Origin of the sequence: Alteromonas sp. LOR (assembly GCF_000753865.1) — a bacterium.
GTDB lineage: Bacteria > Pseudomonadota > Gammaproteobacteria > Enterobacterales > Alteromonadaceae > Alteromonas.
The window spans coordinates 404,328-461,998 of sequence record NZ_JQFW01000057.1; the positions used below are offsets into that span (position 1 = coordinate 404,328).

Consider the following 57,671-nt stretch of genomic DNA (forward strand, 5'->3'; position numbering starts at 1 on the left):
GTCAATGTAATCAGGAAGGCGGCCGGTGGTTAGGGCTGCCTTCTGTGAATCGCAGCAATCAGCTAACGCTATAATTTGGCAAAGCCTTTCTTAAGTAAAGCTTTGCCTTAACGGTATTGTGGCGCAAGTAGCGATTACAACGAAAATCGCTCTCTTAAAAATCGTGCAACACCATCTTCGTGATGATGGCCTATGATTGATGACGCAGCCTCTTTAATGGGTGCTTTGGCATTACTTGGCGCGTAGGCCTCATCCGCTATGGAAAACATACTCATATCATTATCGCTGTCTCCAAAGCAGATTACATTTGTCGCCCCTAATTGCTGCTTTAATATTTCAACGGCGCTACCCTTGCTGGCGAGTTTGTGATGCACATCCATCCATCGATATTCATCGCCTTCAATTGCAGGGCCTGAATAGGCAATTAGGCCGTCGTTGGCATTAAGCTCGTTCCACATTCCCCGAATAACATCCCCATCACCGATCATACTGATATTGGTAATATGTGCTTGAGCCGGCATATGGTCAACCGGTAGTAGGGCTGCTTTTGTTTTTGAAAAATATTTATTGATGAGGTTTTTCTCAATCTCATGCTGCGGTGCGTGATGAAATATGATGTGGTCGTGATGTTGCGTGTTTACATCCACCGTATTGATAAAAGGCGTAATTCCATTACGAGTAGCACATTCAATAATCGTGGCGGCTTCGTTGTCGTTAAGGAGGTTTTCTAGCGTAAGGGCATTGCCAGTAGGGTCCCAGATGGCGACGCCATTGTTGTATATATGGGGTAGTACAAATGGTTGTTGCCCAATCACATGCTGTGCAGAGTGCATTGTCCTCCCAGTTGCCACGGTGTATGCAATATCGCGTTCACTGAGAAGTGCTAGTGTCTCTCTGGTGTAATCCGATATTTCGGACGACTTGTTCAGTAACGTTCCGTCTAAATCAAAAAAAATTAAATCCATAGATACTGTCCGGTCAATGTTGGTGAGGGCGATATGATAAAGATCCCATAATACGAGATCTATACTCAATAGTTTAATAGAACGGAAGGTCTATGTAATTTATTTAATCGATTGCACCACATTGTTGCTTTGTTGCTGTAGCAAACCTGAAATCGTCTTTGCGGATTGTGATTTACGTAGATTAATAATTAATGCCGACTTGCCGTTACGAGCGGCATCACTCACATTTAAAACAATTTCGTTGCGATCTGGTCGCAGTGCAATTAAGCCCGCCACAAACATACCGATAAATGTACCAGGGCTTATCAGGGCAATGTATGTAAACAAAGGATTTTGTTGCGTAAGCGCTGGTCCGTACTGCGTTAGTAGAAACGCAGCAATCATTCCTATGACAAATCCTATCCCAGAAAGCGCAAGATGCGACGTCCAAAGGGTGTTTGCTATAGATGACGATTTTTGTTCTAACTTTTCGCTCAGTTTTGGGTCGGAAGGCTCTATCAGCTCGCTTTGGTGCGAGGCAACGCTTGTTTCTTCTTCAACGCGTCTCAATGCAATTCTTGCCTCGTCAGTAGTATCAAATATGGCAGCAACCTGGAGCTTGTCACTTGAGACAATCGCTGCTCGTATATTGTCGTTGCTACTCTCTCGTGACGTTGTTGTATTCTGGCTTTCGCTTTTCATTGGAACTCCCATATTTAAAGATTTATAGCTGCATTCACGCAAACCCAAGTATTGTTTGATAAAAATTTAACATCCTATTTTTGTCTTTAATTGTTAACGATGTTGGTCAAACAATTATCAATTAAATAGTGTGTCGGGTATGAACGCTGTGCAGTTGAAGTGCAAAATCGATTCATTTATACAAATTAACTTATGAGTAAACGTATACAAGATGTGTTCCGTTCATAAATTTTTTCGCATCAACGTAATGGTGAGTTGCTTACATTCAGCCTTAACTTTAAAAGATATACAGATGTAGCGCTGTATCCCATTGAATTTAAGACACTAAATGTAGGAGTTAAATTATGTTCATATTAAAGAGATTAGTACTCAGAGCTAACAGAGGCTTCATATTCAATTTAATTTAAGGCTCAACATAAAAATGAAGGTGTGTCGGTTTTTCACAGCATTTGCAAAAATCACACGGTAAATTGGCCATTAGATGATTAGCTCAACATGCCTTGGTATTTTTACTTCACTCGAAGGTAAAAAAACGTAATCAATAAGAATGAGTTCTATTTTTCAATAAAATATCGGCGATTCACCAGTTGTCATAAAACTTCTTTAGGATGATCCAAAAAGCCAAGGGATAGCTTCTTTAGAATGTTATTTGTTCAGGGAAGGTGGTTTGTTTCATTTAAGACGCAAATGTTTTGTAATCTATGTAACTGGTTAAATTTTGTTTAAGATTATAGCTGATAATATTGTTTCATAGTAAATAAGTGCTTTTTAAATATCTGAAAGTTAACAATAAAATATAATTTTTGAATCATTCTTGTTCGTGAAACACGTTAAACGTAAAACACCGTGCTACTAGTGCTGATTGCAAGTTGAGCATAATTTGCGCTTGAAATATTCTCAAAAATCTATATATTGTTTGAACTCTAATGATTATTGCTCGATGTAAATAGTACTTTGCAGACAAAATACGTATGCGGCACGAGCTACAACATAATGATTAGACTCCCGAAGCTGAAGAGGACTTTGTTTACTATATGACATCTGAAAGTTACCTATCGCTGGCAGCGTTTTCGACAACATTGCTAGGTAAAGGCGTGTTTGCACATCGCCCGATTAAAAGTAACGTAGCTAATGCTTCAGTAAACGGACAGCTTACAAGCGGAGCAGGTAAATCTCCTCTGCCACATTTTTTGCCTTCAAGCAATTCAACATGCACGGCTTGCTCACCAACAACACTTTCACGAATTGAACATTCGCGAATGGCAGCAGGCTTATTGTCGATGCTTAAAAACATTGCGCTAAGGGGAGTAACTTCGTCTCTTAAGCTGCGCAAGGTTTTCTCAAAGACCAGTACCTTATTTCTATCAATATCGTCAGAATCGCTTCGTTCACTGGAACTGCGTGGCTGAAAGTGATTTAAAAAAAATGGTCTAAAATTAATAAAATTAAGTTAAAAATTACTGTGGAGCATGCAATTTGCAGTTGCTCCAAGGCTGGCCAACGCCAATCGCGTTTTAATACCAGATAATTAGTATTTAAGAGCATTGTAATTAACTGCACTGCTTAAGAATTATCGATAGATAGAGCGCCGGCCAAGAATTTGCGAATCAACAATCTAAAGGTTAGATATTTATTATGAGTCATCCAAATTGGAATCGCGTAGTTATTAAAGTGGGAAGCGCACTAATTGCACCTAATCAACAGGGGTGTAGTAGCCATTACTTACTTAGCATTGCGCAATTCATTGTGCGCTGTAGAGCCAACGGAACCCAGGTCGTTTTAGTGTCCTCGGGGTCAGTGGCTGCAGGTTCACACATGTTTGCAGATCAGGAAAAATCTAACATAGCGGTCAAAAAAGCCATGGCTGCTGCAGGGCAAACAGAAATGATTGCAACCTGGGATAGATTGTTTGATTTTCCGTCTGCTCAAATGCTGCTAACACATGCCGATCTGCGAGATAGAGAGCGTTATGTCAGTATCAGGGAAACTATTTTCAGCCTTCTTGATAACAACATTCTACCAATCGTAAACGAAAACGATACGGTTACGACTGACAAGCTGAAAGTTGGTGATAACGACAACCTTTCAGCAATGGTTGCAGCAGCAGCGGATGCTGACGCATTAATTATATGCTCTGACATTGATGGGTTGTACAATAAAAACCCACACGAACATGATGATGCAAAAATGCTTAAATCGGTGGATACCATTGATGAAAGTATTTACGCCATGGCCGGCGGCGCAGTGAAAGGTGGTGTTGGTACCGGTGGTATGCGCACAAAAATTGAAGCTGCAGAAAAAGCAGTGTCACATGGTATAGACACCTACATTATCAATGGTTTTACAGAATTGTCGTTTAATATGCTATTGGCTGGTGAAAACCCTGGTACGCACTTTAGACCGTTCAAAAAACCAATGAAAGAAAATGAACATTGGATGCGTCACACATCAAACGCCCAAGGTGAAGTTATTATTGAAGGTAACTTTGACGGCACGTTGATAACGGACAGCGACCAACTTACAAGCAGCGAAATTATCGGTGTAAAAGGCGAGTTTTCAGTGGGCGATACCATATTGGTTCGCAAAGAAGATGGAACGAAACTTGTTAAAGCCAAATCGAATTATAGTAGCTGTTTATTGAATTTTATTGCTAATCAGGAAAGCGATGAATTTGCCCATGAATTCGAAGAGAAGACAGGGCCAATTATTTCTGATCAGCACGTAGCAAACCTGGAGAAAGAATGAGTATTATTACTGAGTTAGCACAACAAGCAAAACAAGCTGCACGTACACTGGCAATTTTAGATGAGAGCCAGAAAAACGCGGTGTTAACTGACATGGCTGCAGCGATCCGAGCAAATAAAGACAAAATTATTGCTGTGAATGAGAAAGAAGTTGCACGAGCTAGAGAGAACAATTTAGATGCTGCAATGATTGACCGCTTGATCCTCGACGACGAGCGCATTGAATCAATGGCTGAAGGTATCGAAGTTATTGTTGAACTTGACGATCCAGTGGGCAAAGAACGTGTGTTCGGCACGCGCCCAAATGGCATTGAAATTAAGAAAATGCGTATACCTCTTGGTGTAGTGTGCATGATTTATGAAGCACGCCCAAATGTAACGGCAGATGCTGGTGCTCTATGCTTTAAATCGGGTAATGCGGTAATACTGCGTGGTGGTAAAGAAGCGCTAGATACCAGCCTTGCGATAGCAGAGCTAATGCAAGAGACTCTAGAAAAGCACAACTTGCCAAAAGCGCTTGTAACCGTGGTGCCAAATCCTGACCGCGCGTTGATGCAAGAGCTTATGGAACAGAGAGACTACATTGATGTGATAATCCCTCGCGGTGGTGAAGGACTTATTAATTATGTAACCGAGAACTCAAAAGTGCCAGTTATCCAGCACTTTAAAGGTGTATGCCATCTTTACGTAGACAGTGATGCCGACTTAGACAATGCGCTAGAAATTTTACTTAACGGTAAAACGCAGCGTACGGGAGTATGTAACGCACTAGAAGGTTTAGTTGTTCACCAAGCAATTGCCGGCGACTTTTTGCCTCGCGTCGCTCAAGCATTTAAAGAGCACAACGTAAAAGTTCACGTAGACAGTAAAGGCGCTTCTTACTTTGAAGGCGCAGATGTTATCGACGAAAGTGGTTACGGTGAAGAGTATCTTGGCCTTGAAATTGCCATTCGCGTGGTTGATGATTTTGACGGTGCAATCGACCATATTGCACAATTCGGTAGTAATCATACTGAAGTTATCTGCACGAAAGACAAAGCAAAAGCGAAGCTGTTCCAACGCGCCGTTGATGCCAGTGTGGTAATGGTAAATGCATCATCGCGTTTCTCAGATGGTAGTCAGCTAGGTCTAGGTGCCGAAATTGGTATTGCAACAACCAAGCTGCATGCTTATGGACCGATGGGTCTTGAATCGCTAACGTCAGAAAAATATTTGGTTAACGGCGAAGGTCAAATTCGCGCGTAAATCTCACGCCCATAAGATATTCATAAGGTGTTTTTATGACATTCTTTTGATATTCCTATGGTAATCGGACTGGTCGGCATTGTGCCGGCTAGTTGCGTGCTTCATAATGCAAAGCGCTGACATTCGTCAGCGCTTTTTTTTTACTAAATTTTCAAATTACGTCTCGGAGTACATGCGTGCAGATAATGATAGAGCCAGAACAGCTATGGCAGCAGCTAATTGCTTATGCGAACGAATACAAACTAGTGGCCTCTATTTTATTGCTCGTAATGCTTCACTATGTAAAAAAAGGGCTACTGCGCCTAATTAAACATAGAAGTACTCGCCACGGCGAGGACCGACGAAATCAAATCAACATTCTTGAGCAGCTTGGCAATGCATTAATCATAATCCTGCTGATGGTAGTGTGGTCATCAGAAATACAAACCTTGGCCATATCCATAGCGGCATTCATGGTGGCCATAGTACTGGCTACGAGAGAGTTTATTCAGTGCTTCATGGGATTTATCTACTACCTTGGCGCCAGACCTTTTCGTGTGGGTGACTGGATCCAAATGAATAACGTGATTGGTGAAGTTGTCGAAATGGACTGGGCGAAAACAGCATTGCTAGAAGTTGATCCTGAAACCTTCAACTTTACCGGCAAGCATGTTTATGTGCCTAATAGCCAGCTAGTGACACAGACCGTGCGCAACCTTAACTTTATGCGCCGCTACAGACTACACTCTTTTGAAATTGTAAACGAACCCACCGTTAACGCCTACAGCCTATTGCCTGCATTTCATGCAAGAGCACAAGCTCACTGCGAATACTTTCGAGATGTGGCAGAGAGGTATAAAGGATTAATTGAGCGTCACCTAGAACAAGAATTTATTCGTATTGACCCTGAAGTTGAAATTAAGACCAACGAATTAGCAAAAGTCGTTGTTAAAGTGAGTTTGTTTTGTCCCACCGCTGAAGCCCATGAATTAGAACACAAGATGTGTTCAGATTGGCTTAGCTTGTGGTTTAGAGCGATGAAAGAGGACAATCTACTGGGCAATACACCAGAGCAAACTGCTATTGCGGTGCCGCAACACCTTGGTGCTGCAACACAGTCATCAGCTGGCGGTGGTTTCTAAATAACCTAAATCCTGTTAAGTAAAAAATGCCAGCACCATTTTTTAAACATGGCTCAGGTTAACTGCATGTCCACTGGCGATATCGGGTGAAATGATTTTGTAAAAAGGCCATCTGATCCGCGAGAATTTTTCTGTTCATCAAGTAAAAACGCTCGTATACGTTTGGTCTGAAAGGAACGGCGAGTAGCGGCATGCTAGCTTCTTCAGGTGTTTTTGCGCCCTTGGCGTGGTTGCATCGCTGACAGGCGGAGGCAACGTTGGTCCAGTTGTCTTTTCCGCCCCGAGAGCGGGGTACGATATGATCGCGAGTAAGCTGTTTTGGCGCAAACTGCGCACCGCAATAAAGGCACATGTAATTATCGCGGCGAAAAAGGTACTTATTAGTTAACGCAATTTTTCCGCTCATATCAGTGACCTTGCCATCGCAAGCGATGATACTCGATAACGACAGCTCACTTTGAATGCCAGCGTGATTCCAACCTCCTTTAAGCGTGATGGCGTCTGTACCAAGTTCAAACAACACCTTGTCTTGGCAATATAGTTTGGCGGCGTGTTCTATATCTATCCACTCTTGTGGCATACCAGCCTTATTCAGTCTTAGCACAAGCATAAATTCCCCTTAACGCACATTTGTTTTATACAGTTATTTTGTGAGGTTGTTATTTTTGACCGTTGCTCAAACATCAGCATACTCGATTTTATGGCATCAGTTTATTGCATTGTGATGAAAATATAGCCATGTCATCACATTTAATATAGTCATAAAGCTGCGGTGGGGAATAGGGGAGATAAATACATAATAATTTCAATGTTAGTCCGTATTTGACGATGGCAAAATTCTGCGTTCATAGCTATACTAAGCGCCGCAATTGAAAGCGATAAATAAAGATTGAAATTAAAGGACAAATAGTGACTCCTATTACTAAATCATTTCAGTATGGTCAGCATACTGTAACTCTAGAAACGGGCGTAATCGCTCGTCAGGCAACAGCAGCGGTTCTAGCGAGTATGGACGATACGTCTGTATTGGTATCGGTAGTTGGCAAGAAAGAAGCAAATGCGAATCAAGACTTCTTTCCTCTAACAGTTAATTACCAAGAAAAAGCGTATGCTGCGGGTAAAATTCCTGGTGGATTCTTCAAACGTGAAGGCCGTCCATCTGAAGGTGAAACGTTAATTGCACGTCTTATTGACCGTCCAATTCGTCCACTTTTCCCTGAAGGCTTCAAAAACGAAGTTCAAATCATCATTACGGTAATGTCTGCTAACCCAGATATTCCAACTGATATCATCTCTCTTATTGGTACATCAGCAGCATTAGCGATTTCTGGTATGCCTTTCAACGGTCCAATTGGTGCCGCACGAGTGGGTTTCAGTAACGGTGAGTACATTCTTAACACCCGCGCAGAAGAGCAAGAATCAAGTGAGCTTGATTTAGTTGTTGCTGGTACTGAAGCGGCAGTATTAATGGTTGAATCTGAAGCCGCTGTGCTTTCAGAAGACACTATGCTTGGCGCCGTTATGTACGGTCACGAGCAAATGCAAGCAGTCGTTACTGCGGTTAACGAATTCGCTGCAGAAGTCGGCACTGAAAAGTGGGACTGGAAGCCGGAAGAAGAAAATACGTCGCTTAAAGATAAAGTGAAAGCACTTGCTGAAGCAGAAATGACGGCGGCTTACCAAATTTCTGACAAGCTAGAGCGTAAAAACGCTGTAGTTGCTGCAACAGACAAAGCGCTAGCGGCGATTGTTGCTGAAGATGAAGAACAAGATCAAAAAGAAGTGCTTGAGCTTCTTCACGACCTTGAATCTGACGTAGTGCGCTCTCGCATTCTTTCAGGTGCACCTCGTATTGACGGCCGTGATCCAAAGATGATCCGTGCTATCGACGTAGCAACTGGTATTCTTCCACGTACTCACGGTTCTTCGTTGTTTACACGTGGTGAGACGCAGGCAATCGTAGCTGCAACACTAGGTACAGAACGTGACGCACAGATGATTGACGAGCTTCAAGGCAAGCGCGACAGTCGTTTCATGCTTCACTACAACTTCCCTCCATACTGTGTAGGCGAGACTGGTTTTGTTGGGTCTCCTAAGCGTCGTGAAATTGGCCACGGCCGTCTAGCGAAACGTGGTATCCAAGCGGTTATGCCAAGTGAAGAAGAATTCCCGTACGTAGTACGTGTTGTATCTGAAATCACTGAGTCTAACGGTTCATCATCTATGGCATCAGTGTGCGGTACGTCACTTGCGCTTATGGATGCTGGTGTTCCTATTAAGGCATCAGTTGCAGGTATTGCTATGGGTCTAGTGAAGAGCGACGAAAACTTTGTTGTACTTTCAGACATCCTTGGCGACGAAGATCACCTTGGCGACATGGACTTTAAAGTTGCGGGTACTACCGACGGTATTACTGCACTTCAAATGGACATAAAGATTGAAGGTATCACTAAAGAAATCATGCAGATTGCGCTTAAGCAAGCTAAAGAAGCCCGTTTGCATATTCTTAAAGTGATGGACGAAGCGATTGGCGGTCACCGTGAAGAGCTAAGTGAATTTGCACCGCGCATTTACACTATGAAAGTTGACCAAGACAAGATTCGTGACGTAATTGGTAAAGGCGGAGCAATGATTCGTCAAATTACTGAAGAATCTGATACCAACATCGAAATTGAAGATGACGGCACTATCAAAATCTTTGCAACAGAACGTGCGAAAGCAGAAATCGCTATTGCTAAGATTGAGCAAGTGACTGCTGAAATTGAAGTGGGTAAAACCTATAACGGTAAAATTACCCGCATCGTTGACTTCGGTGCTTTCGTAGAAGTACTTCCAGGTAAAGAAGGCCTTGTTCACATTTCACAAATCGCTCATGAGCGAGTGAACAAAGTAACTGATTACCTTAAAGAAGGTGAAATGGTTGACGTTAAGGTTATGGAAATTGATCGCCAAAACCGTGTACGTTTAAGCATTAAAGAACTTCTAGAAAGACCTGCTCCAAAGTCTGACGACGCAGAGTAAGTATGTTTAAATGCGGTAAATATCGCAGTTAAACAACGACGTTGAAAAAAACGTTATAAAAAGGGAGCTTGGCTCCCTTTTTTGTTTTTTGAAATGCGTTTTACACAACAAGCTAAGGATTAAAAATGGATAAACAAACGCAAACCGAAGTAGAAGCTGCAGTTTTTCGTCGCTTAGTAGAGCACCTTGATGCCAACAAAGATGTGCAAAATATCGATCTAATGATTCTGGCTGACTTCTGCCGTAATTGTTTAGCAAAGTGGTACTCAGCTGCTGCAAACGATAAGGGCGTTGAAATAGATTATGACGCGGCACGTGAAGTGGTTTACAAGATGCCTTATTCTCAGTGGAAGGAAAATCACCAGCTGCCGGCTTCTGATGAACAATTAGAAAAGTTAGCGGCAAGACAAAACAAGTAAGGGGGTCCTTTCCCTCAATCACCTTTATACCGTTGAGGCAGCAGTACAAAAAGTCTGTTGCTTCATAAACTAAACTTAAACCCTTAGATTACGTAACTCTTGTATAACTAAAACAACTGTACAGATTTTTTATTGTTGATATAGGGACGATGCTTCTATTAGCTTAAAAATCGTATGTCACTGCGCCTACTCGACATAGCTGGAGAAGCTTAATGCAAGAAGCCGTAAAAAAATCTGAACCATCGTTGACGGAAGGCTCTATATTCTCTCACATGGTGCGCTTGGCGATCCCTGCCTCAACGGGCATGATTTTCAACACCCTCTATAACCTCACGGATACCTGGTTTGCCGGCTATTTGTCAGATAATGCGCTCGCAGGCTTATCTATCGCATCAAGTGTTTTCTTTTTACTTTTATCAATCGGTATTGGTATTCAAACCGGTGCGTCTGCAATGATTGCGCCAGGGGCTGGAAGAGGAGAGACTCACGAAGTTAAAGGGTGGCTAGACAATGTAAGCGGCATTGCCATCGCCTTCAGTGCACTTTCATGTATTTTAGGTTACTTTGCGGCGCGACCCTTGGTGGTGTTACTTGGTGCTGAGCCTCATATTGAGCCACTGGCGATGGAGTATCTATGGGTAACGCTAGCAGGCACTGTAGGCTTCACTTTATCGTTCGGTGCTGCTGGAGCGTTAATGGCACTGGGAGATACGAAATCTAATCGCAACGCCCTGATGATTGGCTTTTTTGCGAATTTTGGCCTTAATCCACTCTTTACCTTCGGACTCGATTTAGGGGTAAGCGGCATAGCACTGGCTACCGTAGTGATAAAATTTGCTACTGCCTTTTACCTGCTTCGTGTACTGATGAAGCGCTTAAATATATCGGTAATGCCCACCTTTGATAAAAAACGTTGGCTCGATCTTCTCAAACAAATTTTACCTGCCAGCTTTAACATGCTGACTATTATTTTAGGTGGGTTTATTACCGTCGCGCTTATTGGTCAATTCGGCAGCGAACACGTGGCAGGGTACACTGTTGGACTTCGCCTCGAGCAGGTACTTTTATTGCCAGCACTTGGTTTAAACAGCGCAGTAATGGCCATTGCGGGACAGAACATGGGCGTGGGTTATTACGACCGAGTTGACCAGACTTACCGAAAAGGATTGTTAATCGGTTTCATAATGGCTGTTGTGTCTATTCCGGTGATGTATTTTCTATCGCCAATGGCAATGGGTCTTTTCAGTGACGACAGTGCCATTAAAAATACGGGCGTCACTTACCTTCGAATTGATACGTTAGCGTTTTATGCGTACGTTGTTTTGTTTCAGAGTGTGGCTATTTTGCAGGCAATGCAAAAGCCAATGTTTCCGATGTATCTCGGGATTGCCAGACAGCTTGTTGTTCCTGCTTCGATAAATTATGTGCTCATTGTGATGTGGGACTATCCCATGGTATCCATGTTCTACACCATAGTAACTGTGGTTATCTTAAGCGCCATTATTGCTTTCTTCTATACCACTAGAGAGATTAATCGAGTTAAGGGCCCAAGCTCTTAAAAAAGACGTCTGAAAAGAGCTCCTACAGCAAAGAAAATCACGCCTCAAACCTACTAAGTTGAGAATATAGAGGGAAGGGGTGTACCACTTTGTCTCGAGCCACACAAGCGGCTACTCCTTGACGTTGCATCGTGCTTTAACGTTTTGTAACGATTATTCTTTATTAGTCCTTTGCGTTACCGCTGTTGAAAGGCTACCTTAATTTAGATGGTGGGCATTATCTGTATTTTTGCCGCCCCAAGAAAGGTTTAACACCTCGAAGTCATAACTAGCATTTACGACAAAAACTCACGCCAGAAACAGGCGTCAGGGAATGGTGTGTTGACCTACAAACTAACCTACGAATAAATTACGAATAAAGTCATAAACGTTTTGCAAACATAAAAATAAGGATAATATTTTATGAGTGTGTTCAAACATATTACCAGGCAGTTTTCTAAAAAGTGCCTGAGTATCGTCGCTATTACCTTGGTAGGGATATCCCCCGTGGTAGCTAACGACGATATTGATATAAGCTATGAAAAGTTCACGATTGATAACGGTCTTACCGTTATTGTTCACGAAGATCGCAAAGCCCCCGTAGTCGCAGTGGCGGTTTGGTATAAAGTGGGATCGAAGGACGAGCCCGAGGGTAAATCTGGTTTTGCTCACCTTTTCGAACACCTTATGTTCAACGGTACTGAAAACTACGATGACGAGTGGTTTGGACCTCTTCAAGAAGCTGGCGCTACTGGTCTAAATGGTACAACAAATTTCGACCGCACCAATTATTTTCAAACCGTTCCAACTCCAGCGTTAGACCGTATTTTATGGATGGAATCGGATCGCATGGGGCATCTTTTAGGCGCAGTTACTCAAGAGAAGCTTGATGAACAACGCGGAGTGGTGCAAAACGAAAAACGTCAAAGAGAAGACCAGCCATACGGAGCGTTTTTAGGTCATGCTGTTAAAGCATTGTTCCCCAATGAACACCCTTACTCTCATAATGTTATTGGCTCCATGGATGATTTGAATTCAGCATCGTTAGATGATGTGAAATCTTGGTTTAATAAATATTATGGTCCGAACAACGCTATCTTGGTGCTAAGCGGTGATATTAATGCCGAAGAGGCTAAACCGATGGTAAATAAATACTTCGGTGATATTGAGCCCGGTCCATCACTTGCCAAGTGGCAATCTTGGATCCCAAGTCGTTCAGCGAATACACGGGAAATTATTCAGGATAAGGTACCGCAAACTCGTATTTCTCGCTTGTGGGTGTCTCCTGAAAACAAAAGTGCAAAAGCCACAGATTTGTTAATTGCGGCAAGTGTGTTGGGCGATGGTAAAAACTCTCGCATGTACAAAGAGTTGGTTTATGATCAACAGATTGCTACCAATGCATCAGTATTTAACTACGAACTGCAAATTGCATCCATCTTTGGGCTGAGTGTTGATGTGGCTGCAGGTGAAGATGTAGAAAAAGTAGAGCGCGAAATGGATAAAATTATCCAGGAATTCTTGCGCAAAGGACCAACGAAAGATGAGGTGAAGCTGGTATCTACAAAATATCGCGCCTCAATTATTCGTGGACTTGAAGAAGTTGGCGGATTTGGTGGTAAAGCGGATAGGTTGGCAACGGGCGAATTCATTGCAGGCGACCCTACTTATTTCAAAACAGAGCTAAAAGAGCTGGCTAATGCAACGCCTAAGAAGGTAAAAGCGGCAGCTAAAGAATGGTTAGGTGATGGCTGGCACCAGATTACTTTTGTGCCATTTGAAGAGCATGCTGCTAGTGGCGATGGCGTTGACCGCAGTTCAGGGCTTCCTGATATTGCTGCTGAAACACAGCTTACCTTTCCAGAAGTAACCAAGACCACACTATCAAATGGCATAAATGTGGTATTCGCAAAGCGTTCTACCGTACCGCTTATTAATGTTGCTGTTCAGTTTGACGCAGGCTATGCCGCTGATGCGGGCGGCAAACTGGGTTTAGCAAGCTTTGCAACAGGGATGCTCGATGAAGGCGCAGGTCGCTACGACGCCCTTGAATTAGCTGCTGAGCTTGAGCAACTAGGCACAAGCCTTAATAGCGGCTCAAATTTAGATACGACAACAGTGCGTATGTCTATGCTTAAAGAGAATATGGAAGAGTCGCTTGCTTTGTTTGGCGATATTCTCAAAGATCCAACGTTTGATAAAGAAGAAATTGAGCGTCAACGCACATTGATATTAAGCAATATTGCACAGCAGATGACACGCCCGATAAGCATCGCGCTTACGCTGTTGCCACCACTGATTTACGGTGATGATCATGCCTATGGCATACCTTTCACAGGTTTAGGTACGGCGCCTGATGTGACTTCAATTACGCGCAGCGATTTAATCGACTTCAAAAACACTTGGTTACGCCCAGACAACGCGACCATTTTTGTTGTTGGCGATACAACCCTTGACGATATCAAACCCACGTTAGAAAAAGAGTTTGGTAAATGGAAAGTATCTGGTGAAAAAGGGACTAAGCAGATTGCTGAAGCACAGCTGCCTGAAAAAGGTCGAGCCATTATTATTGATCGCCCTGGGTCACAGCAGTCACTCATTCTTGCCGCTCACCTTGCACCGCCAACGGGTGTTGAAAATAACATCGCGATTAACGCGATGAACGAAACGCTCGGCGGCGCATTCACTGCGCGGGTAAACATGAACCTTCGCGAAGATAAAGGGTGGGCATACGGTGCTTACACATTCTTGCAGGAAGCTCGAGGACAACGGCCTTACATGGTTTATGCACCAGTGCAAACCGATAAGACTGGCGCGTCGCTAGAAGAGCTAAAGAAAGAGCTTAACGGCTATCTTGGCGACAACCCGCCGACTGAAATGGAATTGAACAGAGCCCGACTCGATCAGGTACGTTCGTTACCCGGACAGTATGAGACAGCAGGTGCTGTACTAGGTAGCTTATTGTCAAGCAGTCGGTTTAACCGCGAATTTAACTATCCAGAAAGCTTGGTAGAAAAATACAATGGCTTAACACTTGATGACTTAAATAGCGCAGCTAAACAAGTTGTACAACCAAGTAAGCTTACGTGGTTAATTATTGGTGATGCTGAGAAAATTAAGGCGGAAGTAGAGGCCGCTGATATTGGACCTGTAACAGTTCAGGATATGAGCAGTCTTTAAACAAGCTCTCATAATAGAAGCCGAAGCAACTATTGCTTCGGCTTTTTTATTTGCAGCTTTATTACATTGACACCTTTTTTGAAATGAGGAAATGCTAAATGAAGACAATTGAGGTGCATTTGGTCAATGCGTTTACCGCTTTTGAAAAGGGCGGAAACCCTGCGGGAGTGGTGCTTAATGCAGATAGCTTGTCTGTTGAAGAAAAACTTAAGGTTGCTCAGGCTGTGGGCTATTCTGAAACTGCCTTTGTATCTAAAGACGAACACGCCGATGTAGCGCTGTCATTTTTCACCGTCACTGGCGAAGTTGATTTTTGCGGCCATGCCACTCTCGCTGCATTTTCACTGATGTTTAAAAAAGGAATATTACAAGCAGGGGACTATACACAACGCACAAAGGCGGGAATGCTGGGGGTGAGCATCACGGACGAAGGTAATGTGGTTATGGGGCAGAAGTCGCCAGAGTTTATTCAACGCCTTACCTATGAAGGGATATCTGAACTCATTGGAATTGCACCTGATATTTTGGCATCTACTCATCTTCCCATTGAAGTTGTATCTACTGGGCTGCCGGATATTATTGTGGCGGTGCCACCAGGGTATTTAAGTAAAATTGATTTAAACGTAGATAAAACCACCGAGTTTTGTCAACAGCATAATGCAGTAGGTATTCACGCCTTCGAGCTTTGTGAACCCTCGTCTAACCTCACCGCGAGTTGTCGAAACTTCGCCCCTTTGCTAGGGATAACAGAAGAGTCGGCTACCGGAAGTGCCAGTGGTGCCTTGGCCTGCTATTTGGCTAAGCATGGTATTGATGGGATTAGTTCTGACGAGCCTAGTTTTGAAAAGAGTAGTATTAAAAAGACTAGTATTGAAGAGAGTTACATCCAAGGTAGCAGTAAAGAGGATAGGTGCTTAGCAGGCGCCAGTTTGGAACATAGCCTTGTGAAACATAGCCTTGTGAAAGATAGCAGTGTGAAAGATAGCCATGTAGAAGAAAGCCAGTTGGTAGATAGGCGCACAGAAGGTCAGCCGCACAACATATCAAATTTAGTTTTAAACTACGCTTTTGAACAGGGGCGGGCAATGATGTGCTGTTCACATATTTTTGCAAAAGTTGTTAACAATGAAAGCAAAGATGAAGAGAGAGAAAGAACCAAGTGGGAAGTGTCAGTGGCAGGCACCGCAAGCCCAATGGGTAACAAAGCTGTCGTCCTCTGACATAATGTGTCTCTAGGGACTTCATGCAGTTAGCAAAAATAGCGGTTTGAAGCACTTTTATACCGGGAAGGTAATGTTAAAAAAGGCCATAGCGCTAAGTATATAAGCCGTTTTATGAGGCTCTACATTCCATGTTTTGTGTAGCGCTGTTGCCTAGTTTTGTACTAATCTTGGGCTCGTTTTACCCGAATTTTATTGTTTGCCACCGTAGTGTGGTGAAGACTTTTAAGAGCACTGTTAGCTTCACTAGCATCAGCCATCTCAACAAAAGCAAAGCCTTTAGATTGGCCTGTCTCGCTATCGAGTACAAGACTGCATTCGTTCACTGTACCGTGTGCTGAAAAAAGGGTAACAATTTCTTGTTCTGTCGTCGTTCTCGCAAGATTGCGAACCAAAAGTTTCATAAGATTATCGCTTTTAAAAATGAGTGTGTATTGTCTCAGGTCTATACAAGCAAACCAAGAAAAGAATTTTTTATTCGATTAGCGCTAGCCCTGATTCTGCTAAAGCCTGATTCTGCTATAGCCTGATCCTGGTAAAGCCCTGATCCTGGTAAAGTTAATCCCGCGGTGTTAGCGTTTAAACACTATATAAATGATGCAATATTCGACTTAAGCCACAAGCCAGTTGCTCGTAAAAGGAAAATAATAATGATCTCGCACAAACGGTACTTTCCGTTAGTTTTGATTACACTGATGGGGGGAGGGCTCTGTGAAACTGCTTATAGTCAGTCTAACGGGTACAAAAAGTCATCCTCAGAAGAGTCCTATGCAATACAGCCCAATGCCGTGAATGCCATACCTTCTTCTGAGGAGGTTGAGGGATATATCGAGTACTTCAGCTCACCATCTCCTTGGCCTGAAATACGAAAAAAGCGCATTAGCACACTATTACCTGATGCAATGGCTGCAGCCAATTTGAACCACTGGTTAATTGTATGCCGCGAGAATAACAATGATCCCCTGGCCAATCATGTAGGTTGTGAAAATGCGGGCGGCACGGCGGTGGTACTCTTTAGTAAAGATAGTGAATCCGACGAAGTGACTTCACGGATATTTTCACCATTGAGTGAGTCAACGGCGCTAAAAGAATTAGGTACGTTTGACTTTGTAATCGACGTAGAAAAATCACAAAGCGCGTTAGAGGCGGCATCATCGTATCTCACTCAGCAGAATACGAAAGGCCAAATTGGGATCAATAGTTTTACCGTTAACCCACTTGCTGATGGACTAAGCCATTCACAATATATCGCTCTTAACGACGCCTTTACAGGCACTGATGTTTCACTTATAAGCGCTGAAAACACTATCTATTATTGGCTTGCGAGAAAGTTACCGGAAGAAGTAGAGATAATGGCGAAGGCCGCGGCTATCACCTCAAGGTGGGAATATGAAGCTTATCAATCTGTAATACCCGGAAAGACAACTGACCTAGACATTGCTCAATTCTTAAAGCGTAAAATGTCGGACGCGGGAGTAGGCGATGGTTGGGCTCCTAGTCAAAACCCAGCGGTCAATTCTGGTTCTGACCGTGGACATTCACACCCTACTAATCGGGTTATTCAGCGAGGGGATGTGATTCAAATAGATTTCGGTATACGAGTTTTCAAACAGTGGGTCACTGACATTCAACGTTTTGCCTATGTGTTGCAAGAGGGTGAAGCACAACCACCGGAGCAACTTCAGCATGCTTGGGCAAGTGCAATCCATGGCCGCAATGCAGCATTTAACGCCATGATCCCTGGCGCTACGGGCAATGCCGTTCACAAAGCGCAGCAACACGTTATGCAGCAATCAGGCTCTCTACCAGTTATGTGGAGCACAGGTCACCCCGCAGGTTACGTGGCGCACGATGTTGGGCCTAATTTAGGAGTGAGGCCGGCCTCAGATAAATTGTTAGATACGCAAATGACCTTCGCCTTTGACGGTTTTTTCAGCTGGCATTATTTGGCGCCTAGTAAAAACCACACAGCAGTACTAAAGGAAGAAAAAGGCAATAACACTAAAACGATTTCAGTAGAGGACATGGTAGTCATTCAGGAGGGTGGTGCTAGATTTCTAACACCACCGCAAACTTCTCTTATTCTAATAAATTAGGTGTATCTAGAGCGCGTGTTATCCATCAGGTAGCACGCTATTACTCTGGCTGCTTAGATATTGTTCACAGGTAGGTATCGGGATGAATCTTATTAATCTTCCAGTCACCGTCTTCTTTTATAAGGTCTAAGCTGCGTAATTTCTCGATTTTATCATCGCCATACATACCGCTTAAAAAGACGGTAATGGTAGATTTCTCCGCAAACTCGGTTCTGCCTAAGCTGCCAGATGTTTGAGGTGTTACGATTACTGTGTCGTATTTTAAATTGAGAAGATGTCGCTGAACGTTTCTATTGGTGTGGTAACGTTTAAGTATGCGAGTCATCTTTTCACTAGATAATGAAATGGCTTTATCTAGATTGTCATCTTCATATACGCTATTTAAAAAGGCAACGGCAGTGTATTCAGGTGTACTTTCATCCAGCATGCCATAGCGCCCAATTCCCTTTTCTTTCTCACCACATGCACTAAGCACTAGCAAAGCGGTTAGCCAGAACACGATATACAACTTATGAGCGTTCATTCTTTCATACTCCTGAGCGTTTTTCTTAACGGGCAGAGCGCGCTATTTTGCGCGTGTTTTAATCTTCCCACTATCTTTGTCTGCAAGAATACCAAAAATGTTGCTGCTAAACGAAATGCAAAGACAAAAAAAGCGAGAAACTGGAATAAGTTTCTCGCTCTTGTTTTCAATGATAGAGACTGCTCTATCTTTCTTCATGCCGCATGTTTTTTATACTCAAACATGTTAATCGCTAAAATCCGTTGGCCTTAGCGACACTCTGCGTTGTTAAGTAGCAGAAGCTTTGTCTATTATTGCACTTCTTCTTGATCGTCGAAGGCTCCGGCAAACATTGGGCTACTTAAGTAACGCTCAGTTGCGCTGGCTAAAAGCACGACAACAATCTTGTCTTTATTTTCTGGACGTTCAGCAAAACGCTTTGCTGCAACAACCGCCGCACCAGAAGAAATACCCGCTAATATGCCTTCGTCGGTCATTAGCTTGCGCGCCATATCCATACAATCTTCGTTTGAGACTTGCTCTACTTCGTCGATAAGATCTAGGTCAAGGTTGCCTGGGATGAATCCTGCACCAATACCCTGAATTTTATGTGGGCCTGGCGTTAACTCTTCACCCGCAAGTGCTTGGGTGATAACAGGAGAGTCAGTTGGCTCAACCGCAACAGAGGTAATGGCTTTACCTTTGGTTTTTTTAAGGTAACGACTTACACCGGTAATGGTACCGCCTGTACCTACGCCAGCGACGAAAGCATCAACTTTACCATCGGTGTCTTCCCAAATTTCAGGCCCCGTGGTTTTTTCATGGATAGCTGGGTTTGCCGGGTTGTCGAACTGCTGCAATAACACGTACTTGTCAGGATCTGAGTTAACAATTTCTTGTGCAGCGGCAACAGCCCCTTTCATGCCTTTTGGCGCTTCGGTAAGCACTAGGTTTGCGCCTAATGCTTTAAGCAACTTGCGACGCTCTAAACTCATGCTGCTTGGCATGGTTAGCGTTATCTTATAGCCTCGTGAAGCCGCAACAAACGCTAGGGCAATACCTGTATTACCACTTGTAGGCTCTACAATCTCTTTGCCTTTGGTCAGTACACCGCGTTCTTCCGCATCCCATACCATGTTTGCACCAATACGGCACTTAACGCTGAAGCTTGGGTTACGAGATTCTATTTTTGCGTATACGTTACCAGAGGTAACGCGATTTAATTTCACTAATGGCGTACGGCCAATCGCAAGAGAATTGTCGTCAAATACGTTCATTTCTAATCCTTAACTCGTTCTTGATTCGCAAGCAAATCCCAACAGTCGTGATCTGTACGACCTTTTTAATAGTTAATAATTCATAGCCTGAATTTGGGGATTTCTTTATACCCCTATATCATTGGCCCCAAACGTAAAAATGCAAAGTGTTTTTTAGCTATATGTTATTGTTAAATTACATGAAGACGAAGAATTAAACGGAGTATAAGAAGAATGGCTTTTAGTGGCACGTCTAATTACATCGCAACCAAAGACTTACAGCTTGCGGTAAACGCAGCGATTACTCTAGAGCGCCCCTTATTAATCAAGGGCGAGCCAGGTACCGGTAAAACAATGCTTGCTGAAGAGCTCGCTGAAAGTTTAGGCACTGAGCTTATCCAATGGCATATCAAATCGACGACTAAAGCTCAGCAAGGACTGTACGAATACGATGCGGTTTCCCGTCTTCGTGATTCACAGCTTGGCGACGATCGTGTTCACGATATTAAAAACTATATTGTTAAAGGAAAGCTTTGGGAAGCGTTTACCGCTGAAAAACGCCCAGTACTGCTCATTGATGAGATAGACAAAGCCGATATCGAGTTTCCAAACGACTTATTGCTCGAACTCGATAAAATGGAATTCTATGTGTACGAGACTCAAGAGCGCGTTGTCGCCGCTCAGCGTCCCATCGTTATTATCACGTCCAATAATGAGAAAGAATTGCCCGACGCTTTCTTGCGTCGCTGCTTCTTCCACTATATTCAATTTCCAACACCTGAAGATATGGAAGAGATTGTTAATGTTCACTTCCCTGATCTTAAAAAGAACTTGCTGAGCGAGGCATTAGGTGCATTTTTCAATTTACGCGATGTGCCAGGGCTTAAGAAAAAGCCATCGACCTCTGAGTTAATTGACTGGCTTAAGTTGCTGGTCGCTGAGGATATTCCACCAGAGGCCCTGCACAATAAAGATGGGAAAGCATCTATCCCACCACTTTATGGTGCACTGCTGAAGAATGAGCAAGATATCCACCTGTTTGAAAAACTGGCCTTTATGGCGAGACGCTAATGCTTATTCAGTTTTTTTTCACGCTACGAAAATATCAGGTTAAAACAACCCTTCGCGAGTTGCTTGATTTACTCAGAGCAATGGAAAAGCACGTGGTGTATGCCGATATTGAAGCGTTCTACAGTTTGTCGCGCACCATCATGGTAAAAGATGAAACTCAGTACGATAAGTTCGACCGAGCTTTTGCTAATTATTTTGAAGGTGTCGAGTCAATTGACTTATTCGGTAAAGAGATCCCTGAGGAATGGTTACGCAAAGAGCTTGAAAAGAACCTAAGTGCTGAAGAGCGCGAGGCCCTCAGGCAAGCTGGTGGTCTTGATGAGCTCATGGAAACCCTTAAAAAACGTTTAGAAGAGCAAGAGAAGCGTCACCAAGGTGGCAACAAATGGGTAGGCACGGGCGGTACCTCACCCTTTGGCGCTTATGGCGATAACCCTGAGGGCGTTCGCATTGGTCAAAAGGGCAATCGCAAGTTCTCTGCAGCTAAGGTATGGGACAAACGGGAATTCAAAAATCTGTCGTCCGATGTAGAGCTCGGCACGCGAAACATTAAGGTTGCCCTTCGAAAGCTGCGCAAATTTGCCCGCACGGGTGCGAGTGAAGAACTTGATGTAAGAACGACCATTGGTGAAACCGCGAGAAAGGGTGGCATGCTGGATATTCATATGGCACCTGAGAGACACAATGCAGTTAAAGTGTTGATGTTTTTCGATGTGGGAGGCTCTATGGACCCTCATGTGAAAACCACTCAAGAGCTGTTTTCAGCGGTGCAGTCTGAATTTAAGTACTTAGAATACTTTTATTTTCATAACTGCGTGTATGAAGAAGTGTGGAAGGATAATTTGCGCCGTAATAAAGAACGGATCTCAATATGGGATATTATTCATCGATACGGCAAAGATTATAAAGTGATTTTTGTAGGGGATGCCACTATGGGGCCATATGAAATCACCTATCCTGGCGGCAGTGTAGAGCACTGGAATGAAGAGCCAGGCAGTGCATGGATGCAAAGGCTGTTAAATCACTTCAGTAACGCGGTGTGGCTCAATCCTCAGGCTGAAAATTATTGGCCTTATTACTCGTCTATCAAAATTATGCGTGAAATTATGGAAGACAAAATGTATGGGTTGACGCTAGAAGGGCTTACCGAGGCCATCAAAGGACTGAGTCGCACTCGCTAATACGCCAGCGGTTAATACGGCTATTAGCTCGTACGGCTTATGCTTATACGGTCATTAACTAATAGCACCAGTGGCTAATAGCAGTAGGTCCGTCTAAAGAGCGCTGTAAACCCGAGAAGCCAGGCCCTTTTTAATGCTTTGAAAAAAAAGGGCCCGGTGGCAAAGCCTTTACGCAGGTTGTTCGATAAGCACATTGGTGGAACGCTGAATATAAAGCAGCCTAGCTCCCAGTAATACTGCGGCGGCACTTAAACCAACGATAAACCCAATCCAAAAACCAGCTGCAGCCATTGGCTCGTTAGTCAGCCATGAGGTTCTTCCCAAAATAATGCCGGTGGGAAGCCCGATAAGCCAATATGACACAAAGGTGATGATAAACATTGCCGTGGTGTCTTTATATCCTCGCAGCGCATTGGCCGATATTACCTGTACAGCGTCTGAGAGCTGGAAAAGCGCCGCATAGATAAGTAGAGCGTTGGCAATGGCGTAAACCTCGCCGTCGCTTGTGTATAAGCTGATAATGAAACCTTTAGCCACGAGGGTGAAAGTGGCGGTACATGCAGAAGTAACAAATCCAATCAAAATGGCACTTCGCGCTGCTATTTTTGCTTGTCGAGGGTTCTTTTGCCCAATACGGTAGCCAATGCGAATGGCCACGGCCATACCTATACTCATCGGAAACATAAACATCAGTGCTGAAAAGTTGAGGGCGACTTGGTGTGCAGCGACGACTGTTGCACCAAACGGCGCAAGAAGTAGGGCAACGGCAGAAAACAGCGTTACTTCAAACAGGATTGTCATTGCAATAGGAAGGCCCAAAGCGAAGGTTCGACCAATGGTTTTTAAGTTTGGACGATACCATTGATTGAACAGGTCGTATTTTCGCAGAGCAGGTGCAAATCGAACGTAGATAAAGGTGGCAATTAGCATGGTGTAAATAACCAGCGCAGTAGCAACCCCGCAGCCAGCACCACCCATGGCAGGTAATGGGCCAACGCCATAAATGAATAAATAATTGCCTACAATGTTTGCCATCAAGCCAATGACGGTAATGATCATGGTGGGCTTTGTTTTACCTAGTCCTTCACAATAATTCCTCAACCATTGATAGATGGCAAAGCCAGGCATGGCAAGAAATACATAGATAACGTAGTCCACGGTTATGCTGTGAAGCTCTGGTGCCATTGGAAATAACGATACGATGCTTTCAGTAAAGGGAATAAACGCGGCGATGACTAAGCCTACAAACAACACTAAGTAACCAGCCTGCTGACTGGCATCAGCAATACCAGCAATATTCTTGTTGCCGTGTAGTCTTGATATGATAGGCGGTAAGGCAAGGGCAATACCCTGAATGAAGCAAAGAAGGGGTATGGTAATACTAAAACCTAACGCCACTGCAGCCATGTCAGTCGCGCTGTAGCGTCCTGCCATAATGGTGTCACTCACACCCATGAGCATTTGCGTAATTTGGGCAATCAGCAACGGCCAGGCTAACTTTAATACGTCTCTAGCTTCAATAATAAAGCGTTTTCTATTCACAGATGTTTATTCTCACGGTAAAAAATTCAGACTAAAATGTTTTTTAAAAGATCATGTCTAAACAGGATTGTCTTAAAAGTAAAAAGCAAAAGGCATAGCTCAATAGGCAAGGCTCAACATGCGAGGCTCAACAGGCAAGGCTTTAGCGCATTAGGTAAATGGCATCACCGGCACCGTATCGCCAATAGCTAACGTGCTTATATCTTCATGGATGATCATAAAGCAATTGGCGGATGTGATCGATGTCATCACGCCTGAGCTTTGTGTTTTAAATGGCGTGACCACTAAGTTGCCATTGTCGTCGTAACTCATCGTGGCTCGCTGGTAATCTCGACGCCCAGCACGACGCTTAATGTCTTTTGTCAGCGTGGCCGTTACCGTGAGCGCAGTGTGACCATCTTGTCGTCCCTGCATTTTACTGATGATGGGAAGTACAAGGAGCTTAGCGGTCACAAACGAGGAAACAGGGTTACCTGGAAGCCCACAAAATACGGTATTGTTAAGTCTACCGAGTGCAAAAGGTTTTCCAGGCTTAACGGCAATTTTCCAAAACTCGATGTGGCCCATGGCCTCTATAACATCTTTAACATAATCAGCATCGCCAACGGATACACCGCCGCTGCTCACCATGATATCGACGTTGTTGTCTGCGCTAGTTTTTGTGTTAGTTCCTGCAGTATTCGATGCCGCTTGATTAAACAACCTAGTCAGGGATGCTTTATCATCTTCAACTATGCCGAAATCGACAACCTCCACATTTTCGTCACTTAGAATAGCGCTTATGCCAACACGGTTCGACTCGTAAATTTGCGTGTCGCTACGCGACTCTCCAGGGGCCGCTAGTTCGTTGCCAGTGGCAACGATACCAACTCGTAATTTTCGATAAACCACCACCTCGTCGAGGCCTTGTGAGGAGAGCAGCATGAGGTGCTCTGCTCGTAGCTGAGTGCCCTTTTTTATCAGTACTTGCCCTTGAGCAATATCATTCGCTTTAGCGCGTATATTTTGTCCTTGTGTGGGCGTGTCGTTAATGATCACGTTTCCATTATTATCACTGTCACAGTTTTCAATCATTACCACGGCGTTAGCGCCGTCCGGAATAGGCGCGCCAGTCATAATTTTGTAAGCATGACCAGCGGATAGGGGAGTAGAAGCCTTTTCTCCAGCCGGAATGATACCTTGAACGGTAAGCGCTTGGCCTTGAGTGTATGATTTTGCATTAATCGCAAACCCGTCCATCGCAGAGTTATCCCAGGGCGGCACATCTAGCAAAGCGACAATGTCTTGTGCCACTACACGACGATGTGCACTAAATAAGCTTATTGTTTCAATGTCAGAAACCACATGTGTCGCTGCCAACGCCTTTGAGAGCGCCTCTTCCAGTGAAAGCCAGCTAGATGACATTTTGATAACTCCCTGCGTGTTTTAACCGTGGCATGAGGTTGTTAACTCTTGGCCAAATAGAGACGAGGACAAAATTAACAACGAGAAAAATAGACGGGGAATACTACAGAAAAAGCACGCTATTCACCAAAGGTAAATGCGATAGTGTTTAACCTTTATTGAGAGTCTTAACTAAAATTGAGGGTGAAGAGTGACTAGTTGGAAGCACTGTTTAGACTAAGTGCTCTATTGGACGCCATTTGTATAGGTTTGAAGCTATAGGGCTGATGGTGTAAGGGAGTAGTGCTAAGGAGTAATTGAAGCGATACGACTAAAATCATCGAATACCCAATCAGGGTTGTGTGCACCAATATCTTCGCCGTAGTTATACCCATAGGTAAGTCCAACACTTCGCATGCTTGCAGCATTTGCCGCTAAAATATCGTTTTTCGAATCGCCTACCATAACGCATTCATTCGCTTTGACGTTCAGGGTTTTACAAACATGATTCAAAGGCAAGGGGGAAGGTTTTTTTTCCTTTAAAGAATCACCACCAATAAAGAGAGAGAAAAAAGATTCAACCTTGAACGCTTCTACAATGGGGGCGATAAACTTTTTGGGCTTATTAGTGACTAGTGCCAGCGTATAGCCTTTACGTGAAAGGGCACTGAGTGTGTCATAAACATGAGGGTAGAGAGTAGAAGCGCGACACACGTTTAAATCGTAATGATATAAAAAACGCTGAAAGGTATGGTCGATTAACTCGTTGCTTATAGACTTGCACTGCTGCGTGTTAGCATCGGTATTGCCAGATAGTCCTCGCTCAACCAGCACTCTTGCACCATTACCTACCCAATTTCTAATTGTGGACTCACTAAACGTTGCCATACCCACATCGTTAAGTGCATTGTTTAATGCGCTCGCAAGGTCGGGGACTGAATCAACAAGTGTACCGTCTAAATCAAATATAAAAGTGGTTATAGGTTGCATAAAATACTGTTCATTTCTGTTTAAGACTACTGTCTATGTTTAGGGCTACTGTTTATGTCCAGGGCTATGTCGAAGGATACTTGCCCACATCGACAGTTTGCTTTTAGTACTTGGAGCCAAGTGAGCCGAAACCTGCTTTCGTCAAAGGTTTCGGCACTTGTTATGGCTGTTTTCCTAGCTTTTACCTCGACTGTTTTCTTAATTGTTATTTGGGGCTGCTCTCTCGGTTTTTTCGAATAGGGCACTTAGGCCACAGTCTCAAACGTGTCAGCAGCCTTACTGATACACACTATTCAAAGTCTTGGTTACTAATCCACAGTGTCTGGTAGGGCTTCAATTGAATAAAGCCGCTTGAAAGACAAATTTCATCACGTGTTACCAAGTCTATCCAGTTGTCGGTGCCGATTAGATTAATATCTGATAGCAAAATGGTTTTTTCTTCATCGCAAATATTATTCACGCAGAAAATACTTTGCTTTCTATCAAGACTTTGTCGCCAATACCCAAATATTTCATTACCCAACTGCAGTGTGAACTGAGTTGCGTTGGGGTGAAACGCCGGTTGCGCCTTTCTTATAAGGATAAGCTGAGACACCCGGGTTAACACTTTGTGATGTTGAGAGAAGGGCGAATCAAGCAAAGCCTCTAATTCATCAATATTCCAGCGACGACGGTTAATACTTCGATTTTGTCCTGTATTTGCCACTTTTTCATAGTCGTTGGAGGTGCCCAATAAACTATGAATATACAGCCCGGGAATACCTTCCATGCCTAGCATAATTGAGTGGGCACAGATAAAGCGGTCTACTTGGAACCGGTCTGGCCCTTTAGTGGTGCCTTGTAATGCGTCGAACAGGGTAATATTAATTTCATAAGGTTTTTGCTTCCCATGCTCAGACGCACGCCAAGAAATCTTACCCCCAAAGTTCTGCATGGTGTGAACCAATTCGGATATTTCTTCATCGTCTAGCAGCCCCTCTGCGGGACGCAGTCCAATACCATCATGAGATGCAATGAAATTAAAATAGGCCGTGCCGTTTTGCGCGGGTGGCATACTCATCATCCAGCTTTTTAAATAGGTACAGTCGCCGGTCACTAACGTGTTAACCAGAAGCGGTGGTAGAGAGAAGTTATAAATGGCATGTGCTTCGTTTGCATTGCCGAAATACGTTAAATTTTCTCGATTCGGAATGTTGGTTTCTGTGATGATTATAATAGAAGGATCAACATGCTCAATCAGCGTTCTCAGTAAACGCACAACTTCGTGGGTTTGAAACAGATTGATGCTGTTTGAACCGACAATTTTCCACAAAAATGCCACCGCATCTAGGCGGAAAAGCTTGGTGCCTTTATCAATATACAGTTTGATAATGTCCACAAATGCCAGCAGCACCTTTGGATTTCTAAAATCAAAATCGACCTGATCATGACTGAAGGTGCACCACACGTGCTTAGTGCCCTCGGCGGTTTCCGTTTCTCGCAGTAACGGTGACACACGAGGCCTCGTTACCATGGAAAGGTCATCTTGCGGATCAGCGGTAAAGAAAAAATCTGAACCGGGTCCTTCGCTTTTTATAAAGTTATCAAACCACACGCTTCTCGCCGAGCAATGGTTTATTACCAAATCTGTCATCAGCCCATAGTCTTTCGCTATGGCTTCTATGTCGGCCCACGAGCCTAACGACTCATTCACTGTTGAGTAATCAATGACTGAAAATCCATCATCGGAGCTATAGGGGAAGAACGGCAATATATGCACATTGTTGATCGTGTTTTTGCAATATTGATGTAAGAAGTTATTCAAGGTTACCAATGGTTTTTCGTTATCACGAATAACGCTATCACCGTAGGTGATCATGATAATATCTTCTTCATCCCAATAGTTGTGGTGAGATTGAGGCGAAGCAATGTCTTCGCTCGATGCTATGCCGATAGCGGCTAGCAGCTGCTCCGTTAGCGTGTCATAGGACACGTCTAACGAAACATCGGCATAGATAGTCTCTAAATGGTGCTTTACTTTGTCATAGAGAGGTTCCCATGCCATATTATTTCTCCATATATTCGGCGGTGTCTGCTTCTACCGCTTCAAGTAGGCGTTCTAAAATGTCAGGTACCGCACTAGTTACTCGGTTCCAACTTGGAATAAACGGCGTTTCCATCGGGTTTTCTAAGAAGTTTTGACCCGCTTTCATGATATTACTGGCAAACATTTCTACCGCTTTTTCTTCGCTGTGAATGTCTAGAGTTAAACCGTTCATTACCGCGTCGTTGTGGTAGGTTTCGATAAAGTCGAGTGCAATCCTAAAATACGTCGCCTTAATTGAGCGGAACATCTCGTTGCTAAATGTATAGCCCTGAGTGGCCAGCTTTCTGAAAATCGCTTTCGTGATGTCGATAGACATTTTAGATAAGCCACCTTCATCATTGTTCAATGATAAATCTTGGTGCTTGTGATCGTAAATATCGCAGATGTCGGCCTGGCATAGACGGTTATGGGAATAGTTGCGATGCATCTCAGACAACACACCAATCTCTAGTCCCCAGTCGCTCGGAATGCGAATGTCGTTTAACACGTCACGTCTGAATGAAAACTCTCCCGCTAGTGGATAACGAAAGCTATCCATAAACTCAAGGTATTCATTGTCGCCCATAATGCGTTTAAGGGCTCTAAGCAGAGGCGTTACCAGCAAGCGAGAAACACGACCGTTAATTTTACCGTTTGCAACACGGGCGTAAAACCCTTTACAGAACTCGTAGTTAAAATTGGGATTCGCAACGGGATAAATTAGCTTGGCAAGTAAGTCTTTTTCATAGGTCACAATATCGCAGTCGTGAAGCGCCACAGATTCAGCGCGGTTTGAAGCCAGTATGTAACCCATGCAGTACCAAACGTTTCTGCCTTTACCCATTTCTTTTGGGGCTAAACCCTGCGCTTGCAACTCTTCGTCTAGGGCCTTTAGGCGCGGACCATCATTCCATAACACTCGGTGGTGCTGTGGTAATTTACCGAAAAATTTAAGTGCGTGTTTATATTGCTCTTCGTTGGCTCTGTCTAATCCGATAACAACCTCGGCCAAATAGGGAACCGATGTAAGCTCACCAATAATATGAGGTAATGCGTCACCTTCAAGTTCAGAAAACAAAGAGGGCAAAATTAACGCCATGGGGCGCTTTTTGGAGAATTGTAATAGCTCAGCCTCTAGGTCTTCCGTAGGTCTGCGCGATAAGTTGTGTAATGTAGTAATAACACCGTTTTGATAAAAATCAGCCATGTGTGCTCCTGATTATAGAGATAGCAATTGAGTAAGCATTTCAGTCCAACCTTCTGGACCGTTAAGGGTGCTGGTATATACCTCTTCTTTTTTTACTGTTGGCGGAGGATTTACCGGTGATAAAATTCGTATTGAGACATCTGCCGCTTCTAGCATGGCAATATCGTTATTTCCGTCTCCAAGGGCTACGGTTTGTACGCAAACACCATTTTGTCTTTGGTATTCTTTTGCCAGCCACGTTAGCGCTTGGCCTTTATCGCAGTTGCCGGAAACGTGGATAAATCGTCCACCTTCCAGAGGATACGCACCTCTGTTTGATACTGCTTTGAGAAACTTTTGTTTATCATCATCACTTCCTTGCCACAAAATGGGCTCGCCAAACTGACGCTTAGCAGCAAGAGAGGCTGAGTATTCATCTAACCCGGTACTGTCTTGGATTTCTTCAATGGACATTTTGGAAAACTGTTTGTAGCTGCCTTCAAAGTCACCGCTTATTTTTTCCAACAGCTTAATCCAGTGGTTTTTGCTCGATATAAACGCCTTACACCAATATCCGTCTACCCACACTGTGCCAGACGGCTTTTGTTTAAAAAAACCGTGTGGAATAAAAATGGCAGCGCCATTTTCAATGATAAAGGGGCCCGTTAAATCTATTTTTTCTCTAAGAGGCTGAAGTTCTGCAAAGGTTTTGCTGGTGGTTGGAATAACGGGGATCTGCTTTTTGTCCAATGCGGTTAAAGCCGGTTTCGCCGCCTCAAAAGAGTAAGTATGATGGTCTAACAGCGTGCCATCCATATCGGTGAAAACAAGCGTTTTTGTCATTACTTCAAATCCTGTTGTGTGATGTTTCTGTGTTCGTCTAAATAGAATACGGTATCGCATTGCTGAGGAAGCGTACTGAGTGCATGCTCAGTAAGGCGCTGATAGTGTTCAATAAAACGAGCAACCTCCTCATCGTTCATTACGCCAGCTTTTTCACCTTTAGACGTTTTAGCAAGCTTATGCTCTTGCTCTAAACGCCAATGTAGAACGCTGTCGAAGGAGGGCGCCGCTAGCATTAAACTATAATCTATCTTGTTAAAAAGTGTTTGATATTGATTGCCTAATTCGCTGTTAACAAAAGAGCGCCATGTACACAGTGAATCTTCCTCGCTTTCTAGCTCATTAACAGGGTGTGTTAACGCTGACGATTCTTGTGGCGAGACGCCCACGCACCAGCCTTCTAAAATAATGACGTCAGGAACAGCGTCCATTACCGGCCACTGAGATGTCGGGAAGGGGTTATCTGTGGATTTATCAAACCGTGGGAGCTGTGTACGTTCGCCTTTTTCAAGCATAGAAAACGTATCGAGAGCCAATGATATGTTATGGGTGCCCGGTACGCCGCGAGTCTTTAATAGCGGGTGTACCTTTATGGCAAGGGCGTTCCGGTGGTTTTTATCGAGATAAAAATCATCGATTGAAAGAGAGACCACACGCATGTCGTGCTCAGATTTCAAAAAGGTTTCTATAAAACTTGTGAGTGTAGACTTTCCAGAGCCTTGGCAACCATTAATACCCACAATGAATGGTTTTTTTGCACTTTTTTGGTGCTTTAGTAACTGTTCACAGAGTGGGATGAACCACATTTGTGCAGTGTCTGCGTAACTACTTGGCAGATGATGGGCTGTTAAAAAGCCATGTATATCCATGTTGTCACCCTAATCAATACAGAATTAGCACTCCATAGCTGATTAGGGTTACAACATCTATGCCAACAAAGCGATTAACTTCAAGATGAGCGCAATTACTTTTTGTTAGCGACGATAACGGCTCGTTGTGGTGCAGGGTAGCCCTCGATGGTGCGGGTAATATCTGCCGGATTGAGAAAATCTTTCAATGACTGAGTTTCCATCCATTCCGTAGAGCGCTGTTCATCAAGGGTAGTGTGGTTGATATCCACCACACGTATATTTTCAAATCCAAGGCGCTCCAGCCACACCATCAGTGCTTTCGCACTGGGAAGAAACCAAACATTGCGCATTTGTGCGTAGCGCTCACCTGCCATAAGTACTGTGGTTTCATCACCATCAACAACGAGGGTTTCTAACACTAATTCACCGCCCTTGCGCAGCTGGTCTTTCAATTGAGTAAGAAACTGCATGGGGTCTTTGCGGTGATAGAGGACTCCCATTGAAAACACAGTGTCGAAAGCGTTAAGCGGTTGCATATCTTCAATGCCAAGGGGTAAAAAATGAATATTTCGTTGTCCAATAAAATGCTTAATGGCTTGAAACTGAATTAGAAACAGCTGTGTGGGGTCGATACCATAAACACCGGATGCGTCTTCGCCCAGCATTCTCCACATGTGATAGCCACTGCCACATCCCACATCGAGCACGTGTCGGTTTTTAAGTGGCGCGATATGAGGTACCACGCGATCCCACTTCCAATCAGAGCGCCATTCCGTATCAATATGAATATCGTGTACGAAAAAAGGGCCTTTACGCCACGGCATAAATTGTTTCATTAATCCGCTGATTTGCTTTTGGGTGTATTCATTAATATCAGCAGCATTACCTATAGTAACACTGCTGTTCAAGTCGATAGCACTGGGTGGTGTCTGCGGCAACTTTGCAAGAAGGCGGCACCACTTATCGAACTCACCATGTTTATTGTGTTGCTGCCAGGTGTTGAGCTGTGAAGGAAGTGTTTGAAGCCACGCTGAAAGAGGGCTATCTAACAGAGATTTATAGCAGTCGTTAAACCAAGTCTGCGCTAATTTGCTCATTGTGTTCTCGTTGTGCTCTTAATGTATTAAACGTTGATAACGCCATGTGTAGCTAAAAGAAATGGTGAGTGCCAATAAAGTGGTGCAAGTAACTTAAGGCTGTACACCTATCGCTTAATGGCAACAATAGACGTGAAGTTGTAGCACTTAAACCACATCACTACTTCATCAAAGCCAGCATTGCTTAGCCTTTGCTCGTGCTCTGCATACGTATCGGTCAACATGACCTTTTCTAGCGAGGCACGTTTTTGACTGACTTCTAACTCGCTGTAGCCATTATTGCGCTTGAATTGATGATGTAAGTCGATCAATAGCTCATTCCCAGCCACTGAAGGGTGGCGAATTTTTTCAGAAAGAACCAGTATGCCCCCAGGATTCAAGCCGTCAAAAATTCGTTTAAGCAGACTCTTCCTATCCGCAGGGGGAATAAATTGCAAAGTGAAATTCATTATCACCATAGATGCATTATCTATCTGAATGTCCTGGGCCATTCCTTGTTCAACCCTAACAGGATTTGGCAATGAAAAGGTTTGTACAATCCGCTTGCAGCGGTCAACCATTGCCTCAGAGCTATCAATGCCGATAATTTCACAGGACTTCTTTTCTGTTGCTCTTGCCACCGATAAACTTGCAGCGCCAAGAGAGCAGCCCAAGTCATAAACACGGCTACCATCGGTTACTTTCATTGCAGCAAGTTCACCAATAGCATAAATAATAGATTCATAGCCCGGCACCGAGCGTTGAATCATATCTGGAAACACATCAACCACTGACTCATCAAATTTAAAGTCGGTGACTTTGTTCAGCGGGGCGGCAAAAATGTTGTCGTGTTTCTTCACGTATTTCTCTTGGTTTTGAATCTGGACGTTCAATTTTACCGTTTGAAACGGAAATGCCAAACCAAAACGTAAAATATATACTGAATTTACAGGTTTTTTGCGGTTAAGGGGTTTTAGTAACTAGCCTAAAGTATTAATCTATACCCATATTATAAAAAGGACGTAGTACGTTAATGACTAGAATCTTAATTGCAGACGATCATCCGTTGTTTCGAGAAGCATTGAGTGGTGCGCTTACCCCTTATTTCGAAAATGCTCAAATCGTCGAAGCGGAAAGCTTAGAGACTGCCCAAGACAGACTTAGCGAATATGATGATATCAAGCTTGTACTTCTCGATTTGAATATGCCTGGTGGCGAATACTTCAATGGGTTAATTACGCTGAGAGAGCAATACCCGAATATCCCAGTTGGTGTCATTTCTGGTAGCGACGGTGTTGAAGTTGTTGCTCAAGTTATGAGTTTAGGTGCTCAGGGCTTTATTCCTAAAGTATCTGCAACACGAGAAATTGCGCAAGCTATTGTCGATATGATTGCTGGCAAAAAGTGGCTACCTGCTGGCGTAGGTGAGCAACTTGAAAAAGTGGATGATGAGCTTAAAGTATTGCTGCAAAGATTCAGAGAATTAACGCCTAAGCAAATTCAAGTACTCTCATACTTGCGTGCAGGTCTTATGAATAAGCAAATCGCTCATGAGATGAACGTGACTGAAGCCACTATTAAAGCGCACATAAGTGCAATACTTCGCAAGTTAGAGATTAATACTCGTACTCAAGCGGTGTTATTAATGGATAAACTTCAGCTTAGCTAATATAAGAGCTAGCACTTGAGCTAAAAAGTGCGCGGCTAGTGCTTAAAGTAAAATGAGAACAAAGCCAATTTGGCGTGAGCCCACTAGCGAAGCAATTTAAAAAGAACCGAACTTTACGTTCGGTTTTTTTATGCCTCTCGCTTTATGCTTAAAACTTTATGCCTCATTTGTATGTCTTAGGTAAGGGACAGGTATTAAAACACAGAGATAAAAAAGGCCGCTGTAGTAGCGGCCTTGTTTTTAAAAAGAAGTACCTAAAGCAATAGCTAAAGCAATAGGCTAGGCAGCCTTGCCGCTTCGTTTCTTCGCGGCACTTGTTGAATTTATCTTAGCCACAAGTTCTTCGTGGTCAAAGTCGTCAACGTTAATAGTGCGCAGTCTTCCGGCTTCCGTTTTGTGCAGTAACTCAGCTTCAGCTTTATCAATTATACCTTCAGCTAAGGCTTCATCTGCTAACACGTCCAAACGAGTAAATGGAAGTTTTGCTTTCTTATGCTTACAAATGCGGTCAAACACAGGCTCGCTTAGTAACACATCATCAAGCGTTTGCTCAAGGTCGCCGAACAGGCTACCGTCTTCACGGCTTAGGTATTGACCATAACCTAGACGGCTACGTGCTGATGACGGCGTCTGAAGCATTTTAGCAATCGCATGTTCAGTTTTATCTGAAGGTTTACCAACACGACGTCCCACAGGAAGCACCATTACGCGTAACGCTACTGCAATGGCTCTGTTAGGGAAGTTAGCAAGGAAGTCTTCGATAGCTGTTTCTATATCGTGCAATGTGTTTTGCATTGCCCAATGTAGAAGAGGGAGGTCTTCCTTTAAACGACCGTCTTCATCGAAGCGCTTCAGCGTTGTGCTGCCCATATAGATACCGCTTAGAATATCACCCAAACGAGCAGACAAACGTTCGCGACGTTTAAGATCGCCACCCAGTACACCCATAGACACATCTGTTAGTAGCGCTAAGTTTGCACTGTAACCTTGCATTAGTTTGTAATAGCGTGCTGTTTCGTCGGTAAATGGGGCACTGCTGAATGCTCCATTCGTTAGCGAGAACCAAATACTGCGAACAGTATTTGCTACCGCAAAACCAATGTGACCAAATACGGCTTTGTCGAAAGCAACAAGTGCGTCTTTCTTATCTTCAATTGCAGCAGCTTGAAGTTCTTTCAACACAAATGGATGACAGCGCATTGCGCCTTGGCCGAATATCATCATGTTGCGGGTAAGAATATTAGCGCCCTCAACGGTGATTGAAATTGGAACACCTTGATACCCACGACCTAGGTAGTTATTGGGGCCAAGCATAACGCCTTTACCACCATGAACGTCCATGGAATCGTCCATGACTTGACGCATTTTTTCCGTCAAATGGTATTTACATATCGCTGAGATAACAGAAGGCTTTTCGCCAAGGTCTACACCCACCGTAGAAAAGCGGGTTACGCCGTCCATCAGGTAAGCATTACCACCAATGCGTGCTAGCATCTCTTCAACGCCTTCCATATGACCAACTGGCATACGGAACTGGCGACGAATTCGCGCATAAGCACCTGTAGCAAGCGATACTGATTTAGCACCACCTGCAGCAGAAGAAGGTAGGGTAATACAACGACCAACAGATAAGCATTCCATCAGCATACGCCATCCACGACCAGCCATTGAAGGCCCACCGATGATGTAGTCAATAGGGACGAAAATATCGTTGCCCTTCACCGGACCATTTTGAAATGGTGTATTAAGTGGGAAGTGACGACGACCAATTTCTAATCCCTTCGTATCGCGAGGAATAAGCGCACAGGTAATGCCTGGGTCGGCATTATCGCCAAGCAAACCATCTGGATCTTTCAGTTTAAATGCAAGGCCGATAACCGTAGCAACTGGTGCGAGGGTGATATAACGCTTACTAAACGTAAGGCGCATACCTAACACTTCTTCACCGTTAAACTCGCCCTTACACACTATACCAACGTCTGGAATAGCGCCAGCATCTGAGCCCGCCTCTGGACCCGTTAGCGCGAAACATGGAATTTCGTCACCAGCGGCAAGTCTGGGTAAATAATGGTCTTGCTGCTCTTTAGTACCATAGTGCTGTAGTAGCTCACCTGGACCTAATGAGTTAGGTACACCTACCGTACTTGAAAGGACAGCACTAACACCTGCCAGTTTCTGTAAAACACGAGACTGAGCAAATGCCGAGAAATCTAAACCGCCATATTCTTTCTTAATGATCATAGCGAAGAATTTATGATCTTTAAGGAACTGCCAAATTTCAGGAGGCAGATCGGCGTCTTTATGGTTGATTTGCCATTCGTCCACCATAGAACATACTTCTTCACATGGTCCGTCTAGGAACGCCTGTTCTTCTGCGGTTAAACGGCCTTTAGGGATGCGGTGTAGCTTGTCCCAATCTGGCTTGCCACTGAATATATCGCCATCCCACCAAACAGTACCGGCATCGATAGCTTCTTGTTCAGTACTCGACATTTCAGGCATTACCTTGCGATAGAATGCCAATAATTTCTTCGAGATGTGCTGTTGTCTAATATTCGACAGCGTGAAAGGGAGTGTGAGTGCTAAATACACTACCCAGCCTATAAGACCAATGTCACCAAAAAAGGTGCCTAAAACCATGACGCCTGCACCCATGGCAACTGCTGTTACCAAGCTAGTGCGCTGATAGCTAGCGACTGCTAGTGTCACAACGACCAGTAAAAACCATATAAAATCTGCCATACATCACTCCTGAAAGGCCTTGAATAATACACTTGTCTGACATTTTGAACGATGGAGCTTGGCTTATTCGTGTTTAGTTGCCTAAAGCCATGTTCTTTAAACTGCATTTTGAGGTCAGACCAGCATGCCCTAAACGTATTATTTAATGGCCGAAAGATCAAGATTTTTACATGAATAATCTACTAATCACGGCGTAAATAATAGGCGGTTAATTAAAGTATAGCGGTTACTGAAAAATTCAGATCAAAACCCACAGCGACGATAGGGACATACCTCCCTTAATTATGCCCCTTTGGTAAAGTCCAATTTACGATAATAAGAGCGCAATGATTGAAAAAGGCCGCAGATAGCGGCCTTTGGAGGGGGAAAAGAGGTAGGCTAAAAAGCTCATTCAAAGTTCATTCAGGGCTCATTGACTAAAGCCCAATTGCCAAGGCGAACTAAACAAAGCTTTGCCCCATGTAGAACAATGAGCTAAAGCATTTCAAATGCTTTTAATTTGATATCGCCTTGTTCTTCGCCTTCTTTAAATTGTTGTAATCTAACCAGGGCATAGTCTAATGAAGGTGCAAACCAAGCAAAAGTTTCACGCTTTTTAGAATCGCGGATTAATTTCACTTTCACTGTTTTTAAATCGCCGTAGGGTAATTTCAACGTTTCGTTGTCTACAACCTCAACGCCGTATTGACGACGCTGACCACGATAGTTAATAAAGTCGTAAGTCAGTGATGTTTTACCTTTAGCCAGTTGTTTGGCTAAATCTAAACGGTAAATTTGGTTATCAAACTCACCATCCCATTCAAACGCATTGCCATTATCAACGGTTATTTTGCCTTTACCCTGATGACTGAAAGACACTTCTAATGATTTATCTGGGCCGGTACCCGAGCGGCTATAATAGTACTCAGATGGTACGATATTATCGCCCTGAATTAGAAATATTGAATGTTCACTGCGTTTATCAGAGAGGAAAAACTTCGATACTTTAGAAGTATAAATAAGCGAATATTTCTCTTCGCCTAATTGGGAGAGCTCGATGGAGGCTTGACCCACATCGTCACCCCACTTATATGCTGTGTAGGTGGCTTTATAAGGCTCAATAGTCAGCGATGTATCAGCGAATGCATTCGCTGATACCCCACTCAATGAAATAAATAGCGTCGCTAATACGTTTTTTGCTAGCGCATTACTCGTTCGCATAACCTGTTTCTGGAAGCTCTTGCTCATCTAAGATAGCCTTATTGTCTCGCATCGATAACCTGCCTGCGCTAAACCAGCCCAGAACAAGAGGGTAAATACGCCTCTCTTGCTCCTGTACACGCTCAGCTAAGTCGCTTGCAACGTCATCTTCAAACACTGGCACTCTGCATTGAATAATAACAGGGCCGCCGTCGAGTTCTGGTGTCACAAAGTGAACACTAACCCCGTGTTCCTCGTCACCGTTATCGATAGCACGCTGATGTGTATGTAAACCTTTGTACTTAGGCAACAATGATGGATGAATGTTCACTAATTTTCCAGCGAATGCATCAACAAATTCAGGGGTGAGTATTCGCATGAAACCTGCAAGAACCACACAATCTGCACCGAAGGCCTCAATCTGCGCTCTTAAAGCGGCGTCGTAGGAGGCTCTGTCGTCAAAGTCGGTGTGGTCAAGACAGATGGCGTCAATACCGGCATCTGCTGCTCGCTCTAATCCATAAGCATTTGGACGGTTACTGATAACGCCGCATACTACGGCATTGAGTCGACCGGCAGCAATTGCATCGATAATCGCCTGCAAATTACTACCATTACCAGAAATGAGTACGCAAAGTTTTGTCACAGTGCTGCTCACCCGTTTATCTCTACTTGTTCACCGTCGCTATCTTTTGCTTCGATGGTACCAATAAGCCATGCATTCTCACCCTGACTGTTTAGTATTTCCAGTGAGCTCTCAACATCGCCTTCGTCAACAACGATAACCAAGCCAACGCCACAGTTAAAGGTGCGATACATTTCATGACGAGTGACATTACCTTGAGTTTGTAACCAAGAAAAAATCTCTGGCCATTCCCAAGTGCTTTCGTCAATAACAACTTTTGCATCGTCAGGAAGCACGCGAGGAATATTTTCCCAGAAGCCGCCACCGGTAATGTGCGATATTGCACTCACTTTAATTTGCTCTAACAGAGTAAGCACAGACTTAACATAGATGCGTGTGGGCTCAAGAAGGTGATCGATAATAGGCTTGCCGTTTAACTCGGCATCAACGTCGGCTTCACTCACTTCTATAATTTTACGCACTAAGGAGTACCCATTAGAGTGGGGGCCTGATGAGCCCAAGGCTATCAACTTTTGCCCTGGCTTAACGGTTGTTCCGTCAATGACGTTTTCTGCTTCAACAACACCCACACAGAATCCAGCAATATCGTAGTCGCCGCCGTGATACATCCCAGGCATTTCGGCGGTTTCACCACCAATAAGTGCACAGCCTGCTAGTTCACAGCCTGCGCCAATACCAGTCACTACCGACGCTGCAACATCTATATCTAACTTGCCTGTCGCGTAATAATCAAGGAAGAACAGCGGCTCTGCGCCTTGAACAATGAGGTCGTTAACACACATGGCTACTAGGTCGATACCTACGCCATCATGGCGATTCGCGTCCATAGCCACGCGAAGCTTAGTACCTACGCCATCGGTTCCAGAAACAAGCAGTGGTTTTTTGTATTTAGTAGGTAACTCACATAACGCGCCAAAACCACCTAAATTACCTTTCACTTCAGGTCGGTGGGTTTTTTTAGTGACTGATTTGATGCGCTCTACAAGTTGATTTCCTGCGTCAATATCTACGCCTGCGTCTTTGTAGCTTAAAGAGGTTTTATTTTCGCTCACGGTTGGGCCCTGGAACTAAGAGGTAGAAAACCGCGGATTCTACCAGTTAGTTGACACAAGTCCAATTTGTAGCGGTGATTTTATGGCCTTTTTTCCGATTATCCTCTCCACGCTCTAGCAGGCGATTAAAATATTTGTTGGTTTAAGGATGAAATAAAACCCAATATAAAAGAGAATGGACGTAACGCTGACACGTTATCGCTATTTTTTTATGGATATTGGCATGTATTTGGTCATTAGTATCAACGCTTGTTTATAACCACCGTGTTGATACACACTTGAACATCAGGGCGTTGGCAGCAACGTTTTTTGAAAACGGATTTGTGAGCAGGGAACTGTGAGCAGGGAGTTGTTAGCAAAGATTTGATAGCAAGCTGCTGATAGCAAACTGTTCAGACAAAAATACAGCAAAGATGGAGCATTAACATTGACAATGAGTAGGGCATTCTCACTCGCCGGAACGAATAATTTGATGAAACCGTACCATTCTTTACTACTGACGTATGCAGTCGTTTTTACTCTCGTTTGCGCTTCGTTTGTCGCAAGCGCTACTCAGAGAATAGTGGTGAATGAAGCGAAGATCCTTGTCGAAGATCAAAGCTCTCGCGCTCAACAAAAAGCAGCCAAACAGGCATTGCGAGAGGTGTTCTTGAAGATGTCTGGGTCTACTGAATCCCTTAGTAATCCCGGCGTAAAAGCCGCACTATCTTCACCTCAGTCGTTGCTCCGGTCTTATCGCTATTCTTATGAAGGTAGCAAAACCTATTATGTTGCTGAATTTGATAGCACTAAAGTAGGTGAAATTCTACAACGTGAAATGCTGCCCCTGTGGGGCGACAGAAGACCAGAGACGCTAATATGGCTAGCGGTGCAAGACGACAAAGAAAATAAGCTTATTATTGACGAGTCTTTAGATTTTCCAATTGCAGAAGCGCTGAAAACCACCGCACAAGAAAGGGGGTTACCGTTAAGTCTTCCTCTTATGGATTTAACAGATAACGTCAACATTACCACTTACGATGTGTGGGGCCGTTTTGTTGAGCCCGTGCGAGAGGCTTCTCGCAGATACAGCGTAGACAACATTATCGCTGCTCGAGTATATAAAAACGATTCGTCCTTTATTCCGGATCTACCCAATGCTGAGCCTAATGCGGGCCTTAATGCTAATATCAGCCCGGCCAACAACCCGAGTAGCAAGTCAAATGGCGAGGCAAGTGCGCAATTTGCACAAATGTCTGACCAGACAGGTGAAACTTACACCGACAACGATAGTGACAATAACGCTTACACCGGCACCGCCGATGGAATGAGTGAGTCAGGTCTGAAAAAAGTTAAACCAAAGATTAAACCCTTTACCATGGACGAATTTGAAGCGTATGCCAAGCAGTCTGAAGAAGGTGATTTCGGGCTTGATTGGGTTTTTATCAGTAAAGAAAGCGTGAGTTACGGCAGTATTTATGCTGATTCACCCGCTGAACTTGGTAACGCACTGATGGATGCCTATGCGGACTACCTATCATCACAATATGCTGTCGTTGGCATTGATAAGGCGAACCGTGAAGTGCTTGAGATATCTATTGCGAACGTTGGAACCATTGAAAGTTATGCCGCTGTAAGTCGCTACCTTACCACGCTAAGCGTAGTTGAAAGTGCATCTCTTAAGGCTCAGCGAGGTACAGTCGCAACGTTTTCCATTACGCTTATTGGTACGACAGAAGACCTTATGAATACGGTTGGCCTCGAAGCAAAACTCAGACCTGTAACTGATGCCTACGGCCAGCCTGTAGAAGGTTTCAGTTTCTATTGGAATAACTAACTATTTATGCAATTACCTTTACCCGTGACGCTGCCCATTGATGAGAACTTCGATAGTTTCGTGGGTGATGGTAATGAAGAAATAGTCACTTTGTTAACTGATATTGTTGATGCGTTACCCAGCTGGCGTCACTCGTCGTCATTGGGGCAACTCGTATCTCTCAAACTTCCTCTTGTTACCTTACTGGGTGCAAGCAGTGCGGGGAAAAGTCACTTGTTATTTGCGGCGTGTCACCAGCTTGCTAACAAACAAGTGAATCATCTGTACTTAAATCTCAACGATTATCAAGCGTGGTCTCATGATATTTTCGATGGTCTCGAAAATTTATCGCTAATTGCTCTAGACAATGTTCACGCCATCGCGGGAGATGCAGAATGGGAGGAAGCCTTATTTGATCTCTTAAATAGAGTGGTGGAGACCCAAGACACCTTGGTGCTGTGTACCAGTCATTTAGGCCCTTCAAACCCGGCATTTTCTCTGCCTGATTTACGTTCGCGCTTAGCGTGGGGCGTTATCTATCACATCAATCCACTTGGGGATGATGGCAGAGAAAGGGCGGTTCGACTTAGAGCACTAGAAAGAGGGCTAAAGTTATCTAACCAAGCCCTGAATTTTCTTCTCCATCACAGTGAACGAGATTTGAAAAGTTTAATGACGCTGCTTGGGCGCCTAGACACTCGCTCTTTGCAGGAGCAAAAGCGATTGTCGGTAGCCATGGTAAAACGAGAGCTTGGTATTCAATAATACCGTTTAATGGAAGAAACCATTTCTGTTGAGCAGCGTTTCCATCGATACATGCTGAGCCACACTAAAACGAATACCTACACCTAAACGTACCCACTTGCACATTTAGCGTATGCGTTGAAACGCCGCTCTGCATTTGTTAAACAAACTATTTCTGTTGCTCGAAATACTCTTTTTCTTCCTGCATTTCTTCTTTCAGTTTTTTGATACCCAAACCAAGTTCGCGACCTCGTTTTCTTGCAAATGCTGCACAACCAACAAACATAGTGGTGCAAAGCACTAACTCAACAACGCCATACCAACGCTCTGCGGGTACTGCATACACCACGGTGCAAGCGTGAATAAGGTAAAACAGCACGACAAAGTTCGCCCATGCATGAGTATAGGGTTTGCCTTTCAATACGCCGCGATAAGGCAACAGTAAAGGCAACAGATAAATCAGCACAATAAACGTAGGCGAGTAGGTGTGTACCTTGGTAAAGGTAAATTGCCACAACGTAAGCCATACTATTAGTAGGGTGTGGCTTACGAGCGCTAAATAGCGAAAAAAGCGCGTATCAGATGCCATTCTCATTCTCCGAATGTGTAGGTGTATAAAGTTGTTGAGCAAATGAAGCCAAGCGTTTGCCTTGTGCCATACACAGTGACTTCTCGTCGTCGCTCAATTGATTTGAATTTTTTAGGTTGGAATGCGCCACGTGCGTAACGCCGTAAGGACTACCGCCGGTTGTAGTGGTATGAAGCTCAGGCTCACTGTAGGGTAAACCACAAAGCACCATGCCATGGTGTAGAAGCGGGATCATCATGGAAAGCAGCGTAGACTCCTGACCACCATGCATGGAAGAGGATGAGGTAAATACGCAGGCCGGTTTGTCAATGAGCGAGCCTTTGAGCCACAAATTACTGGTTGTGTCTAAAAAGTGTTTCATCGGCGCTGCCATATTGCCAAAACGGGTAGGGCTTCCCAGTGCGAGGGCGCTGCAATTTTCTAACTCTTTCAATGATACCACAGGCACATCCAGTTCAGATTCACCGGTCGCAATTACAGCGCTACCATCCTGGTCTTGCTCCTCAACTTTTAAGCCAGGCACAGTGCGGACAATAACGGGAACATTGGTGGAGGTTATGCCTTGTGCAATGGCGTCAGCCAGACGCTTGGTGCTTCCATGGCGACTGTAGTAAAGAACAAGAACGGGTTTCACTATACTATTTCCAATACATTTTCAGGTGGACGACCAATGCGAGCGTGGTCTCCGTTTATCACAATAGGGCGCTCAATTAATTTAGGTGTAGTAACCATTGCCTGTAATAAAGCATGGTCGTCGACGTCCGCATCCATCAATTTTGCTTCTTTGTATTCTGATTCCTTGGTACGCATCATGTGGCGAACCGATTCAACGTTAAGTTTTTTAAATATTGATTTGATTTCATCAAGGCTCAGTGGGGTTTTCAAATATTCAATAACCTTGGGCGTAATGCCATTTTCTTCTAGCAATGCCAAGGCTTGTCTGCTTTTAGAACAGCGCGGATTGTGGATGATAGTGACTTGAGTCATGAATAAAGCCTTACTATGATATTTTGCGCAGACTATTGCGCTTTTGATTTTTGTTTTCAAGCAATAATCAGTGAGAAGGCGAAAAATGTTGAACGCCATTCAGGTTTCGTACTACTTTAAACAGTTAACAGTGCCTATAGACTCTGAAAAGCGCCGAAGAATTAAAAACGAAAACATATTGCTCGCCCCAATTTTGACGAAGAACTTACGGAAAACACGTATGGCCAACAAATTTAAGCCAATTCAAACAACAGCGCACGGCATAAAAGCATTTGCCTTCGTTGCGCTAACGCTACTGGCGCTAGGTGCTGGTATCTTCACCTATCAGTCGCAGCACAGTGATTTCGAAACAGTGAGTGGCCAAGGTTACCAATGGAGCGAATTACAAGGGCAGTGGACCGTAATCAACTACTTTGCCCCCTGGTGCGCGCCGTGCTTACGTGAAATGCCCGAGTTAAACGCGTTTAGTCAAAACCTGCCAGAGGACACGTTACTTTTTGCGATAAACTACGACAGGCAAACATCCACACAAATTGCTGAAATGGCAAATAAATACACCATTGAAGTGCCTATTATTTTCGCATCTGAAAACACAGAGCTTCCCATGGAAAAGCCACCGTATCTACCAGCAACATTCATAGTAGGCCCAGAGGGAAAAGTAGTCGATACCATTATGGGTGAAGTGTCAGAGCAAGAGCTGCGAGAGCGAATTCAACAGTTGAAGACTGAGGCAAATAAAGCCGCATAAGTTCGTAATTAAAGCCGCTCTAATCGGTCCTCTTGATCTCTAAACTGCTTAATGCGAGCTCTTATGCGTTGCTTTTGTAAGTGATTATCGCCAGCAAAATTGTAGGCATATTGCAGTTCATCTACCGCTCTATTGTAGGCCCCGTAAAGCGCATACACTTCCGCTTTACTTTGATGCATCTGAGAGAAGCGTTTCGCTTTTTGATATGCTTCGCTCATCATTTGATATGCCACCTGATAATCTTTCTTCACTAGCAAGAAGTCTTTAAGCAGTATAATAGCCTCGTCGTATTTTTGGGCACTGATAAGCGCATTCGCTTGATTCAGCGCCAACACTTGGTTTCGCGGGTTATGCGTAACGTGAGGCTTGAGCATTTCTACCGCTTTTAACGGTTCGCCAAGGGCAATATATATGTCCGTTGCTGCATCAAGATAGAAAAGGTTGGTTGGGTCTTTTTCCAAAAGCTCGTCTAATATCTTTTGGGCTTTCTTGTTCTCTTCGTTTCGCATATAAGCCAGAGTGAGTCCATACAAAGACGCTTCTCTGCTTCGCTGCGCTTGTTGGTCAACGGCGGCCTGGTAATATTCGAGTGAATAATCTGCATCGAAAGAGTAGCGCGACTTTATTCGCGCCTTTGCTAATTCAAACTGTTTGTTAATAGGTAAATAGCGTCTTGGGTAGTCATTAGCGCGGTTTCTCGCGTCAGCAATACGTGTTTCGGTTAAGGGGTGAGTTAACAACCTAGCTGGCGGTCGTGACACCATTCTATATTCTTCTGCCATGGTTGAGAAAAAGCTCGCCGCACCTTTTGGGTCAAACCCCGCTCTGGCAAGCATGGCGATACCAATTCGGTCGGCTTCTTGCTCGTTAGACCTTGTGTAATCTATTTGCAACTGGGCTGAGGCTGCCGAACCTGCCTGCATCGCTGCCATGCCCGCTTGAGGGTTCGCAATTGCAATAAGCACGCCGCCTATCAGGGAGGCAAGGGCCAATGGGGAAGCTCGCTTTTGTGCCTGCATTCTTCGCGCAATGTGACGCTGGGTAACGTGAGAGATTTCATGAGCAAGCACCGAGGCTAGTTCACTCTCATTGTCTGCTCGTCGCATCAGTCCAGCGTGAACACCAATATGACCGCCAAAGAAAGCAAACGCGTTAATAGCATCGTTATTAACCCAAAAAAATTGGAAGGGGAACTTGGCATTATCTGCATGCACAACAAGGCGATTGCCTAAATCCTGCAAATATTCATCTAATACAGGATCGGCGATAATTGGACTTTGGCCGCGCATTTGACGCATAACAGCGTCGCCAATGATCATCTCTTTATCAAGAGAAATGGCGTCTGACGCTACCACGCCTATCTCGGGTAACGTATTTTTATTGCTGTATTTCGTATCTTGGGCAACAGCAGATAAGCTGAGGATAAGAGCGCAAGAAAGAATAATAAACGGCGCAGATAATTTTTTTCTCATGAACCTACAAGTGTACCAATGTTGTTTACTGTTTTGTTAGAACCATAAGTGGTTAAACAGTTTCATTTTTCTTCGAATATTTCACTAATAGTTGAAGCTATCATTGTGCACCATGCTTTACGTTATTGCTACATGTGCACAGCGTGCATGTTTAGCTGATTATCATAGCCCGGCATATCAAAGCCTGGCATATTAACTTTGCTAGAAGGAACTTTTAGAAAAAACCATTAAACTGTGCAATACACAACAAGTTGCTCGATAACCGTTCAGCTTAAACGTTTTCTTAACGCGCGGTCATTCTACTTTCAATCTTTGTACGCACGTAATGTCATACCAGTTTGATTTAGAAAGATTCTTATCTACTACTTATTGCTAACTCGCCATCTGATAAACTATGATGCGTGTCCTATTCTTTGTATTTTCTGGATATTGATATGATTAGCGTGTTTGGTCGATGGTACCGACGCAAATTTTCCGATCCCGATGCAGCAATGCTGCTTATCTTAATTTTACTTAGCACCGCAGTTCTATTGCTGTGGGGCGAATTGATCATGCCTGTTTTGGTGGCGGCGGTTATCGCGTATCTTCTCGACTGGCCTGTGACCAGATTAATAAAGTTGGGAGTAGGAAGGGGGATAGCATGTGGTGTAGTGCTTCTTGGATTTATTACAATCACTATTCTAACGCTAATTGGTCTTGTACCTATTATTTCTAAACAAAGCGTTAACCTTATTCAGGAGACGCCACTTATTTGGCAAAAAGCCCAAGAGTGGATTTTAACATTACCAGACAAATACCCCGATTATGTTCAGGTTTACCAAATTCATCAAATGATGGAAGGGTTAAACGACAAGCTAGTTGAAGTGGGAGAAACGCTTATTTCCGTGTCGTTTAGCAACATTGCTAATGTGGCTGCACTACTGGTTTACATGGTGCTTGTACCCTTGATGATATTTTTCATGTTGAAAGACAAAATGTTCTTTTTAGACAGCATTTCTAGATTGCTTCCAAAGGAGAGACGATTAATCACCCAGGTGGGGCACGAAATGAACTCTCAAATTGCCAACTATATTCGGGGGAAGGTCATCGAGATTGTCATCGTAGGTGTAATTAGCTGCGCGACGTTTGTTCTAATGGATTTGCGTTACGCTATCTTGTTAGGCGTTCTTGTGGGGCTTTCTGTGTTAATTCCTTACATCGGCGCTGCAGTGGTTACCATACCGGTTGCCATTGTTGCTATGTTTCAGTGGGGCATTAGCCCTGAATTTTGGTATCTCATGCTAGCTTACGGCGTTATACAAGGTTTAGATGGCAATCTACTGGTGCCACTCTTGTTCTCTGAAGCAGTGAGTTTGCACCCCCTGTACATCATTATTGCTGTTTTGGTATTTGGCGGCTTGTGGGGGTTCTGGGGCGTGTTTTTTGCAATTCCACTTGCAACCCTAGTCAAGGCAGTGATCACCGCGTGGTCGAGTAACCCCGTAAAAGAGACGCCAGAAGTCGCATAAAAGTGAAGCACTGGTACAAACAAAGCCCCTACATCGAGGGGCTTCTTCGTTTTAGCCATTGTTTAAGTAGTCTAGCACCACGATGTGGTGGTCTTTCGTTTTGAATTTATTGAAGACGTGTTCAACTGTACCTTCTTCATTGATTAAAAACGTTAACCTGTGTATGCCGTCGTATTCTTTGCCCATAAACTTCTTAAGACCCCACACTCCAAAATCATCTGCCACAGCGTGATCTTCGTCTGATAATAAGGTGAAGTTCAGACTCTCTTTCTCGATAAATTTCGGCAAGCGTTTTACTGCATCAGGACTAATACCTAATACCACAACGTTTTTCGCTTCAAGTTCGCTTTGGATATCACGAAGTCCTTGAGCCTGCACCGTGCATCCTGGCGTCATCGCTTTTGGATAAAAATAAACTAAGACCTTTTTACCTGCGAAGTCAGACAACGCGACGGTTTCGCCATTTTGGTCTAAAAGAGAGAACTGTGGTGCTTTATCACCAGCTTGTAGTGTTTTCATTAGGATCCTTTTTCTGTTTGTCTACCACTTTGCCCGTCACATTTAACGTAGCAAATAGGGTCATTAGATCAGATTCTAGTTGTTCAAAGCTTTCTGATGTGGGAATAGACACCACAAATTTACACTGCATAACGTTATGGTCTGACTCTTGGTACGTTCGCTGCCTAAACGCACTGATGATGGCTTCGCGATCGGCAAAAAAACCAGTGACCGACTGAATGAGTCCCGCCGCGTCTTGGCCGCTAAATTCAACATTGAGCAGGTTAGCGAGATTTTGTTTTTCGTGGTGGCTTGTCCGCTTCATCATCGACAACAAATCTAGGCGTTGGATGACCGCGGGCAAGGTGCATTCGGCCTTTGTGATGGCGCTTTGGCTTCCCTCAATAATCATGGTGAGAGAAAACTCTCTTCCATAGACTGCTTGTCGACTATCGAGAATATTGCACTGGGCCTGCGAAACAGCGGTGGCTATTTCGCTTAGAATGCCGCTCTTATCTGTACCTAAAAGTGTAACGATTAGTTGGTGTTTAGACATCAAATTCACTTTAAACCTAGCAATGGCGGGATGTTAGCATAGAGTTTTTTGTTAAGTTAGTGCCTTTTTGGCGTCATTGCATAAGTTATTGTCAAATTCTTGTCTATTTACCCGCGCAACCGCTTGTGTTTGCGCACTGAGATAATTAACATGTGCGCTCACATTTTGCGGAGAGATTATGTTTACTGGTAGTTACGTCGCACTCGTCACACCCATGTTCGAAAATGGCGATATAGATTATAAGTCTTTAGAGAAACTGATTAAGTTTCATATAGAACAAGGAACCCACGGGATTGTTTCAGTAGGAACAACCGGTGAATCAGCGACACTTCCCTTTGACGAACACGTAAATGTGGTTAAAGAAACGGTAGCGATGGCGTCTGGTGCTATCCCCATTATTGCTGGAAGCGGAGCAAACTCCACCGCGGAAGCTATTTTTCTTACGGAACAACTTGGCGCAGCCGGTGTTGACGGCTTTTTAAGTGTGGTTCCGTATTACAACAAACCTCAACAAAGGGGAATGGTGGCGCATTTTAATGCGATTGCCGATGCGAGCGAACAGCCCGTTATTCTCTATAATGTGCCAGGCAGAACGGTTGCCGATATGTTGCCTGAAACTGTCGCTGAACTTGCCGTACACAAAAATATTGTGGGCTTGAAAGATGCCACAGGCGATATATCTCGCTTAAAAGAAACTCTTCCCTTAGTACCTTCAGATTTTGTCATTTTAAGTGGTGATGATGGCACGAGCAGTCAATTTATGTGTGAAGGTGGGCACGGCGTTATTTCCGTAACCGCCAACATTACACCCAAGGCTATTTCACAAATGTGTGAGGCTGCGCTTAATAAAGATTTCGATAAATGCCGTGACATTGATAAAACAATTGAACTGCTTCACAGCGAACTGTTTATCGAGCCAAACCCTGTTATGCCAAAGTGGGCATTATATAAAATGGGCATGATGGAAAGCGCTGTTATGCGTTTACCAATGGTATTGCCGGAACTATCAAGCCAAAAACGTATCGAAGAACTATTACAAAAATACGCATTGATTTCTGGTTAATTAAGGAACACAGATGAATAAAACGCTGGCTATAGCAAGTTCAGTGGCAATTGTTGCACTTGCGGGTTGTACAAGCCAAATAGATAGAAAGACTGCGTCAGGCAGTTATAAATATCTAAAAACGGAAAAACAAGAAGAACTCAAAATACCATCCGATTTAGACAAACCGGCTTTTTCTCGTGAGTTTGCGCTTCCTGAACTAGGCGAGGGTGCTAACGAAGAACTAGTAGGTCAAACATTGCCAGTGCAATCACCTGCGTTGGTTCTACCGTTAGTGACAGGCTCTCACGTTGAAGAGGGAACCAATACCGCTACGATTTGGTTTGACCAAGTTGATGACAGTCAACCATTAAGTGAAGCGATTTGGAATTCGTTACTGAGCTACCTTGACGAGAACGGCATCGGCGTTGATTCATTCGACCCTGAGGCGCGTGTACTTATCACCGACTGGATGGTAGTGAAGGAAGATGTAGATGGACCGTGGTACAGCATTGTTGATGACGAAAGCGAAATCGGCCGTCGGTTCGAGTTTAGCCTGAGCGTTAAGCCACACGGGCGAAGCGCTGCGCTTAGCGTAGACCTGAAAGACTATATGAAATCTATCGGTAATGACGTTACAGCACAGGTGACTGAGTTAGATGAACGCCGTGAAGAAGTGAGTGTTCTTAACCAAGTGGTTGGCCATTACGAATATCAAATTCGCTTAGAACAGACCCGTCGTATAGCGCGCATTCGCAAGGGTATTCAAACCGAGATGGGCTTTAACGCCGATGGCGAGCCTGCCTACGTCGTTGAATCTCAATACGATATTGTGTGGCCACGTATGTTGCTTGTATTGCGCAAACTTGGTTTTAACGTCAAAGACTTAGACAAATCTAACGGTCTTCTGTTTGTAACCTATAGCGGTCCAGAGGGCGACTGGTGGAATGATTTATTTTCAAGCGATGATAAGTTACTCGAAAAGGGTGATTATCGTTTGAAAGTGGCAAAAGCAGGTGACTCGAGAACGTCTGTAACCTTTATGGATAATGAGAGTACCCCGTTTGAAGCCAATCAGGTTTCCGACCTTTACGATGCATTTGCTGAGGTCATGTCAGAAGATAATCTTGATATATAACTGAGACTGAGAATGGAAAAACGCGACGAGCTTTACCGTGGTAAAGCAAAAACGGTTTATTACACCGATGACAGCGAAAAGCTGATATTGCACTTTCGAAACGATACATCAGCGTTTGACGGTGAAAAAATTGAGCAGCTTGATCGCAAAGGCGAAGTGAACAACAAGTTTAATCATTTCATCATGAATAAGCTTGAGGATGCTGGCATTGCTACGCAAGTAGAGGCCCTTGTATCTGACACTGAATCACTGGTGAAAAAGCTTGATATGATCCCGGTTGAATGTGTCGTGAGAAACCTCTCAGCGGGCTCTCTTGTGCGCCGACTTGGTGTTGAAGAAGGCCAAACGCTCAACCCACCCATTTTTGAGTTTTTCCTTAAAGATGATGCGCTCCACGACCCAATGGTAAATGACTTTCATATCATTTCTTTTGGCTGGGCTACAGAGTCGCAGATTAGTGAAATGAAAGCTCTCACGTTCAAAGTTAACAACGTCCTTAAGGCATTGTTCGATGACGCTGGCATGCTGTTAGTTGACTACAAACTCGAGTTTGGTGTGGACAGCGACGGTAACATTGTCTTGGGTGATGAATTTACTCCTGATGGCTGTCGTTTGTGGGACAAAGAGACCCGCAAGAAAATGGATAAAGACAGATTCAGACAAGGGTTAGGCTCGGTAGTAGAAACCTACATCGAAGTGGCCGAACGTTTGGGATTATCGTTGTAATAACTCATCGTAATACGTTTTAGTAAAGAGGACCTGTTATGGTCCTCTTTTTGTTTAAATGGCGATAAGAGTAGTGTCTGTGGCACTAGTAATTAATGAATAGGCATTCACTGAGACTGCCTTTACGGAGAGTGTATTTTGTTTAAATCGGTGCTGCTCGTTATTGCCGCGATGGTCGCTTTTGCTGCAAATTCATTGCTGTGCCGTATGGCGTTAGTTAATACGAATATTGACCCCAGCTCTTTTACCATTATTCGGCTGTTAAGTGGCGCAGTTAGTCTTCTTGTTCTTTCAATAGTGTTCTACGTTTCTCAATCACGGTCGCAAGAGTCAGAAAGGCTCATCGCTATGATGAAGCAAAATGCGAGTGTTGCTGGGGGCATTGCGTTATTTGTTTATGCACTGTGTTTTTCATTTGCCTATATTTCAATGGCAACAGGCACTGGAGCACTGTTACTTTTTGGTACAGTGCAAGTAACCATGATCGCTGTAGGTCTGATAAAAGGGGAGAGGTTTACACCGTCACAGTGGCTTGGCTTCTCCTTTGCAATAATCGGGTTAGTCATATTGCTGCTACCAAGCAGCAGCGCGCCCTCAATGCTCTCCGCTATCTTAATGATAGTAGCTGGGTTTGCATGGGGAGCGTATTCTTTGATTGGAAAAAGCGCAACGTCACCACTGGTAGCAAGTGCAGGAAATTTTGTGATAGCTTCAGCGCTTTGTGTGCCCCTTGGAGCAGTTGTGCTTTTAATAGGAGCTAAAATCAATATAGATCCCACAGGCAGCTTATACGCGCTTGCATCCGGCATGCTCGCATCAGGCGCCGGTTATGCTATTTGGTATGCGGCCTTACCCTTAATAAAGTCTACTACCGCCGCTACTGTTCAATTAAGTGTCCCTATCATTGCTACGTTTATGGGGTGGGCCATTTTAAAAGAATCATTAAACATAACTATCATAGTGGCGTCACTTGCTACCTTAGGCGGAATTTTGCTGGTGATAAGGCAAAGAAATTAGCATCGACGTGTCGAGTCTCATCTCTCTAGTGGCAGTGGAGAGTTGTGAGTAATAAAGAGCAAAATCTGAGTATTTCAGGCGATAAACCATAAAAAATTGAATAAATGAGCGATTTTAGCACCCATTTACGCCTCTCTGTGTTACGTTCATATGCGAGTTTGGCTATGCTTCACACTCAGGATGTGAGATAGCTGTGTGGGAAAGAAGGCCCACTCTTTTCAATACGGACGTTCATCAATCACAGTATCGTTTAAGATATCCAAAATAGCACTATTAACTAGCGTTAGGAGAGATTTTGACCAGCCCAGTATTGCCGCCGAACGAACAAAAGCGAATGGATGCGCTGCGCAGCTTAAACATATTGGATACCTCTCCAGAAGAACGTTTCGATAGAATTACGCGTTTGGCCGCGCAATTATTTTCCTGTGAATTTGCGACCGTTTCTCTCGTCGATTCAACACGTCAATGGTTTAAATCGAAAGTTAACCTTGATGTTGATGAAACATCACGAGATATCGCTTTTTGCGCCCATGCTATTTTAGAAACCGATGCGTTGATTGTACAAGATACGCATAAAGACAAACGCTTCTCTTCAAACCCCCTCGTTGTGGAAGACCCTTACATACGCTTTTATGCGGGGATAAAACTGATGGTTGACGGGCAGGCTGTGGGAACCATCTGCGTGTTTGATACCACCCCTAGAACCTTCTCTGCCCAGCAGATCAAGTCCCTTAAAGATTTAGGCAGTTTGGTTGAGCTTGAATTAAAGCGCACTGACCTTTCTGTATTGTCACAGGAACTCGATATAAAGCACCAAGCGCTTCTTGAATCGCAAAAGTTAATGCGAGTTCGCGGTGCTATTCTTCAAAAAGTAGTTAATACGGAGCCGCTCTCATTTGTACTTGACGATATTGTCGCTGCCGTTGAAAAAGAATATAAGAACCAGCTATGCAGCATACTGTTACTAGATGGTACTCAGCTACGATTAGGCGCAGCTCCTTCATTGCCAGATTTTTACAACGATTTGATAGATGGCGTTGAGATTGGTCTTGGACAGGGCGCGTGTGGCACTGCGGCTTTTCTTAATGAAAGAGTTATTACAGACGATCTAACTACCCATAGTTATTGGGCGTCTTGGCGTGATGCGGCGAAACAGGCTAATTTGGGGGCGTGTTGGTCGCAACCTATCTGCGGTGCAGATGGAAAAGTACTGGGTACTTTTGCCATTTACCACAAAGAAGCGGGCGTGCCGTCAGATGAAGACATCACTCGTATTGAGTACTTTGCCCATGTCGCGAGTATTGCCATTGAGCGGGAAAGGGCGGATGAAATAATTTGGCGGCAGGCTAACTACGATAGCTTAACCGGTTTGCCTAACCGCCACCTTATGGAGGACAACCTGTCTCACGCATTAAGTTCTGCCGATCGACTATCCACGAAAGTCGCCGTGATGTTTCTCGACTTAGATCATTTCAAGGATATAAACGATACTATGGGGCATGGCGTCGGCGACGAATTACTCGTTCAGTGTGCCCGTCGTATTGAGCGTTGTGTCAGGCAAAACGATAGTGTTGCTCGCTTAGGCGGCGATGAGTTCGTCATCATCATCAATAATTTGCACGATGTTAAAAATGTTGAGCGAGTGACACATGATTTACTGTCGTCACTGTCAAAACCACTGACCATCGAAAACGAGGTGATTCACACCAGTGCCAGTATTGGTATAACGCTCTATCCCGATGATGCGCAAGACGTTAGTAGTCTTCTTAAAAATGCCGACCAAGCCATGTTTCGCGTTAAGGCAAGTGGTAGAAATAGCTATGAGTTTTACACGGAAAGCATGCGCGAGGCGGCTGTCAAAAGGTTGGGGCTGCTCAATGATTTGCGCTATGCCACCCAAAACGATGAGTTTTTTATTGAATACCAACCTATTGTGGCGCTAGAAAGCGGCGACATTCATAAGGGGGAAGCGCTAATTAGGTGGAATCATCCCAAACAGGGACTAATCAGACCCGATGATTTTATTCCGCTAGCTGAAGAGTCAGGTTTGATCATTGAAATAAGCAACTGGGTTTTTTCTCAAGTATGCGACGATATAAATCGCTGGAGAGAGGCTTATTGTAAAGACTTGCAGTTAAGCATTAATACATCAGCGAGCCACTATTTTAGTTCAGAGCCCAATATTATGGAGTGGATGACTGCACTATTGGAGACCAACACGCCATCAAGTGCTTTGTTAATTGAAATTACCGAAAGCTTGTTAATGGACGCTGATGAAAAAGTCTCACAAAAGCTATTTCAATTCCGCCAGGCTGGAGTAAGCATTGCGCTAGATGACTTTGGTACTGGGTACTCCTCCATTTCCTATCTAAAGAAATTCCCCACCGACTACATAAAGATAGACAGAAGCTTTGTCAACTCGATGACAGAAGTAAGTAACGACAAAATTTTATGTGAAGCTATCATCGTAATGGCTAAAAAACTGGGTATTCAGGTGGTTGCAGAGGGTATTGAAACAAGTGAACAGCTGAACATATTAAAGAGTATGGGGTGTGAATACGGTCAAGGATATTACTTTTCTAAGCCGGTGAGTAAGTCGCAATTCGAATCTATACTCATGAATCAAAGCGAAGAAAAAAAGTCTTAGTGCTTAGCTAATCATAAAAAGGATAGGCATTGCATTGTCCTCGTTTAATGCTAACAGGTCATATATTATCATTCAGTCTCGTTGAATAGGTTTTAACGTCATTTGAAGTGAGCGATGAGCTTAACCCGCGAATTCGAGCCTAGGTCGCCTCCATAGCGCTCGCTGTTGTCTGTTTAAGACCTTGAGTTCAATCAATGACCAGCCGTTTCTAATTAGGTTGTGTCTTGAGGGATGAAAGAAATATTCTATTTATCGATCTGTGATTATAACGTGAGCCGAGACTGAATGAAGTCTAGGAAAGCGGATATCCGAGACGACACTGCGCTATTTTTATAGTACACCGCTTGAACCGATTCCCGTCGGTTCGGGCTTATAATGTCGTCGCTAAATAAATCGACAAGCGTGCCCGCGCTAAGGTCTTTATGCACCATAAAGTGAGACAGTAATGCAATACCTTGCCCTGCCAAGCATAGCTGGCGAATGGTTTCACCGCTTGAGGCGTGAAGACTGTACTGCAAATTGATATCTTGTTTGAGTGGCCACTTATTTAAACTCGGTGCGTCGCTAAAACCAATCAGTTTGTGGTTGTTAAGCGTGCTAATGTCACCCTCATGTTCTGATATAGGGTATTTTTCAAGATACTGTGGGCTTGCCACAATATGCAGCTTACTTTTTCCTAAGCGCCTAGCGTGCAAATTCGAATCAGTTAAATCACCAATACGTATCGCTATATCAGTCTTGTGTTGCAATAGGTCGATAATGCTATCGTGACTAGTAATGTCCAGAGTGATATCTGGAAATGCTTCGCTAAACTCGCCCACCAATGGCGCAAGCTGGTGCAAGACGAATGGGCTTGCCGCATCTACACGAAGTTTTCCTGAAGGAGTACGCTTTAAAAGTCTCAGTGCTTCTTCGCCTTTTTCTAACACGTTTAAGCCGTCTCTGGCATATCGCAAAAAAAGCGCGCCCTCTTCGGTTAGCTCTAAACGCCTAGTAGTGCGACTTAATAGGGTTACCTCTAATGCACCTTCAAGCCGCGTTACCGCTCTACTAAGCTTTGCTACTTGCTGATTAAGCAAGTTAGCCGCACTGGAAAAGCTACCTGTATCTATCACGGTTAAAAACGCTTCTAGGTCTTCAGTTTTTGATGAAACTGGCATCACACACCTCATATTTTCAAATTTTACAAAAGTATTTTGTCATTAGTGCTGTTTTTTGCAAATAAATTTATTGTCAAACTGAACGCACTTTATAAATGACTCCCAAAAAGACGATTTAACTGTTCACTTGGAGGGAGTAGGTGGGGTCGGCAACGACCCAGATCATGTTGAATACTTTGTGAGGATAATTGAAATGCCCATTGCATTATTTGCCTTAACGTTGAGTGCGTTTGCTATTGGCACAACCGAGTTCGTTATAGTAGGGCTTGTACCTACCATAGCAACCGATCTTGGCGTTACATTACCCAGTGCAGGCTTGCTGGTGAGTTTGTACGCTGTAGGTGTTGCCGTTGGCGCACCTGTTCTTACCGCCCTTACTGGTAAGTGGAATAGAAAACATGTTCTGCTTAGCTTAATGGCACTTTTCGTCGCAGGCAATATTCTTGCTTGGCAAGCGCCTAGTTATGAGAGCTTGATTTTAGCGCGCATACTGACAGGCCTAGCCCACGGTGTGTTCTTTTCCGTTGGTTCTACCATCGCTACAGGACTCGTGGCGAAAGAAAAAGAAGCCAGTGCTATTGCTATTATGTTTACTGGCTTAACGGTAGCGTTGGTCACAGGCGTGCCTTTGGGTACCTGGATTGGCCAAAACTTTGGGTGGAGAGCCACCTTTCTTGTAGTTTCCGCTCTTGGCACGCTTGCGCTTATTGGCAGCGCGTTTCTGGTACCGAATAATTTAAAGCAAAGTAAGCCCGCTACTTTAGGTGAGCAAATGAAGGTGTTGGTTCAGCCTCGACTGGTATTAGTGTATCTAATGACGATATTAGGCTATGGCGGCACGTTTACAGCATTTACTTATCTTGCACCAATATTGCAGGAAGAGGCGGGTTTCGCTCCTTCAGCTATTAGCTTAATCATGTTGGTTTATGGTGCGTCAGTTGCGGTCGGTAATATTTATGGCGGGAAACTTGCCGACAAAAAAGGCCCAATTCGGGCGCTAACGATTATCTTTTCAGCCCTTGCGGTAATTTTGTTTGCGCTCACGTTCACTATGGGCAGTAAAGTTGCTGCAGTGATCACCGTATTGGTGTGGGGCGCCTTTGCTTTTGGAAATGTCCCAGGTCTTCAGGTCTACGTCGTTCAATTAGCAGAGAAGTTTACGCCCAATGCAGTTGATGTTGCCTCTGGGTTAAACATAGCGGCATTTAATATTGGTATTGCTTTGGGCTCAATTATAGGCGGTGCCATTGTAGACGGCATGCAGTTATCAGATACCGCATGGATTGGTGCTCTTATCTCTGTCGCGGCCCTAGTTGTCACTCGTTATAGCGGCCATTTAGACAAGCGTGCACTTAATACTACAGGCAATGCAACGAGTTCATAGGAGTTCACCATGACAACAAATACCTTTGATAAGCTTGCACAGCATGAATTTTCTGTAGGTGTGGAGCTTCCACTAGATAACGACTGGGCGCATTTTGACGCTACAAAGGGTACGCCGTTTGGCGTACCTGATATGAGCGAACACCACAGCCGTATTCAGCTAGCCGACAAGCTGGGGTTTAAAGCGGCGTGGGTTA

General features: G+C 44.0%; 50 protein-coding genes (1 of these 50 only partly in view). 23 read left to right on the top strand and 27 right to left on the bottom strand.

Annotation, left to right across the window (positions count from 1 at the left end; all coding sequences use genetic code 11):
* Positions 1-134 precede the first annotated feature (134 nt).
* The 3 genes from JV36_RS0118710 to JV36_RS0118720 form a co-directional block, all read right to left on the bottom strand.
* Entirely contained in the window at positions 135-965 is an 831-nt protein-coding gene (locus JV36_RS0118710; RefSeq protein ID WP_032096486.1) for an HAD family hydrolase, read from the bottom strand.
* Between the two features lie 99 nt (positions 966-1,064).
* The gene (locus JV36_RS0118715) at positions 1,065-1,646 is read right to left on the bottom strand and encodes a hypothetical protein (protein ID WP_152561560.1); all 582 of its coding nucleotides are present in this window, start codon (positions 1,644-1,646) and stop codon (positions 1,065-1,067) included.
* A gap of 1,048 nt (positions 1,647-2,694) precedes the next feature.
* Positions 2,695-2,979 carry a hypothetical protein gene (locus JV36_RS0118720; RefSeq protein ID WP_152561559.1) on the bottom strand — a complete coding sequence of 95 codons (285 nt, stop codon included), beginning with the start codon at positions 2,977-2,979 and terminating at the stop codon, positions 2,695-2,697.
* Between the two features lie 302 nt (positions 2,980-3,281).
* Here JV36_RS0118720 and proB point away from each other — a divergent pair, with 302 nt between their 5' ends.
* The 3 genes from proB (at position 3,282) to JV36_RS0118735 (ending at position 6,756) form a co-directional block, all read left to right on the top strand.
* Positions 3,282-4,391 carry a glutamate 5-kinase gene (gene proB / locus JV36_RS0118725; RefSeq protein WP_032096484.1) on the top strand — a complete coding sequence of 370 codons (1,110 nt, stop codon included), beginning with the start codon at positions 3,282-3,284 and terminating at the stop codon, positions 4,389-4,391.
* Positions 4,388-5,635, top strand: a complete 1,248-nt coding sequence (locus tag JV36_RS0118730; protein ID WP_032096483.1) for a glutamate-5-semialdehyde dehydrogenase — start codon at positions 4,388-4,390, stop codon at positions 5,633-5,635. The genes proB and JV36_RS0118730 overlap by 4 nt, the downstream gene beginning before the upstream one ends.
* Before the next feature lie 176 nt (positions 5,636-5,811).
* The gene (locus tag JV36_RS0118735; RefSeq protein WP_235207894.1) at positions 5,812-6,756 is read left to right on the top strand and encodes a mechanosensitive ion channel family protein; all 945 of its coding nucleotides are present in this window, start codon (positions 5,812-5,814) and stop codon (positions 6,754-6,756) included.
* A 58-nt stretch (positions 6,757-6,814) separates the two neighbouring features.
* Here JV36_RS0118735 and JV36_RS0118740 read toward each other — a convergent pair whose 3' ends face one another.
* Positions 6,815-7,366: an HNH endonuclease gene (locus JV36_RS0118740; protein WP_032096482.1), complete on the bottom strand. Its 552-nt coding sequence runs from the start codon at positions 7,364-7,366 to the stop codon at positions 6,815-6,817.
* A gap of 299 nt (positions 7,367-7,665) precedes the next feature.
* Between JV36_RS0118740 and pnp the strand changes: the two genes are divergently transcribed.
* The 5 genes from pnp to JV36_RS0118765 all read left to right on the top strand — a co-directional run bounded on the left by pnp (position 7,666) and on the right by JV36_RS0118765 (position 16,134).
* The gene (gene pnp / locus JV36_RS0118745) at positions 7,666-9,777 is read left to right on the top strand and encodes a polyribonucleotide nucleotidyltransferase (RefSeq protein WP_032096481.1); all 2,112 of its coding nucleotides are present in this window, start codon (positions 7,666-7,668) and stop codon (positions 9,775-9,777) included.
* Positions 9,778-9,902: 125 nt separating this feature from the next.
* Positions 9,903-10,196 carry a DUF1244 domain-containing protein gene (locus tag JV36_RS0118750; RefSeq protein ID WP_032096480.1) on the top strand — a complete coding sequence of 98 codons (294 nt, stop codon included), beginning with the start codon at positions 9,903-9,905 and terminating at the stop codon, positions 10,194-10,196.
* A 212-nt stretch (positions 10,197-10,408) separates the two neighbouring features.
* Positions 10,409-11,755: an MATE family efflux transporter gene (locus tag JV36_RS0118755; RefSeq protein WP_032096479.1), complete on the top strand. Its 1,347-nt coding sequence runs from the start codon at positions 10,409-10,411 to the stop codon at positions 11,753-11,755.
* 402 nt (positions 11,756-12,157) lie between these two features.
* The gene (locus JV36_RS0118760) at positions 12,158-14,914 is read left to right on the top strand and encodes a M16 family metallopeptidase (protein ID WP_032096478.1); all 2,757 of its coding nucleotides are present in this window, start codon (positions 12,158-12,160) and stop codon (positions 14,912-14,914) included.
* A gap of 98 nt (positions 14,915-15,012) precedes the next feature.
* Positions 15,013-16,134, top strand: a complete 1,122-nt coding sequence (locus JV36_RS0118765) for a PhzF family phenazine biosynthesis protein (RefSeq protein ID WP_081926721.1) — start codon at positions 15,013-15,015, stop codon at positions 16,132-16,134.
* Positions 16,135-16,298: 164 nt separating this feature from the next.
* Here JV36_RS0118765 and JV36_RS0118770 read toward each other — a convergent pair whose 3' ends face one another.
* Positions 16,299-16,538, bottom strand: a complete 240-nt coding sequence (locus JV36_RS0118770) for an RNA recognition motif domain-containing protein (protein ID WP_032096477.1) — start codon at positions 16,536-16,538, stop codon at positions 16,299-16,301.
* A gap of 246 nt (positions 16,539-16,784) precedes the next feature.
* Between JV36_RS0118770 and JV36_RS0118775 the strand changes: the two genes are divergently transcribed.
* Positions 16,785-18,230, top strand: coding sequence for a M24 family metallopeptidase (locus JV36_RS0118775; protein WP_235207895.1), 1,446 nt, complete (start codon positions 16,785-16,787; stop codon positions 18,228-18,230).
* Positions 18,231-18,294: 64 nt separating this feature from the next.
* On the opposite strand, the gene JV36_RS0118780 is transcribed toward JV36_RS0118775, so the two are convergent.
* Together JV36_RS0118780 and cysK are read right to left on the bottom strand one after the other, a co-directional pair.
* A complete protein-coding gene (locus JV36_RS0118780) occupies positions 18,295-18,753 on the bottom strand; it encodes a lipoprotein (RefSeq protein WP_032096476.1) in 459 nt (152 codons plus the stop codon).
* A gap of 290 nt (positions 18,754-19,043) precedes the next feature.
* Positions 19,044-20,009 carry a cysteine synthase A gene (cysK, locus tag JV36_RS0118790; protein WP_032096474.1) on the bottom strand — a complete coding sequence of 322 codons (966 nt, stop codon included), beginning with the start codon at positions 20,007-20,009 and terminating at the stop codon, positions 19,044-19,046.
* Positions 20,010-20,222: 213 nt separating this feature from the next.
* On the opposite strand from cysK, the gene JV36_RS0118795 reads away from it, so the two are divergent.
* Positions 20,223-21,059, top strand: a complete 837-nt coding sequence (locus tag JV36_RS0118795; protein ID WP_032096473.1) for an AAA family ATPase — start codon at positions 20,223-20,225, stop codon at positions 21,057-21,059.
* A complete protein-coding gene (locus JV36_RS0118800) occupies positions 21,059-22,240 on the top strand; it encodes a vWA domain-containing protein (RefSeq protein WP_032096472.1) in 1,182 nt (393 codons plus the stop codon). The genes JV36_RS0118795 and JV36_RS0118800 overlap by 1 nt, the downstream gene beginning before the upstream one ends.
* Positions 22,241-22,408: 168 nt before the next feature.
* Here the strand turns inward: JV36_RS0118800 and JV36_RS0118805 are convergent, their stop codons facing one another.
* The 9 genes from JV36_RS0118805 to cmoA form a co-directional block, all read right to left on the bottom strand.
* On the bottom strand, positions 22,409-23,782 hold the full coding sequence (locus tag JV36_RS0118805; protein ID WP_032096471.1) for an MATE family efflux transporter: 1,374 nt from the start codon (positions 23,780-23,782) through the stop codon (positions 22,409-22,411).
* Positions 23,783-23,932: 150 nt separating this feature from the next.
* Positions 23,933-25,186 carry a molybdopterin molybdotransferase MoeA gene (moeA, locus tag JV36_RS0118810; RefSeq protein WP_032096470.1) on the bottom strand — a complete coding sequence of 418 codons (1,254 nt, stop codon included), beginning with the start codon at positions 25,184-25,186 and terminating at the stop codon, positions 23,933-23,935.
* Positions 25,187-25,471: 285 nt separating this feature from the next.
* On the bottom strand, positions 25,472-26,155 hold the full coding sequence (locus tag JV36_RS0118815; RefSeq protein WP_032096469.1) for a phosphoglycolate phosphatase: 684 nt from the start codon (positions 26,153-26,155) through the stop codon (positions 25,472-25,474).
* A 289-nt stretch (positions 26,156-26,444) separates the two neighbouring features.
* The gene (locus JV36_RS0118820) at positions 26,445-28,199 is read right to left on the bottom strand and encodes a sugar phosphorylase (RefSeq protein WP_032096468.1); all 1,755 of its coding nucleotides are present in this window, start codon (positions 28,197-28,199) and stop codon (positions 26,445-26,447) included.
* A gap of 1 nt (position 28,200) precedes the next feature.
* Positions 28,201-29,427: a glycosyl transferase gene (locus JV36_RS0118825; RefSeq protein WP_032096467.1), complete on the bottom strand. Its 1,227-nt coding sequence runs from the start codon at positions 29,425-29,427 to the stop codon at positions 28,201-28,203.
* A gap of 12 nt (positions 29,428-29,439) precedes the next feature.
* Positions 29,440-30,249: an HAD-IIB family hydrolase gene (locus tag JV36_RS0118830; protein WP_032096466.1), complete on the bottom strand. Its 810-nt coding sequence runs from the start codon at positions 30,247-30,249 to the stop codon at positions 29,440-29,442.
* A complete protein-coding gene (locus JV36_RS0118835) occupies positions 30,249-31,118 on the bottom strand; it encodes a kinase (protein ID WP_032096465.1) in 870 nt (289 codons plus the stop codon). Before JV36_RS0118835 ends, JV36_RS0118830 begins: the two co-directional genes overlap by 1 nt.
* A 95-nt stretch (positions 31,119-31,213) precedes the next feature.
* On the bottom strand, positions 31,214-32,197 hold the full coding sequence (cmoB, locus tag JV36_RS0118840) for a tRNA 5-methoxyuridine(34)/uridine 5-oxyacetic acid(34) synthase CmoB (protein ID WP_032096464.1): 984 nt from the start codon (positions 32,195-32,197) through the stop codon (positions 31,214-31,216).
* Positions 32,198-32,304: 107 nt separating this feature from the next.
* The gene (gene cmoA, locus JV36_RS0118845; RefSeq protein WP_032096463.1) at positions 32,305-33,036 is read right to left on the bottom strand and encodes a carboxy-S-adenosyl-L-methionine synthase CmoA; all 732 of its coding nucleotides are present in this window, start codon (positions 33,034-33,036) and stop codon (positions 32,305-32,307) included.
* Between the two features lie 173 nt (positions 33,037-33,209).
* Here cmoA and JV36_RS0118850 point away from each other — a divergent pair, with 173 nt between their 5' ends.
* A complete protein-coding gene (locus tag JV36_RS0118850) occupies positions 33,210-33,845 on the top strand; it encodes a response regulator transcription factor (protein WP_032096462.1) in 636 nt (211 codons plus the stop codon).
* A gap of 279 nt (positions 33,846-34,124) precedes the next feature.
* Here the strand turns inward: JV36_RS0118850 and fadE are convergent, their stop codons facing one another.
* The 4 genes from fadE to purM all read right to left on the bottom strand — a co-directional run bounded on the left by fadE (position 34,125) and on the right by purM (position 39,464).
* Positions 34,125-36,587, bottom strand: coding sequence for an acyl-CoA dehydrogenase FadE (fadE, locus tag JV36_RS0118855; RefSeq protein WP_032096461.1), 2,463 nt, complete (start codon positions 36,585-36,587; stop codon positions 34,125-34,127).
* 474 nt (positions 36,588-37,061) lie between these two features.
* Positions 37,062-37,814, bottom strand: coding sequence for a DUF3108 domain-containing protein (locus JV36_RS0118860; RefSeq protein ID WP_152561558.1), 753 nt, complete (start codon positions 37,812-37,814; stop codon positions 37,062-37,064).
* Positions 37,774-38,424 carry a phosphoribosylglycinamide formyltransferase gene (gene purN / locus JV36_RS0118865; RefSeq protein ID WP_032096459.1) on the bottom strand — a complete coding sequence of 217 codons (651 nt, stop codon included), beginning with the start codon at positions 38,422-38,424 and terminating at the stop codon, positions 37,774-37,776. The genes JV36_RS0118860 and purN overlap by 41 nt, the downstream gene beginning before the upstream one ends.
* Positions 38,421-39,464: a phosphoribosylformylglycinamidine cyclo-ligase gene (gene purM, locus JV36_RS0118870; RefSeq protein WP_032096458.1), complete on the bottom strand. Its 1,044-nt coding sequence runs from the start codon at positions 39,462-39,464 to the stop codon at positions 38,421-38,423. The genes purN and purM overlap by 4 nt, the downstream gene beginning before the upstream one ends.
* Positions 39,465-39,897: 433 nt before the next feature.
* On the opposite strand from purM, the gene JV36_RS0118875 reads away from it, so the two are divergent.
* Positions 39,898-41,280, top strand: coding sequence for a DUF2066 domain-containing protein (locus tag JV36_RS0118875; protein WP_032096457.1), 1,383 nt, complete (start codon positions 39,898-39,900; stop codon positions 41,278-41,280).
* A gap of 6 nt (positions 41,281-41,286) precedes the next feature.
* Entirely contained in the window at positions 41,287-42,024 is a 738-nt protein-coding gene (gene hda / locus JV36_RS0118880) for a DnaA regulatory inactivator Hda (protein ID WP_032096456.1), read from the top strand.
* A 148-nt stretch (positions 42,025-42,172) separates the two neighbouring features.
* On the opposite strand, the gene JV36_RS0118885 is transcribed toward hda, so the two are convergent.
* Genes JV36_RS0118885 through arsC form a run of 3 tightly spaced genes read right to left on the bottom strand, consistent with a single transcriptional unit; the run spans position 42,173 to position 43,579 of the window.
* Entirely contained in the window at positions 42,173-42,592 is a 420-nt protein-coding gene (locus JV36_RS0118885) for a DUF2069 domain-containing protein (RefSeq protein WP_032096455.1), read from the bottom strand.
* Positions 42,582-43,226, bottom strand: coding sequence for an NAD(P)H:quinone oxidoreductase (gene wrbA, locus JV36_RS0118890; protein ID WP_081926723.1), 645 nt, complete (start codon positions 43,224-43,226; stop codon positions 42,582-42,584). The genes JV36_RS0118885 and wrbA overlap by 11 nt, the downstream gene beginning before the upstream one ends.
* Positions 43,226-43,579: an arsenate reductase (glutaredoxin) gene (gene arsC / locus JV36_RS0118895; protein ID WP_032096454.1), complete on the bottom strand. Its 354-nt coding sequence runs from the start codon at positions 43,577-43,579 to the stop codon at positions 43,226-43,228. Before arsC ends, wrbA begins: the two co-directional genes overlap by 1 nt.
* Before the next feature lie 220 nt (positions 43,580-43,799).
* Here arsC and JV36_RS0118900 point away from each other — a divergent pair, with 220 nt between their 5' ends.
* Entirely contained in the window at positions 43,800-44,327 is a 528-nt protein-coding gene (locus JV36_RS0118900) for a TlpA family protein disulfide reductase (RefSeq protein ID WP_052010248.1), read from the top strand.
* An 8-nt stretch (positions 44,328-44,335) separates the two neighbouring features.
* On the opposite strand, the gene JV36_RS0118905 is transcribed toward JV36_RS0118900, so the two are convergent.
* Positions 44,336-45,799 (bottom strand): M48 family metalloprotease, encoded by a 1,464-nt coding sequence (locus tag JV36_RS0118905; RefSeq protein WP_032096453.1) that lies wholly within the window; start codon positions 45,797-45,799, stop codon positions 44,336-44,338.
* Positions 45,800-46,233: 434 nt separating this feature from the next.
* Between JV36_RS0118905 and JV36_RS0118910 the strand changes: the two genes are divergently transcribed.
* Positions 46,234-47,307, top strand: coding sequence for an AI-2E family transporter (locus JV36_RS0118910; protein ID WP_032096452.1), 1,074 nt, complete (start codon positions 46,234-46,236; stop codon positions 47,305-47,307).
* A gap of 51 nt (positions 47,308-47,358) precedes the next feature.
* Here the strand turns inward: JV36_RS0118910 and bcp are convergent, their stop codons facing one another.
* Positions 47,359-47,826, bottom strand: coding sequence for a thioredoxin-dependent thiol peroxidase (gene bcp, locus JV36_RS0118915; RefSeq protein ID WP_032096451.1), 468 nt, complete (start codon positions 47,824-47,826; stop codon positions 47,359-47,361).
* Entirely contained in the window at positions 47,804-48,361 is a 558-nt protein-coding gene (locus tag JV36_RS0118920) for a glycine cleavage system protein R (protein ID WP_032096450.1), read from the bottom strand. Before JV36_RS0118920 ends, bcp begins: the two co-directional genes overlap by 23 nt.
* A 178-nt stretch (positions 48,362-48,539) precedes the next feature.
* Here JV36_RS0118920 and dapA point away from each other — a divergent pair, with 178 nt between their 5' ends.
* The 5 genes from dapA (at position 48,540) to JV36_RS0118945 (ending at position 54,931) form a co-directional block, all read left to right on the top strand.
* Complete coding sequence (gene dapA / locus JV36_RS0118925; protein ID WP_032096449.1) at positions 48,540-49,424, top strand: 4-hydroxy-tetrahydrodipicolinate synthase; 885 nt, start codon at positions 48,540-48,542, stop codon at positions 49,422-49,424.
* A 13-nt stretch (positions 49,425-49,437) separates the two neighbouring features.
* Positions 49,438-50,541 carry an outer membrane protein assembly factor BamC gene (bamC, locus tag JV36_RS0118930; protein ID WP_032096448.1) on the top strand — a complete coding sequence of 368 codons (1,104 nt, stop codon included), beginning with the start codon at positions 49,438-49,440 and terminating at the stop codon, positions 50,539-50,541.
* Between the two features lie 12 nt (positions 50,542-50,553).
* Complete coding sequence (gene purC, locus JV36_RS0118935) at positions 50,554-51,267, top strand: phosphoribosylaminoimidazolesuccinocarboxamide synthase (RefSeq protein ID WP_032096447.1); 714 nt, start codon at positions 50,554-50,556, stop codon at positions 51,265-51,267.
* 138 nt (positions 51,268-51,405) lie between these two features.
* Complete coding sequence (locus JV36_RS0118940; protein WP_032096446.1) at positions 51,406-52,284, top strand: DMT family transporter; 879 nt, start codon at positions 51,406-51,408, stop codon at positions 52,282-52,284.
* Between the two features lie 334 nt (positions 52,285-52,618).
* Positions 52,619-54,931, top strand: a complete 2,313-nt coding sequence (locus JV36_RS0118945) for an EAL domain-containing protein (protein WP_052010246.1) — start codon at positions 52,619-52,621, stop codon at positions 54,929-54,931.
* Between the two features lie 263 nt (positions 54,932-55,194).
* Here JV36_RS0118945 and JV36_RS0118950 read toward each other — a convergent pair whose 3' ends face one another.
* Positions 55,195-56,091: a LysR substrate-binding domain-containing protein gene (locus JV36_RS0118950; RefSeq protein WP_032096444.1), complete on the bottom strand. Its 897-nt coding sequence runs from the start codon at positions 56,089-56,091 to the stop codon at positions 55,195-55,197.
* A gap of 193 nt (positions 56,092-56,284) precedes the next feature.
* On the opposite strand from JV36_RS0118950, the gene JV36_RS0118955 reads away from it, so the two are divergent.
* Positions 56,285-57,475 (top strand): MFS transporter, encoded by a 1,191-nt coding sequence (locus JV36_RS0118955; RefSeq protein WP_032096443.1) that lies wholly within the window; start codon positions 56,285-56,287, stop codon positions 57,473-57,475.
* Between the two features lie 9 nt (positions 57,476-57,484).
* A protein-coding gene (locus JV36_RS0118960; RefSeq protein WP_032096442.1) for a TIGR03571 family LLM class oxidoreductase crosses the window boundary here: on the top strand, positions 57,485-57,671 show its start. Its footprint extends 722 nt past the window's final position; 187 of the gene's 909 nt are visible here — the first part of the coding sequence; the start codon lies at positions 57,485-57,487; its stop codon lies beyond the right edge, outside the window.

What these genes read in the sequence shown, in the direction of transcription:
- JV36_RS0118710 (WP_032096486.1), bottom strand. Translation starts at nt 965, where the DNA reads ATGGATTTAATTTTTTTTGATTTAGACGGAACGTTACTGAACAAGTCG.
- JV36_RS0118715 (WP_152561560.1), bottom strand. Translation starts at nt 1,646, where the DNA reads ATGAAAAGCGAAAGCCAGAATACAACAACGTCACGAGAGAGTAGCAAC.
- proB (WP_032096484.1), top strand. Translation starts at nt 3,282, where the DNA reads ATGAGTCATCCAAATTGGAATCGCGTAGTTATTAAAGTGGGAAGCGCA.
- JV36_RS0118730 (WP_032096483.1), top strand. Translation starts at nt 4,388, where the DNA reads ATGAGTATTATTACTGAGTTAGCACAACAAGCAAAACAAGCTGCACGT.
- JV36_RS0118740 (WP_032096482.1), bottom strand. Translation starts at nt 7,366, where the DNA reads ATGCTTGTGCTAAGACTGAATAAGGCTGGTATGCCACAAGAGTGGATA.
- JV36_RS0118750 (WP_032096480.1), top strand. Translation starts at nt 9,903, where the DNA reads ATGGATAAACAAACGCAAACCGAAGTAGAAGCTGCAGTTTTTCGTCGC.
- JV36_RS0118755 (WP_032096479.1), top strand. Translation starts at nt 10,409, where the DNA reads ATGCAAGAAGCCGTAAAAAAATCTGAACCATCGTTGACGGAAGGCTCT.
- JV36_RS0118760 (WP_032096478.1), top strand. Translation starts at nt 12,158, where the DNA reads ATGAGTGTGTTCAAACATATTACCAGGCAGTTTTCTAAAAAGTGCCTG.
- JV36_RS0118765 (WP_081926721.1), top strand. Translation starts at nt 15,013, where the DNA reads ATGAAGACAATTGAGGTGCATTTGGTCAATGCGTTTACCGCTTTTGAA.
- JV36_RS0118770 (WP_032096477.1), bottom strand. Translation starts at nt 16,538, where the DNA reads ATGAAACTTTTGGTTCGCAATCTTGCGAGAACGACGACAGAACAAGAA.
- JV36_RS0118775 (WP_235207895.1), top strand. Translation starts at nt 16,785, where the DNA reads ATGATCTCGCACAAACGGTACTTTCCGTTAGTTTTGATTACACTGATG.
- JV36_RS0118780 (WP_032096476.1), bottom strand. Translation starts at nt 18,753, where the DNA reads ATGAACGCTCATAAGTTGTATATCGTGTTCTGGCTAACCGCTTTGCTA.
- cysK (WP_032096474.1), bottom strand. Translation starts at nt 20,009, where the DNA reads ATGAACGTATTTGACGACAATTCTCTTGCGATTGGCCGTACGCCATTA.
- JV36_RS0118795 (WP_032096473.1), top strand. Translation starts at nt 20,223, where the DNA reads ATGGCTTTTAGTGGCACGTCTAATTACATCGCAACCAAAGACTTACAG.
- JV36_RS0118800 (WP_032096472.1), top strand. Translation starts at nt 21,059, where the DNA reads ATGCTTATTCAGTTTTTTTTCACGCTACGAAAATATCAGGTTAAAACA.
- moeA (WP_032096470.1), bottom strand. Translation starts at nt 25,186, where the DNA reads ATGTCATCTAGCTGGCTTTCACTGGAAGAGGCGCTCTCAAAGGCGTTG.
- JV36_RS0118815 (WP_032096469.1), bottom strand. Translation starts at nt 26,155, where the DNA reads ATGCAACCTATAACCACTTTTATATTTGATTTAGACGGTACACTTGTT.
- JV36_RS0118820 (WP_032096468.1), bottom strand. Translation starts at nt 28,199, where the DNA reads ATGGCATGGGAACCTCTCTATGACAAAGTAAAGCACCATTTAGAGACT.
- JV36_RS0118825 (WP_032096467.1), bottom strand. Translation starts at nt 29,427, where the DNA reads ATGGCTGATTTTTATCAAAACGGTGTTATTACTACATTACACAACTTA.
- JV36_RS0118830 (WP_032096466.1), bottom strand. Translation starts at nt 30,249, where the DNA reads ATGACAAAAACGCTTGTTTTCACCGATATGGATGGCACGCTGTTAGAC.
- JV36_RS0118835 (WP_032096465.1), bottom strand. Translation starts at nt 31,118, where the DNA reads ATGGATATACATGGCTTTTTAACAGCCCATCATCTGCCAAGTAGTTAC.
- cmoB (WP_032096464.1), bottom strand. Translation starts at nt 32,197, where the DNA reads ATGAGCAAATTAGCGCAGACTTGGTTTAACGACTGCTATAAATCTCTG.
- JV36_RS0118850 (WP_032096462.1), top strand. Translation starts at nt 33,210, where the DNA reads ATGACTAGAATCTTAATTGCAGACGATCATCCGTTGTTTCGAGAAGCA.
- fadE (WP_032096461.1), bottom strand. Translation starts at nt 36,587, where the DNA reads ATGGCAGATTTTATATGGTTTTTACTGGTCGTTGTGACACTAGCAGTC.
- JV36_RS0118860 (WP_152561558.1), bottom strand. Translation starts at nt 37,814, where the DNA reads ATGAGCAAGAGCTTCCAGAAACAGGTTATGCGAACGAGTAATGCGCTA.
- JV36_RS0118875 (WP_032096457.1), top strand. Translation starts at nt 39,898, where the DNA reads ATGAGTAGGGCATTCTCACTCGCCGGAACGAATAATTTGATGAAACCG.
- hda (WP_032096456.1), top strand. Translation starts at nt 41,287, where the DNA reads ATGCAATTACCTTTACCCGTGACGCTGCCCATTGATGAGAACTTCGAT.
- JV36_RS0118885 (WP_032096455.1), bottom strand. Translation starts at nt 42,592, where the DNA reads ATGGCATCTGATACGCGCTTTTTTCGCTATTTAGCGCTCGTAAGCCAC.
- arsC (WP_032096454.1), bottom strand. Translation starts at nt 43,579, where the DNA reads ATGACTCAAGTCACTATCATCCACAATCCGCGCTGTTCTAAAAGCAGA.
- JV36_RS0118900 (WP_052010248.1), top strand. Translation starts at nt 43,800, where the DNA reads ATGGCCAACAAATTTAAGCCAATTCAAACAACAGCGCACGGCATAAAA.
- JV36_RS0118905 (WP_032096453.1), bottom strand. Translation starts at nt 45,799, where the DNA reads ATGAGAAAAAAATTATCTGCGCCGTTTATTATTCTTTCTTGCGCTCTT.
- JV36_RS0118910 (WP_032096452.1), top strand. Translation starts at nt 46,234, where the DNA reads ATGATTAGCGTGTTTGGTCGATGGTACCGACGCAAATTTTCCGATCCC.
- bcp (WP_032096451.1), bottom strand. Translation starts at nt 47,826, where the DNA reads ATGAAAACACTACAAGCTGGTGATAAAGCACCACAGTTCTCTCTTTTA.
- JV36_RS0118920 (WP_032096450.1), bottom strand. Translation starts at nt 48,361, where the DNA reads ATGTCTAAACACCAACTAATCGTTACACTTTTAGGTACAGATAAGAGC.
- dapA (WP_032096449.1), top strand. Translation starts at nt 48,540, where the DNA reads ATGTTTACTGGTAGTTACGTCGCACTCGTCACACCCATGTTCGAAAAT.
- bamC (WP_032096448.1), top strand. Translation starts at nt 49,438, where the DNA reads ATGAATAAAACGCTGGCTATAGCAAGTTCAGTGGCAATTGTTGCACTT.
- purC (WP_032096447.1), top strand. Translation starts at nt 50,554, where the DNA reads ATGGAAAAACGCGACGAGCTTTACCGTGGTAAAGCAAAAACGGTTTAT.
- JV36_RS0118945 (WP_052010246.1), top strand. Translation starts at nt 52,619, where the DNA reads ATGGATGCGCTGCGCAGCTTAAACATATTGGATACCTCTCCAGAAGAA.
- JV36_RS0118950 (WP_032096444.1), bottom strand. Translation starts at nt 56,091, where the DNA reads ATGCCAGTTTCATCAAAAACTGAAGACCTAGAAGCGTTTTTAACCGTG.
- JV36_RS0118955 (WP_032096443.1), top strand. Translation starts at nt 56,285, where the DNA reads ATGCCCATTGCATTATTTGCCTTAACGTTGAGTGCGTTTGCTATTGGC.